The organism is Streptomyces sp. NPDC037083 (genome assembly GCF_055606485.1).
Map to the genome: position 1 here is coordinate 9,756 of NZ_JBVJSQ010000014.1, position 56,398 is coordinate 66,153.

Below are 56,398 nucleotides of genomic sequence, written 5' to 3' on the forward strand. Positions count from 1 at the left end.
TGGCGACGCGGTCGTCCTCGGCCTGGGCGATGCGGTAGCCGGTCTCCAGCCAGGCGCGGATCGCGTCGGAGTCGTTGGCGTCCAGGAGGGCGTTGACCTCGGCGATGATGCGCCGGCCGCTGTCGGGGTCGGCGAGCAGGCGCGTGATGGCGACGCGGTCGTCCTCGGCCTGGGCGATGCGGTAGCCGGTCTCCAGCCAGGCGCGGATCGCGTCGGAGTCGTTGGCGTCCAGGAGGGCGTTGGCTTCTCGTGTCACCCGCCGGCCGCTGTCCGGGTCGGCGAGGATCCGGACTATGGCCACCCTCAGGTCGTCGGCGTCCGGCTCGTCCGCGGACGAGGACACCGCGGGCACCGTCGCCGCGGTCGGTGCCGCCGTGGCGGCGAAGGACGGGGTGGCGAGCAGGAGGGCCGGGGCGAGGATGCCCGCGGCAATGCCGGGCGCTACGCGATGCAGTCGCAAGGGGAATGCTCCTCTTCGTTTGCTACGGAGGTGAGTTGAGGACGCCTCAGGGCGTTCACTTCGGTGATGCTGCCACCTGGGTCTGACAGTGGCAGTTGCCCCGCTGGGTTCGCCGGCACCGTTGCCGCGGACGTGGCCGGTGTTCCATGGCGGCGCGCCTTCGAGAAGGGCGGCCTTGAGCGCGGCTCGTGGCTGTCGGGCCATGATCGGGGCGAGACGATTCCTGGGGGCGGTCGTGGTGTGGTCCGAGCGTGTGGTGGTGCGCGACGGGGTCGGCTTGACTGACGGTCAGCGGCCGATAGATCGCTGCCGTCGTTGTCGGCGTACACGCGCTGGACTGCCCGTCACCCGTACAACCTTCCGGTGAGAGCGCCGGTCTCGAAAGCGGCGCCGCACCACCTCGTGTTCATGCAAGGTTCCCTGGGAGGGGCCTTTGAGCTACGCACGCACGACCCATGTCTCGGCGACCGTCCCCACCGTCCTCGCCATCACGCTCGGCGCCGGCGCCCTGTCCGTCCCGTTCCCCGCCGCCCCGCTGCGGGCCGCGGGCCTGCTGGACATGGACGACGCGGCCATCGACGGCTCCCACGTCCGGGCCCTCACAGGGGCAAAGGCACAGCCCACGGCTCTGGCCTGGGCCGCACCCGCTGGGTCGTCGAGCGGACCTTCGTCTGGCTTACCAGTTCAAGCGGCTACGGATCCGCTACGAGATACACGCCGACATCCACCTCAACCTGCTCCAACTCGACTGCAGCGTCATCTGCTTGAGACGAATCCGAACTTCATTCTGAAACGATCAGTCAGTACCCGAGATCCCGAGGAGCCGACATGACCGACGAACCCGCCGTCCGTGAACTCCGCTTGGTGGTCACGGCAGCCGACTACGATGCGGCGCTGCACTTCTACCGCGACGTCCTCGGCCTGACCGAGCGCGGCGCGTTCGCCTCTCCCGATGGACGGGTCACCATCCTCGACGCCGGCCGGGCCACCCTGGAGCTGACTGATCCGAACCACGCTGCCTTCATCGACGAGGTCGAGGTCGGGCGGCGAGTGGCCGGCCACATCCGGGTCGCGTTCCAGGTCGACGACTCCGTCGCCGCCACGTCGAAGCTGGCCGCCGCCGGAGCCCAGGTGGTCGCCGAGCCGACGCGCACCCCCTGGAACTCGCTCAACTCGCGGCTCGAGGCACCGGGAGCCCTTCAGCTGACTCTCTTCACCGAGCTCGACGACCAGACGTCGGCCGGGGGCCGTTAGAGGGTGCGTATCGGGGTACCTGCGTCGGCATGGCACCGGAAACCGATCACGCCGAGTCCGTACGAGCCCTGCGACAACTGCGCCGCATCCGCGTCTTCTACGCCGGGGGTGCCGTCCTGTGGGCGGTCTCGGCCGCGCTGGTGGGGTGGGACGACCCCGGAAGCCGCCAGATGTGGGTGTCGGTGCTCTTCCTGGTGGTCTTCAGCGGCCTGTTGTCCGTGACGTCCCTGTGGCTGTGGCGTCAGCAGGCTGCCCGGGCGCGTGGTCCCGTGCACCACGCAGCTCCGCGGAGGGCGGCCTGGCGTCCTCAGGCCAACGCCTGAGAGTACGGAGCCCGGGCCGTGCCGGGCGGCGGCCCGCGCCACCCGGCCGACGTCGCCGCTCACCCGGCTCCTCACGATCAGCGGACGGGACTCGGTGCGGTGGTGATCCCACCACCGCACCGAGTCCCGTCCGCCGTGCCGCCCGCTCCGGCCGGCTCGCCAACCGGCCGCGCCGACGCAGCCATTCGCCGTCGGGCGCTCACCGCCACGGCACTTTTCGCCTTGGCAGGCGTCTGATGGCCTCGCTCAGCGGTGCGGGTGCCCCCGACCGCGGGGCGTCACCGTCAGGTCAGCTCGTCACCCGGAAGGTGGCGTCGCTGCGTCCCGTCGCGTTGCTGATCGGGTCGAGTCGCAGTTCGTAGGCGTAGTGCCGGATGTAGCGGTCCGGGTAGTTGTACGACTGGAACGAGGACCACGTCGAGTCGGCGAGCCCGGCGACCTGGCGGAAGGTGGCGTCCGCGGCGAACTGGCTGGTGCCGTCGTTGTGGACGAGCTGGAAGTCGTATCCGGCGTGCCGCAGGAAGTAACCGGGGAAGTTGACCGACTCGAAGGAGACGGTGCCGGAGCCCGTCAGGCCGGGCCGCAGCCGGAACCGGGAGTCGTCGGCAGGGCTCACGTTGGGGTCGATGCGCACGTCGAAGTCGGTGTGCCGGACGTACCGGTCCTGGTAGTTGAACGACTGCAGCCGGTTGATCGCGGTGTCCGGCCAGCGAGCCTGGACGCGGCTGTCCTCGGCGGCCGTCAGGTTCAGGATCGAGCCGTGGCGTTTGGTGGTGCGGCCCAAGCTGTAACTCCCCGACGCCGGCAGCTTGTAGGTGCCGGGGACGGACGGGTTGGTCGTCGCGACCGGCATGTAGCCGCGCCCGGAGGCGTACTGGTCGAGGTAGAGGGTCCACTCGTTGCGGTCGCGGAACTTCATCCACATCGGGCCTTCGACCTGGGCGCCGGTGAGGCCGATGCCGGAGAGGTTACCGAGGTTGGTCCAGGTGCCGAGGATCGAGTTGCTGCCCTCGAGGGTGATCTGGCCGTCGCCGGAGGCCCGTACGTAGCGGTAGTCGCCGACACCGGCCGGCACCTCGACGATCTGGGTGTCGATGATGTTCTGCGAGCCGGCGCGCTCGATGTAGAGCTGCGGGGTGGTGACGGTGCGGAAGTCGCTGGTGCGGGCGTAGTAGATGCGGTGCTTGAGCACACCGTTGAGGGTGGCGTTGGTGGCCCAGTACAGGACGTAGTCGTTTGTCTCGGGGTTCCAGATCGCTTCCGGCGCCCATGCGTTGCGCCCGTCGGGGATCGCGCCTGCGACGTTGAGCAGCCGCGGCTGTGACCAGGTGACCAGGTCCGTCGACTCCCACACCACGAGGTTGCGGCTGCCGTTGGACATGGAGTCCGGCCACGACTGGCCGCAGCCTATGCACAGGTCGGTGGCGATGATCCAGTACCGGCTCCCGTCGGGAGAGCGGACCAGCGAAGGATCGCGCACCCCGCGCGTACCGACCGTGGAGCGCAGGGTCATCCCTCCGCCGTTGAGGTCGTTCCAGTGCAGACCGTCCGGGCTGTACGAGAAGTAGATCTGCTGACCGTTCGCCCCGTCCCCGATGAAGTGCGTCATCAGATATCCGGGATCGGCCGCGGCGGCGCGTGCGGGGGCCGTCACGACCTGGGCGGTGAACAACAGGCAGGCGGCGACGAACAGCGCCGACAGCCGTGCGAGAACAGCGGACATGTACGTTCCCTGTCTTTCTGGGGGTGCCTCGATGAGAGTGAAGTCTTGGGGGGAGCCCGTCGAAGTACCGCCGGACACTGAGGGGCAGGCATGCTTGCGCTCTGCGGGCGCGGGGCGGCCGAGCGCCCCGCGCCCGCAGAGGACCGTCACCGCCGCTCCTCACAACAGGCCGGGGAGGAGTCGGACGGAGGTCGGGATCAGGCGGGGATGATCCGCCACTGCTGGTGGGTCTGTGACGTGTAGGGCTGCTGCTCGACGGCGGCTCCGCCCGCGGTGCTGCCCTCGTCCACGGCGAGCGAGAGCCCGCTGTAGCGGTTGACGAGGAAGTAGTGCCCGTCACCGGTGGGCGTGACGGCCCAGTGCTGCTGGGGGGCGCTGGCGTCTCCCCAGATGCCGGCGGCACCGCCGTCCGCGCGGGAGAGACCCCCGATCTCCAGGAGCTTGCCGCTGCCCACACCCTTGATCTTGTAGTAGCCGTCGCCGGTCTTGACGAAGGTCCACTTCTGGTTCGTCTGGTCGAGTGCCGGCCATTGCTGGATCTTGGTGCCGTCGGTGGTGCGCCTGTCCACCACGTCGGCGCTCTGGCCGCTGTGCCGGGCGACCAGGCGGTAGACGGTGGCATCGCCGGGCAGTGCGGTGGACACCAGCGCCGGCTTGATCGACCGGCCGCCGATCCTGACGCCGCTGACGTTGGCGTAGCCGCCGGTGGCCGCGTTGGCCTGGATCCGTACGAAGCCCACGTTCCGGTTGGGCCACTCGGCCAGCTTCGCCTTCTTGTTGCCGGCCCAGGTGCCGGTGGCGACCTGGGTGAAGGTGATGCCGTCGGTGCTGGTCAGGATGGTGTATGAAGTGATGTCGCCGTCGGTGGAGTTGTTGCGACCCCACTGCTTGGGCAGGTACTCCAGGGTGGAGACGTTGCTCCACACGCCGCCGAGGTCGATGGTGATGGACTGCGGCAGCGGCGTCGGCAGCCCCCAGGTCGACCAGCAGGTCTCGTAGCCGGCGTCGCTGAGGCCGTCGATGGCGTTGAACGGGCCCTCGCCGGTGTGGAAGCCGGTGGCGTACGCGTTGACCGGTGTGACGGGGTGCTCGGCGCGCAGCGGCTGGGTGGGCAGCGGCGGTCTGGAGGTGTTGGGACTCCAGGCCGCGCCGACCTCGGCCAGCCGGTTGACGACGTTGGTGTCCAGCAGGCCGTTGCGGTTGGGCGGGCAGTTGAGGATGAACGAGGTGTACTTCGGTTCCAGGTCGGCCAGGTGCGAGAGGATCGCGGACTTGCTCAGGAGGCTCTCGGTCGGGGTGGAGGGGTGCCAGAACCAGCCGTTGCTGATGGTCTGCCCCTGCGTAGCGGCGTAGGTGTTGCCCGCCGGCGCCGTGATGCCCATCGGCTCCTCGAAGAAGATCGCGTCGCCGAGGAAGGGCTCCGACAGCGCGCCGAGGTCGATCATGACGCAGTCCGGCTGCAGTTCCTTCACCAGCGAACGGATCTGCTGGTAGGAGACGGCCTGCTGCCCCATCTGCCAGGCGTAACCGTCGGTCATGAGTATGTCGATGGTGCCGTAGTTGGTGAGCAGCTCGCGGAGCTGTCCGAGGACGAAGGTCATGTGCTTGGGCTGGATGGCGTCGGTGATCTGGAGCCCGGACACCTTGTGCCGGCTCTCCCATGCCTCGACGCCGAAAGTGCGGTCCCAGACGGAGTAGTAGAGCCCGACCTTCAGCCCCTTCGCGCGGAAGGCGTCGCAGTACGCCTGGACGACGTCGTGCTTGTAGGAGCTGTTCGCGACGTTCTGGGTGCCGTGGGCGCTCGGCCACAGGGCGAAGCCGTCGTGGTGCCTGGTGGTCAGGATGCCGTAGCTCATCTTCGCCGCGGCCGCCGCGTCCGCCCACTGTGCACAGTTGACACTCGGGGGAGCGAAGAGGGTGGGGCTCTGGTTGGGTTCCGCCCATTCCTCGTTGGTGAAGGTGCCCAGGCTGAAGTGGTTGAACATGCCGAACCGCATGTCGGCCAGCTTGCTCAGGTTGGTCTGCGTGTCCGCGGCCTGCGCCTGCGACAGAAGGCCGGAGAAGCCGGGGACGAGCGGCAGCGCGGTCGCGGCGGTAGCCGCACCCGCCGCGCCGAGGAACGTACGGCGAGACATTCGTGGTGAGGACATGGCTCATTCCTGTGGATCGGGCGGCATTGCTTGCGGTGAGGACGTGGTGGGGACGGTCGGCGGCAGCCTGAGGGTGGGATGCGGGGATGCGGGGATGCGGCGGGATGTTGCGGCTGGTGGGCGAGGGGCGGTCAGGGGTGTCTTCGATGAGGCAACATCGGATGTATTAACGGTGACCGGTCGGTGGCCTGTCTAGGGTCGTGACAGAAACAGCCAGACCAAAATAGGAGTTCCGGCTCGCGAGGGTGTGCGAGCATCGGGGCGAGCGGCTCGATACGTAGGAGGTGTATCGCCGAAGGGCTCGAGCGAAGGCGAACCACGCACGTCGTCCTCGCCGGCCTGATTCGCGTGGCTTGACCCGCGTCCCCGGGCAGGGCGCGGTTCGGGCCGGGCGCCGGCCGCGCGGGCGGCAGGAGGGCGGCAGACGCGGGTGGCAGACAAGGGCGGTAGGCGTGGGTGGCAGACAAGGGCGGCAGGCGTGGGCGGCCGCGATCGCCTGCATGGTCTCGTCCGGCCGCGGACTGTGTCGTCCGCGGCCGAACGGGCGTCACGCCGTGCGCCGCTGGAACTGCTGGTTGGTGCCGGTGCCGCATGGCCACTGGATGAGGCGGGCGCCGTTGGCGGTGGAAGCGTCCTTCACGTCGAGGCACTTGCCGCTGTGGCGGGCGACGAGCCGGTAGTAGCCGCCTCCCTGGTCCTGGAACTGCCACTGCTGGTTGGTGCCGGTGCCGCAGCGGTACTGGTTGACGTAGGCGCCGTCGGCGGTGGAGTTGTTCGCGACGTCCAGGCACTTGCCGCTGTGCTGGGCGAGGATCTGAACGTATCCGCCACCCGCGTCCTGCAACCGCCACTGTTGGTTGATGCCGCCGGTGCAGGTGTACTGGAGGGCGGCCGCGCCGTCGGCGGCGGAGTTGTCGGAGACGTCGAGGCACTTGGTGCTGTGGCGGGCCACCAGGTTGTAGAAGGGGCCGCCGCCCGCCCCGGTGACGGTTCCGGCCTCGGCGTCGATGGCGACCTGCGGGTACCACGGCAGGTTCATGGTGGTCCGGGTGGGGAAGGTCAGCGGGAGCCAGACGTACTGGGAGTCGTTGACCGTGCCGCCCATGGAGTTGCCCCAGCGGTCGCCCATGTAGAGGTACGAGGTGCTCGAGGCACCCTGGACGGGCAGGACGAACGTGGTCTGGGAGCCGTAGGCGGTGGGGTCGCCGACGTCGGTCATGGCTGTCCAGGGGCCGGCGACGGCGGTGGCGGTGGCGTACTTCTGCTGGTTGGGCTTCCAGCCGCTGTTGCCGGAGGTGAGCATGAAGTAGACGCCGTTGCGTTTGAACAGTGCCGGAGCCTCACGGAAGGTGCCGGGCCACGGGTTGGCGGTCAGTCCTGCGTAGGCCGTGTAGTCGGCGGTGAGTCTCCAGATCTGCAGGTCGGCGTTGCCGGCGGCGGAGGTGATCTGGTACGCCGTGCCGTCGTCGTCCTTGAACAGGGTCATGTCGCGGGACGTGGTGCCGCTCGGCGGCCGGAAGCTGCCCTTCCAGGCGTAGTCGCCGTCGATGCTGTCGGAGACGGCGACGGCGGCGCGGGCCTGGTTGTAGTCGGTGCCGTTCTCCTTGTGCATCCACATCACGAACTTGCCGGTGGTGCTGTTGAAGATGACCTTGGGCCGCTCGATGTTGGCGACGGCCAGCTCGGGCGCACTGGCCTGGGTCAAAACGTTGTTCCTGAACTCCCAGGTCTTCAGGTCGGTCGAGCGGTAGGCGGAGACGGCCCGGAAGGTGTTGTCGGCGTTGCGGTTCTCGCCGAACCAGTAGTAGTAGGAGCCGACTTTGATCACCCCGCCGCCGTGGGCGTGGATGACGCCGCCGTTGGTGTCGGTGAACTGCGTGGCGTTGGTGATGAGGACCGTGGCCGCCTGGGCGGGGGAGCCGCTGACAAGGAGGGCGGCCACGCCCAGGAGGACGGCCGACACACGGGTGAGGGCACGACGGAGCATCTGGATTCACCTCAAGGAGGCTTGTGATTTGTTTGTTTGTGTGCGACTCCGTTTGAGGACGGTAGGGGGGAAGTGAAGCTTCGTCAACGCCCTGGACCACTACACATCGGATGTCTCAAGGGCTCTGCTCTCCTTCTCTCGGGCTCGGGCTCTCGATTTGCGCGAACTTCGACAGCCCTCTAGACACAGCGCTGTTCGTTGCTGATTAATACATCCGATGTCACCTGGGTGAAACACAGGCCTCCGTGCGGCTCCCCCTGTGTCTTGCCGTCTCCGAGGTGACCCATCCGATCTGTTCGGCCCCGACGCTGAGCCGCAGCACCTGTGTGCTGTCTTGTGGACAGTCAGGAGAAAGACCTTGTCACAGCCGATCACTCGACGAAGGATGCTGGCCGGTATGGCGGCCATGACGGTCGCCGCCGCCGTCACCCCCACACTGGCCGCCCCCGCCCGCGCCGCCACCGTCGGCGGTGAGCCGCTGCCGCTCCCGCCCCTGCGGATCCCCAAGGTCGACATGGGCGTCGAGCAACAGTCCAACGAGAAGATCCAGTGGTTGCAGGATGCCAAGCTCGGCATGTTCATCCACTGGGGCGTCTACTCCGGCCCGGCCAAGGGCGAGTGGTACATGGAGAACGCCGCCATCACTCCGGAGAACTACCAGAAGTACGTCACGGACGTCACCGGCGAGCAGTTCACCGCCAGCGCCTACAACCCCGCCGACTGGGCGCAGTTGGCCAAGGACATGGGCGCGAAGTACACGGTCCTCACGGCCCGCCACCACGACGGCTTCGCGCTGTGGCCGTCCACCCATCCCAACGCCTGGCACGCCGGACAGGCCCCGCTCCAGAAGGACTTCATCGCCCGGTACGTGACCGCCGTGCGCGACGCCGGGCTGAAGGTGGGGCTGTACATCTCGCCGCTGAGCTGGCGCTACCCGGGCTACTACGACGTCCGCGGCACCAACTGCCTGCCCAACAAGTGGGGTTACGTCACCGATCCCGCGCACAAGGAGAACGCGCGGATTATGAAGAACGAGCTGTACCAGCAGGTCAGGGAACTGGTCACCCAGTACGGCAAGATCGACGACCTGTGGTGGGACGGCGGCTGGCTCGGCCAGCAGGGCTCCGACGCGGCCGCCGCCTTCTTCTGGGAGCCGGGCAAGTTCCGTGATCCGGCGAACGAGTGGCCGGTGGACTCCGCCTACAGCGAGACCGATCCCGCCACCGGCAAGGCGCTCGGCCTGACCGGGCTGGTACGCAAGCACCAGCCGGACATCGTCACCACCCTGCGTTCGGGCTGGATCGGCGACTTCACCAGCGAGGAGGGCCCCTCCGTGCCCTCCGGCGCGATCCGCACCGCACGCGTCGCGGAGAAGTGCTTCACCATCGGCGGCGCCTGGGGGTACAAGGCCGGCGCGAGCGTGATGGGCTTCGGCACGGCCATGAACATCCTGGCCAACGCCTGGGTGCGGAACATGACCTGCCTGGTCAACGTCGGACCGGACCGCACCGGCGTGGTCCCCACCGCCCAGGCCGACCTGGTGCGCCGGATCGGTTCCTTCATGACCACCTGCGGCGAGGCCGTCTACGGCACCAGCGGCGGCCCCTGGCAGCCCGCCGACGGCAAGTACGGCTACACGTACAAGGGCAGCACCTTCTACGTCCACCTGCTGCCCGGCTACAGCGGCACCTCGTTCACCACCCCGTCCATAGGGGACGCCCAGGTCACGCGGGTCTTCGACGTGGCCTCGGGCACCGACCTGCCCTACTCGGCCGGCTCGGACGGCAAGGTGACGATCACCGGGATCAACCGGACCCGCATCCCCGAGGACAGCGTGGTCGGCGTGACCCTGGACCGGGCCGTGCAGCCCGCCGACATCGCCGTGGGGAGGACCGCCACCGCCGCCAGCGAGGAGACGTCCAAGGGCAACACCGCGGCCAAGGCCGTGGACGGCTCCACCGCCACCCGTTGGTGCGCCAACAACGGCAACACCGGGAACGGGCTCAAGGTGGACCTGGGAGCCGTCAAGTCACTCACCGGCGCCCGCATCGCGTGGGAGCTGGACGCCACGAACTACCGCTACCGCGTCGAGGGCTCCACGGACAACGCCACCTGGACCACCCTCGCCGACCGCACCGGCACCACCAGCACCAGCCAGGTGCAGACCCTCGTACTCAGCGCCCAGGCGCGCTACGTACGGGTGACGGTCACCGGTCTGCCCGCCGGGGTCTGGGCGTCCATCCGCAACCTGGAGATCTACGACCGGCCCTTCACCGCGGACCTGGGCACCTTCCGGCTGGTGAACCGCAAGAGCGGCAAGGTCATGGACGTCAGCGACGCCTCCAGCGCCGACGGGGCTTTCATCATCCAGTGGCCCTCGACCGGCGGCACCAACCAGCAGTGGAAGCTGCTGCCGAACGCCGACGGCTCCTACCGGCTGTTCAACGTGCGCAGCGGCAAGGTCCTGGAGAGTCCGGACGATTCCGTCAAGGGCGCGGCCCTCGATCAGTCGACCGACGACGGCGGCGACAACCAGTGGTGGAAGCTGGTCCCCTCGCAGACCAACGGCTACTACCGGCTCGTCAACGTCCGCAACGGATGGTGCGCCGACGTCAAGGACGCCGCCACCACGGACGGCGTCAAGATCATCCAGTGGCCCATCACCGATGGATCGAACCAGGACTGGCAGCTCATCGCCCTGTGACGGGGTGCCGGCCAGGGGGCCGTGCCACTGCGGCGCGGCCCCCTGGTCCTCGGCCCCTCTTCCCACCCCAGTGCGCTCTCACCTCGACGGACGGTCGAGCCGGCCGAGGCGCGAGCCCGTGGAAGAGCGCGCCGGCATCGGACCGCGGCCAAGCCCGTCCGGCCACCGATCGACGGAGCCGATGCACACACCTACGTCATCGGCATCCAAGTCTTCTTCAAGGATGTGAACCCATGCACAGCGTGAGACCTCGGGACCGCCGGAGATTCCGGCCGGGTGCCCTGGCCGCCGTCGCGCTCGCCGTCGCCTCGCTCCTGGCCGGCGTCGTCGGCCAGGCGGCCCCCGCCCGGGCGACGGAGATCACCGACGGCCTGGCTCTCTGGTACAAACTCGACGCCACGTCGGGCACCGTGGCGACGGACGCCTCGGGCCACGGCCGGGACGGCACCGTCAACGGCACCGCGAACTGGTCGGGTGCCGGGGAAGGGCTCTCGTTCAACGGGTCGAGCACCTACATCAAGGTGCCGGACAACATCATGAGCGGCATGAACTCGATCACCGTCGCCATGGACGTGCAGATCGACGCCACCCAGAGCACGCCGTACTTCCTCTACGGATTCGGCAACACCGCCAACGGCAGTGGCAACGGGTATCTGTTCACCACCGGAGACTCGTTCCGGACCGGCATCGCACCCGGGAACTGGACCACCGAGCAGAACACCCGGACCTCCTCGGCGCTGCCGCGCTCGGTCTGGAAGCACGTCACCTACACCCAGACCGGCACCACGGGAATCCTCTACCAGGATGGCGTGGAGGTGGCCCACAACACTTCGGTCACCATCACCCCAGGCTCCATCGGGTCCGGCGCCACCACGGCCAACTACATCGGCAAGTCGCTCTACATCGGCGACAAGCTCTTCAAGGGCAAGATCCGCGACTTCCGCGTCTACAACCGCGCGCTGGCTCCCGGCGAGGTCGTCCAACTCAGCGGGAACACCACGGGCATCACCAGGGCCACCCACCCCGCGCTGAAGATCGACGCCATCGTCGACGACGCCCACAGCAAGATCACCCTCCCCCTGACCGAGGGCACCGACCTCACCGCGCTCGCGCCGCAGTTCACCCTCGTGGCCGGCGCGTCCATCAGCCCGGCCTCCGGCACCGCGCGAGACTTCACCAAGCCGCTCACCTACGAGGTGACCGGCTCCGACGGCGCGAAGCGCACCTGGACCGTCGAGGCGCTGATCATGAAGAGCCCGGTCCTGCCGGGGCTCACCGCCGACCCGAACATCGTCCGCTTCGGCGACACCTACTACATCTACCCGACCACCGACGGCTTCGCGGGCTGGAGCGGCACGCAGTTCAAGGCGTACTCCTCCAAGGACCTGGTCCACTGGACCGACCACGGCGTCATCCTCGACCTCGGACCCGACGTCAACTGGGCCGACACCCGGGCCTGGGCCCCGACGGTGGCCGCGAGGAACGGGAAGTACTACCTCTACTACTCCGCCGACACGAACATCGGCGTCGCGGTCTCCGACTCACCCACCGGCCCGTTCAGGGACCCGCTCGGAAAGCCCCTGATCGCCCGCGGCGCCTACACCGGCCAGATGATCGACCCGGCGGTCTTCACCGACGACGACGGAAAACAGTACCTGTACTGGGGCAACGGCCGGGCGTACGTAGTCCCCCTGAACGACGACATGGTCTCCTTCGACGCCTCCAAGGTCACCAACATCACCCCCAGCGGCTACACCGAGGGCACCTTCGTCATCAAGCGCAACAGCACCTACTACTTCATGTGGTCGGAGGGCGACACACGCGACGAGAACTACCGGGTCGCCTACGCCACCGGCTCCTCGCCGACCGGTCCCTGGACCAACCGGGGCGTGCTCCTGGAGAAGGACCTCACCCTCGGCATCAAGGGCCCCGGCCATCACTCCGTGGTGCACGTGCCCAACACCGACGACTGGTACATCGCCTACCACCGCTTCGCCATCCCCGGCGGTGACGGCACCCACCGCGAAACCACCATCGACAAGCTGGAGTTCGACTCGAGCGGCCTGATCAAGAAGGTCGTCCCCACCCTGAGCAGCATCGCCCCGCTCCCCAGTCTGCCGACGAACACCACCCGCTCGCTGCAGTCGGTCAACTACACCGGCCGCTACGCCGTCGTCCGCTCCGACAGCCTCGGCTACCTCGACCCGGTGACCTCCTCCAGCACCACGGCGGTCAAGCAGAGCGCCACCTTCACCGTCGTCCCCGGCCTGGCGGACCCCACCTGCTACTCGTTCCGCGACTCGTCCGGCCGCTACCTGCGCCACAAGGACTACCGGATCCGCTTCGACGCGAACGACGGCTCGACGACCTTCAACAGCGACGCCACCTACTGCGCCCGCCCCGGTTCGGCCACCGACGCGGTCAGCCTGGAGTCGTACAACTACCCCGGCCGCTACCTCCGCCATTACAACTACGAGCTGCGTATCGACCCCTACCAGGACAACGCCACCTTCCGCGCAGACAGTTCCTTCAGGGCTGTCGGCCCCTGGACCTGATCGCGTTCCCTCGCTGCCCGTCCGTGCCGCACGGCAACACCGTGCGGGACGGACGGCTGCCGCCGTGGGGCGGACCACTCGATCTGGTGCTCACCGCTGTGATGCCCCGTAAGCCTCGCGGATGGCCGCAGGGATACGCCCACGATCATTGACGAGATAGCCGTTGGAGCGTGCCCAGAGGCGTATCGGCTCATCTTCCGAACGGGGTTCGAGCTCACGGGGTCCAGCGGACTTGCCGGGCCCTCTCCGGTCTCCCGATGTGACCCCTTCCAACCGGTCCGCCGTCTCTTGGAAGAAGGCGAACAACGAGGCGTACACGCCCTCTTCTGGACCGTACGCTTCAGCCCACGTTCCGATGGTTCCGTCGAGCGTGTCCAGAAACGTTCCGAAGAGACCGTCGCGCTCCGCGGCGATCGGCACCCACTCACGACGCCAGAACGGATGGCCGACGTCTGTGGACGGCTGCATCTCTTCCAAGGCCATCTGGCTGAGGTAGACCCGCTGGATATCCGTCAGGCCAAGAAGGAGATGACCGCCGGGGATGGCCGCTACCTCGCAGCCCAGCGCCACCAGACACGATCGGGCATCGGGTTGCCTGCCGGCATCGATGTCGTTCGCCAGCAGCCACTGCCGCATCTCCGCCGGCAGCGTCAGACCCATGTGCCGTTCGGCTTCGTCGATGGCCGCATGGCTCCCCGGGCCGCCGAGCGCAGCGTGAGCGTCAGGAGCGTTCCGTTCAAGCCACGCGGTTACCCTGCCCCACGCCTCTCGTACGTCTCCTGCCTCGTGCATCGGACTTTCGCTCACGTGTGATCTCCACCCGGGCAGGATGAGCACATACGTGGAGCACGCCCACCCATGTCGCTGGCGCGCAGGGAGCGTTGCCCGGTCTCCCGGCCTGTGACGTTGTCCTCGTGGCGAGGCGACGACCGCTGGTGATCCATTGGAGAACCGTATGCGGAACCACTGACAGTGGCTGCCGCACTGCCCTTGAGGTGTCGTGCCCTGGGCTCTGAGTGCCGTGGGAGCCGTCGTCGAGACGTGTGGATCAGTGATCAGAACCAGTTGATCGTGTCCTTCAGGAGGCGGATGAGCTTCGCCCGTTTCGTTGCGTGCGCTCGCCAGGATTCCTCGGCTTGAACGCTGGCGGTGGTGACTCCAGCCTGGCCGGCCGGGTTCTGCGCCGGTGTCAGACGACGGTTGGCGATGAGCATCCCGACCCGGCTGAGCGAGACGCCCAAGTGGCGGGCGGCCTCTGGCTGGCTCATCCAGGCGTCGTCCTCGACGGAGTCCACCTTGAGGAGAGGGTAGCCACGCTTGCTCCGCGACCACGACCACCCAGGTCGGTGCCCTTCGTCCATCACGCGGCCGCCTTCTGTCCCTGTGAGTTGGGCGGCGGCCATGGCGCCGACGCCCGATGTGCACATGCCGCAGACAGCCCGGTGGTTAGGTCCACGGCCCGTGACGCGGCCGTCGCCATGCGACCGCGGGCCGACCTGAGGATGGAGTGTCCTGCGGTCGGACGTGAACCACCTGCCTCGAACCTCCACCGGGCGTCTGCGGCGCGGCACGCGTCAGTCCACTGTCGCCCCGGGGCGCGCCGCTGGGGCTCGGCCGAGGAGGGCGCCGCCGAAGTTCCCCTCGACCTCCGCCTTCTCCGCGGAGTTCGGGTACGGGTTCGTGCACGCGGTGCCCGCGCTGGAACCGGACATCAGGCTCGAGCACGGACCCGGTTTGCGATCCGGCAGACCCAGGATGTGGCCGAGTTCGTGCGCGGAGATGCGGACCGTGTCGTAGCCCTGGTCGACGGCCTGGCGTCCGATGTACACCGTGCCGCTGCCCAGGGTGGTGGGCAGGGCGCGCGGCCAGCCGTTGTCCGCGAGGACCCGTATGTTCGCCCGTTGTCCGGCGCCGGCGGGACGGAGTTCCACGGCGTCGACGCTTTCGTTCCATATCGCCGCGCCCCGGTCGACGGCGTTCCGGAACTCCGCGGAGCCGCCGGCGTCATAGGTGAGGACACGGGCGGCTGCCGGGGCGTTCGCGGTGTGGGGGGCGGCTGCGGCCTGACCGCCTGCCAGGGCCAGCGACATCAGACAGGCAGCGGCGAGGCCGCCGGTGATCGTACGGACGTGCATGATCGACCTCCTTGTGGGGGAAGGGCAGTCGTGCTCATGACATTCTGGGAGTCCCCTGCCCAACCGGGGCGCGGGCGAATCCGTCGATGTGCCGTACCCCGAGCCGGCCATGCCCTCGGCGACCGCTCTAGCGCGCAATCGCGCAATCGCGTCGCAGGGTCGCCGGCGGGGACTGTGTCGGTGGCGACTGCTTGAACGCGGCGCGTCCGTGCACGTGAGCGTCGTGCGGACCTGGGGCGAGAGCCCGTGGTCCGGTGGCCAGTCGTGCCTCATCCGGGCACGGGCGCCTTTGGTCGCATGGGGCCCGGCGGGGGCGGAGATTGTCGTCGGTTGGAGGAGGGGGATACCCATGTCCGAGCATCTGATCGAGGACCTGGTCGCGGACTCGATTCGCGTTCTGGACGGTCATGCCCAGGTGGGCGACCCACGCGTGCGGGACTGGTTCGCGGCGCTGTACGACTTCCAGGCCGGGTACGACTGCTCGTTCACACATTTCCGAGTGATGGACATCCTGCTGCGGCGCGGGTACACCTACCGCTTTCCGGTCTCCCGGCACCCCGACTACGCCGAGCGGTCCTCGTACTTCGACGCGCTGACGGAGTTCACCGGGCTTCGCACCTTCGACGAGGACGCCCCGGACTTCGACGGCTACGCGTCCTGGCTCGAAGACGGCTACGTCGAACCGCCGTTCCTCTACTGCGACGCCGGCACCGGACTGTGGCAGCGCATGGCCACAGTCGGTGAACTCCACGGTCTCGACGCCAACTTGCCCCGCCGAGTCCGGTTGATCGAGGTCGTCCGCGAGGTCGCCGTCGCCGCAGAGGAGGAGGGCGACCGTGAACTCATCGGAACGTGGTACGGGTTCGGCTGCGACACCCTTCTCGGCGGCCCGGCAGGCTGCTGCCTCTTCGACGTTGCCGAACTCGCCGGCATGCCCGCCGTGCGGGACCTGCGCGCCGTCGTCCGCCGCACAGGTGCCCTGCCCGTCGCCCAACGATCGCCCTACGCGGTCCCCGTGGAGTCCTCCGACGACGGCGACCTGGGGACATGGTGGTGCGATTTGCAGGAGGCGTGAGCCTCTCGCGGCATGGGGCTTGCCCGTTCAACCCGCCGCGGGGGAGGGCTGTTCGCCGCCGCGGGCCCGGCATCCGGCCGGGCCGGTCTTGAACGCGGACGGGAAGGAGACGTCAGCGCACTACGGGCGGTGGACGGTGACGCCGCCGACCAGGCCCCAGGCGTTGATCCGCACCGTCGGGCCGCCCGGCCGGCTCGGGCCGTCGTCATTGACTCCGCCCAGACGCAGCCCGCGGACCCCCACCCTGACGTCGCGGCGGACCTTGAGGCTGACGCCCCCGATCAGGCTCAGTTTGGTGATGCGCAGCTCGGCGTCGTCGGGGATGTCGATGTCCGTCAGGTCGATGTCCGCGCCGCCGATGAGCGAGGCGGTGACCGTCCGGTCGTGGAGCGTGGCTCCCGCCAGGCGGTGACCGCCGATCAGGCTCACCTTGACGTCGGTCTTCTGCGGGCTCTCCCCGTTGTTCTTCGTCATGGGAAGTAACGTACTGACGGCGTGATGCGGGCTGCAGTGCCGGCCGTCCGGTGTTGCGCATGACAGGTGTCATGTCGAGGGTGGGATCGGAAAGTGCGGCCCTCCGGCCCCTGGGATTCGTGGCGTCGGCGCGGTCAGCCGTGCATCGCCACGCGATACAACGTGGCCAGGGCTTCGTCGATGGGGTGGGATTGCGGCCTGCCGGTGGAGTCGAGCCTGTTCCACCTCTGCATGTTCACCGCGACCGCCAGCTGTCGCCGGCCGTCGGATCGGGTCATGGCCAGTGCTCCACCGCCCCAGACCGTGCCGCCGTGGCCCCAGAAGGTGGACTGGCCGGGGCCCTCCACCGGGTGCAGGCCGAGGCCGTAGTCGATCGTCTTCCCCTCCTGGGAGACGACCGGGACGGTGCGTTGCATCTGCGCCAGCGACGACGGGCTGACGATCTCCCCCGTCAGCAGCATGCGGTAGAACCGGTTGACGTCGGCTACGGTCGATATCAGCGAGGCCGACGGTCCCACCCACGACATGTCGTAGACGCTGTAGTCGCGCGGCGGGTCGATCATGCCGAACCATGCTTCGTAGAGCCGTGAATGCGGCCCGGTGACGTCCGGCCCGGCGGGGAATTCGGTGTCCCGGAGGCCGGCGGGCTCGATGACGTCGTGCGTGATGCACTGCTCGGCCGTGGCGCCGGTCGCCTGCTGCAGGAGTTGGGCGAGGAGCAGGTAGTTGGTGTTGGAGTAGACCCCCGGTGTGTCGCCCGGGGCGCCTACGGCCTGTGCGCCGACTCCCATCCCGATCAGGTCGGTGGGGTCGAACCGTGTGAGCCGGTGGTCGTCCAGGCTCTGGGGGCCGGTGTCGGCGAGGACGGGGTACGCCTTCAGGGAAGGGTAGGCGTACGGCAGGTACTCGGCGAGGCCGCTGGTGTGGTTGAGCAGCATGCGGACCGTGATGGCGTGGCCGCGTCGTCCCGGGACCAGCTCCGGCAGGTAGTGGCCGATCGGTGTGTCGAGATCGATCCGTCCGCGTTCGACCTGCTGTAGCACCGCGGCCGCGGTGAAGGTCTTGGTGATGCTGCCGACGCGGTGGCGCATGCCGGCGGTGACCGGGCGGCCGGTGGCGACATCGGCGACGCCGGCGGCACCGCTCCAGACCTGGTCGCCGTCTCGCACCTCGGCGAACAGGCCCGGCATTCCGGCCTGGTGGACGGCTTCGACGGCCGCGTTCAGTGCCGCGGAATCCAGTGGGTTCTTCACGTCATGCGTCCTTTCGAATTCCCGGGGCGAGCGCATCGCGGTTCGCCGGCCGGGGATGGCAGGGCACGAGTGTCATGCCGGCCCGCTCGTGGTCGCGCTGCCCGGCACCCTCATGTCCTCATTATGCACGCGGTGCGTGCAACGCCAAGTGCATAGGTTAGGCTGAGATCCGGCGGGAGGAGCGAGATGACTGGCCGAAGGCGTTGGGCGACCGACGAGATCCTGGACGCGGCGGCGGAGCTGCTGCGTACGAGCGACGCGGACTCGTTCAGCGTGCGCAAGCTGGCCGCGGTCCTCGGGACCGATTCCTCCAGCCTTTACCGGCACTTCCGCAGCAAGACCGAACTGCTGCGCGCGGTCGCCGACCGCATTCTCCTGGCCGCCATGGACGGCCACCGCGCCGAGGGCGACTGGAAACAGCGCATCACGGCCCTGGCCCTGCGCGTGCGAGACGCCTTCGGCCGACAGCCCCAACTCGCCGCGGTCTGGGGACGTTACGCGTCGAGCGGCACCGGGTCCCGGATGGTCATGGAGGAGGTCCTGCAGGCGCTCCGCGCCTCGGGACTGCCCGACGAGGAGATCCCGGCGCGGTACCACCGCATCGCGGTCCTCATCGCCGCGTTGATCGCGGCTGAGGCCGGGGCCGAAGCGGTCACCCCGGAAGAGCACGAACAGGGCATGGAGCTGTTCCGCGTGGCGGTACTGGGCGCCGATCCCGAACGGTTCCCCGCGCTGGCCCACTTCGCCCGGGACGTCCGTCCCCTCGGCGCGGACCGGAGCGCCGCGTTCGAGGACATCCTCGCCGCCCAACTCGCCCACATCGAAGCTTCGATCAGCACGAGCCGGTCGAGCGGCCGTCGAGCCGACTGACGCGCCAAGCGCACACCACGGTCGATCGACCCACGCCGGCACTACCGGGACGTCGTCGACTGCACGCGGGCCGCAGGGAGTTGGCTGCCCCCGGGCCACAGCCAGTTGACTGCCCCCGGGCCGCGGGCAGTTGGCGGGTAGGGCGTGCGCCCGGGCGACACGGCGAAGGCGGGCGGGACCCACGCCGGGCCCCGCCCGCCCTCGCCCACCCTCCTTCGAGCCACGGCCGACTCGATGTCGTCCGGCGTCGGCCCCACGCGGCGCCCGGGTGAGCGAGCGAACGGGGCGGTCAGATGCCGCCGGTGTTGAGCAGTCGGTTGGGAGTGTCGGAGCGGACGCCGCGCACGACGCCGCGGGTGGCCGTGCGGTCGAGCCAGACGTGGACCTCGTGGGCCGTGGCGTGCGGGTGTGCCGAGAGGTAGAGGGCGATCACGCCGGTCGCATGGGGTGCGGCCCAGGACGTCGCGCCGCCGTCCTCCGTGGCCGTGCCGCCGCCGACGAGGGCTGCGGTCACCTTCTGGCCGGGGGCGTACAGGTCCACGCACCGCCCGTACCCCGACCCGTAGGAACCGCCGTCGCTCCACGCGCGATCGTTCGAGGTGGAGGCCGCGACGACGATCGTGCCGGGGACGCCGGCGGGGGAGTGCTTGCAGGCGTCGTCATGGAAGTTGCCGGCTGACACCACTGTCGGGATGCCGGCGTCGACCATCTTCTTCACTGCGGACTCCAGGGCCGCCGACCGGTGGTCGAGGTTGAGCGACATGTTCACCACGGCGGGCTTCTGGGCGTGCGCGGTGACCCACTTGACCGACTTCACCAGGGCTGCCTCGGCGGCCGCGGGGGAGCTGCCGCCCCCGCTCTCGCACACGATGCCCTGGACCCGAACGAGCTCCGCCTTGGGCGCCACCCCGTACTTCGCCCCGCCGATGACGCCCGCGACGAAGGTGCCGTGGCCGACGCCGTCTTCGCCGAAACAGTCGCCGGAGTCCTTCGGGCCCACGAAGTCGGCGCCGAGGCGGGCACGCCCGCCGAACTCCTTGTGGGCGATGTCCATCCCGGTGTCGATCACATAGACGTGGACGCCTTTGCCTGTGGCGGTGGTGGTGAGCTTCCCGTTCAGCGGCCGCGACCGCTGGTCCAGGATGTCCAGGTTCCACGGGACGTGCCGGGTGAGGGACGAGGCCGCGCTCTGCGCGTTCGCGGACAGCTTCCCCAGGGCGCCGGGCGACGTCGGCGCCGGACCGGCCGGCGCACCGTCGCCGGAGGGTGCCACGGGCTGCCCCTTGCCCTGCGCGGGGGGCGTCCTGTCGCTTTCGGACGTACCGGCTGCCTTCCCACCGCAGGCTGAGGCGCCGAGCACGGTCGCCATGGCCACCACGATGAGACCGGCCTTCGTCATGTTCCGTGCCACTACGCCCCCAGATTCCCGCCTCGTACACAGTCGGCGCACAAGACGACCACGGGAGGCGCGCGGTTCCCGACGGGCCGCCCGGGGGTATCGCCGCACGCCGTCGACAGCGCGCGGTCGAGCGGTACGGAGCAGGCCTCCTCCTCTCTGGCCGCCGGCGGTGCGCTGCCCGACGACCCGCCGGTGACCGGTGCCTTCTCGTGTTCGCCGGTCCGGGCGCGGATTGCAAGGACCGGCGCGCGCTACTCCGGCGCCGGCCCGGCGTCGTGGCCGCCCTTCTTGTACGCGCCCCAGTGCTCGGCCAGCCTGCCGTCCCTGATCCGGAAGACGGTGGGGATGTACCAGTCGTACGTGGTGGCCGGGGCCGTCGGATCGGGCCACGGCTTCTGCATCAGCAGACAGACGAGGTCGCCTTCGACGATCAGCGCGACCGGAGGCGGCGGTGCGTCCCCGGTCAAGGGGATCTTGCGGAATCCGTCCGCCAGGAATGCGCGCCCGTTGCCGGGCACGTTCGGATCGTTCTGGATGTAGTCGCTGACGATGAACTTCTCGAGAATGTCGTCGACCTGCTCGTCGACCCGGCCGCTCAGCATCATCCGGGCGAGAGCCGCTTCGAACTCGATGACCAGGCGCTTCATCGCTGTCACCTCGGCTGTCGGCGACTGCGACACTGCATCGACGAAGTCATCGCGGTACATCCAGGCCTCGAAGAAGGCGGGATCGTGGATCTGTGCGACCCCGCCTGCGATCGTGTACTCCCGCAACGTTCCCTCCGGTGAGGCCGTCGTCGCTCGCGGCGTCGGCCGTCCGGTCGCCGCCGGCAGGGACGCCTCTTGGGGCGCCAGCTTCTTCAAGGGACCCCAGTGTTCGACCAGTTGGCGGTTGCTGAGGCGGAAGACGGCGAGGCTGTACCAGTCGTAGGTGCTGCCGGGGATCAGTGGGTCCGCGGTGGGTTGCCGCGTCATCACGCAGGCGAGCTCGCCCTCGGCGATGACGTTGACCACGGCGGGCGGCGGTCCGCCGTCCAGCGGCGCGCGCCTGAGGTGTGCGATCAGCTGTTCGCGGCCGTTGCCGGGAGCGTTCGGGTCGTGCTGGACGAACTCCTCGGCGACATAGCGCTCCACGATGTCGCGGAGGCGCTCCTCGACGGCGTTGTCGCGGATCATCCGCGCCAGCTCGGCTACGAATTCGCTCACGAACCGCTTGGTCGCGGCCACGTCCGGGTCGGGGGACGCCGCCACCGCGTCGATGTAGTCGGGCCGGTCCATCCAGGTGCGGTGGAGGTCGGGGGTGTGGATCGTGGCGACACCGTCCACGATGCTGAAGTCGCTCATCGCACGGGCTCCTTGTCGGGGGCGGTCGTGCCGCGTTGCGGCATCGGCATATTCATGAACGGTTCGAGCCCCAGAATCTGTCGCCCGTTGATCTCTGCCATCGGCTCGAGCCGAAGCGCGCCGTGCGTCGCGAGGACGCGGATGTCGCGGGCGTACCGCTGGATCGGGTTGGACAGGGCAACCGTGGACGAGCCGAGCGTCATCTGCAGCGCATCGATCGCCTGCGCCAGCGTGCTGATCGTCCAGATCATGTCCATCGTGATCACCGGCTCGTCGGGCGGGGTGAAGTCCTCGCCCCGCAGCGTCCGGCGGTCCAATTCGTCGGCGTATCCGTGAATCGCGGCCCGGGCGACGTTCATGGCCGCGCGCGCCTTGCCGACCGCCACTTGGACCGACGGCATGTCGGCCACCGTCGGGTAGGGCAGATTGAAGGGTTTGCGGCGCTTGGCCTGCTCCGTGAAACACTCCAAACAGCCCTCCGCCATCCCGAGGGCCAACGCGGCGAAGTGGACCGGGACGAGCAGCATCTGCGCCACCGTCCCGAATTTGAAGGCGAGTCCCTCGTACTGGCCGCGGAGGGCATCCAGCCTGGGCGGTACGTCGGCCAGATCGAAGACCCGATAGTCCGGAACGAATCCTTCTTCTCCGAGTGTCGTGATGCTGTTGCTGGAAGTCCCCATCAGGCCCATCACGTGCCAGTCGTCGAGTATCCGGAACTCCTCGCGCGGGAGCAGCGCCATCGCCCGGCGCGGCCTTCCGTCCTCGGCGGTGTAGTCGACGCCCACCGTGGCCCAGGCCGTGTGCCTCGATCCGCTGCCGTAGGTCCACTTGCCTTTGATCATCCAACCGCCGTCGACCTTCCGCGCCTTGCCGACCACGGGCGACAGGAGTGAGGCGCCGATGATGATCGGCCCTTCCCAGGTGGCGGCGTCCCGGAACACCTCGTCAACGAGTCGCTGCGGGAAGGCGAGGCTGTTGCGCGTCGCGGTGGCGACGACCGTCAACCAGCCGGCGGCGGCGTCGCCGGCGCCCAGGGCGGTGATGATCTCTGCGATGTCCCGGGCGCCGAGCGCCGTGCCGCCGAATTCGGCGGGAAGGGTGAGCCTGAAGATGCCGGCGCCGCTGAGGGCCTTGAGTGTCGACGGGGTGAGCGCCCCGATTTTTTCACCCTCTTCCGAGTTGGCCCGCAGCTCCGGAACGAGTGCCCTGATCTCGTCGCGGATTCGTCGGCCGGTTTCTGTCAGGAACTCCGACTCCCGCTGCGGTGGAGGCTGCGGTGCGGAGCCGGCGATGCCCGAAACGCTCGATTGGCTCATGTTCTTTCCTCGAATCACGCGGCCGCGACGCGGATCGGTGCGCGTCGAGCGCCCCATCGCGTCGGGTTGTCATCCATGCATCGGCCGGCCGGTCGCCACGCGCCACCTGGACTGCCGACAGGCCGGACCGGCGGACGTCCATCTGTCTGAGAACTTGCTCGAGTACGCGGCGTCGAGTGATGTGAACCCCACCGCGTGCAAAAGTGTACTGTACCGTCCAGTACTGTCAAGCGGGAAATCTGCAGGCAGGCGGGTTGACCACTGATCGCCGCCACGGATTCCGGGAACCGGCGGGACTCGGTGCGGGGGCTCGGTGCGGGAGTAGTTCGAGCGGTCGCGGAGCCGGTCGAGCCGATCAAGCCAGGCTCCCGGCATGTCTGGTCCGACGTTGGCGACCTCGGCTTCAGGCCGACCCATGCCGTCAATGTCAGCGCCTGTTGCAATCGCGAGATCGACCACGTGGCCACGGCCCTGCTGACCGCCGCTGTCATGGACGTCATCGGGGGCGTGGCCAAAGTCGAGCTGCTGGACGGACAGGCGTCGGTCGTCGCCGCCCTGCCGGGGGTGTTGCGGATCGGGGACGACGATTGGACGGCGTTGGGAACGGGGGAGTTCCTGCGGGCATGGGTTGGGCACCCCGCCTTCCGGCTGGTCAAGTAGCTCAGATCGGTCCGGGGCGGTCGCCCACCGAGTAGAAGCCGCGGAAGTACCGGACTCTGTGGGCGCGGTGGTAGGTGGCAGGCGGTCGGTCGGGACGGCGTTGCCCGGCCCAGCCCGAGCCCGCGACGGGCCGATTCCCAGCGGGCCGAACTCGCAGGTAGGCGACCAGCTTGCGCGGCGACCAGCGGGTGAACGGCTGGCCGCGCTCGACCGGCGGGTGGGGGATCACCCGCACGGCGTTGCAGGTGCCGGTTCCAAGGGGCGTGGATTCAGCCGGAATCCTGGGGGTCCTCCTGCGGGAAGCACCCCCGGGATCAGGCCGGCAGGTGGGCTCAAATGCACGCCCCATGTCTTGTGGCCCAGGCCCGGCACCGTGGTGACGCTCCGAACAAGAGCGGGGCGCGGTACTCCAGGCGCTGCCCTGGTTTGCGTCAGACCGCTTCTTCTGGCTGTGCCTCCACCGCCGCCGCGGGCTCGCGCCACTCGTCGGCCGGGTAGCGCGGCAGCAGGAAGACGATTGCCAGTGTGAGCACGCTGATCGCGGTCAGGGCGATCAGGGGCCCGGTGTAGCTGCCCGTGGCCTCGGCCGTTCCCTGCACCAGCACCGGGGTCAAGCCGACGCCCAGGAGAGTGATGACGATCAGCGAGATGCCCTGGACCTGCGCGAAGGCGCGCATGCCGAAGTAACGGCCCGCCAAGTACGGCGCCACCGACGACTCCGCGCCCATCACCACGCCGAGCAGCCCCATGGCCAGAAGCAGTGCCCAGGTGCCGCCCCTGGCGGCGAAGATCGCGACCGTGCCGACCACGAGACACGCGACGAACGGCACGAAGGCGCGTGGGCTCGTCGAACGGTCCATGGCCACACCGGCGAGCAACATGCCGATGAAGGAAGCCACGAGCAGCACCGACAGCGACAGGGACACGGTCGTGGCCGAGTAGCCGCGGTCGCCGAACAGGGCGACGGCGTTCGACCGCACGCTCGTCGCCACCCCTGCGGTCAGGACGATGGCCGCCACCGTGATCAGCCAGGCCCGTGTGCGCAGCACGGCGCCGAGCGGCATTCCGGGGAGTTCCTTCGGACCTCGTCCGTCCTTCGTCGCCGCGACCTCCGCGGGGTCCCGAGTCGGCTCGGTGAGCAGGAAGTACTGGGCGGGGAAGACGATCACGAGGATGCACAGGGCCAACACGAGGTAGGTCTGGCGCCAGCCGAGACCGTCGATGGACAGCCGGCACAGCGGAGCGATGACCGCTCCGCCCAGGCTGGTGGCGCCGCCGATGAACAGTGAGTAGCCCATCCCCCGGTGGCGGGGGAACCACCCTGCGACGACCTTGTAGGTCAGGCCCATGATGCCGATGTATCCGCAGAGGGCGGAAGCCAGCATCGGCAGGAGCAGGAACACGGCGTTGCCGGCGGCGAGCGCGATCGCCGCGGTGAAGAGGCCGTACAGCGCGACGCACGGCACCGCGACGGCGCGGGTGCCCCAGCGGTCGACCCAGCGGCCGGCCAGCGGAAGGATGAGTGGAGCGGCGATGATCGGGATGTTGAGGATGGTCAGCGCCTGCGACTGCGACCAGCCGAAGTCCCGGGAGACGGGCCCGACGAAGAACGTGATGGTGGAGCTCGACGCGGCGGGGCTCAGGGTCATGGCCAGCACACAGGCGATCGCGGCCTTCCATGCGGGGGCGGCGTAGCCCCGCAGGGAGGCCACATACGCGCGCAGGGAGCCTTTGCTGTCTGTCAGTTCGTCGGGTGCCGTGAGGTCGGCATGAGGGTTCGGGGACATCGTCGTCCTTCCGTGGCCGAGGTGTGACGCCCGCCCGCCATTCGGTCCGGGGCCGGTGCAGTGCACAGGACGGCTGCGCGACGGCACCGAACGGCATCGGTCGAAGATGTACTGTACGGTTCAGTCCATATGGCGAGTCAAGAGGGCCGCATGCGTCGGCGGCCGGTTATCGGCGTCGCCCCTGACGCCCGATGGGTTCGGAAGCCTCGCGCGGCGGCCACGACAAGACGTTCCCGCCGGCACCGGGAACGTCTTGTCGTGGGCGGGCACTTGCCCGTGTCGAGCACGTCTTCGCCCGAATCGCCTCCGTTCAGCCGGCGGGGCACGTCCTGAGTCGCGAGCACGCCCACCGGCAGCAGCGCGCTCTACCGGCAGATGCCCATGCTGATCGTGAATGAGCAGACCTCACCGACCTGACCGGTGACCCGAGTGATCCGGTCAGACGCTGCTCATCCACTGGCGCAGGGAGGCCGGTCGGGGAAGGCCGACGTCCCCGGGCAGGCGGCCGGATGGGCGTCCGGTGGCACGCTCCCCGCGCTCTACCGGCAGATGCCCATGCTGATCGTGAATGAGCAGACCTCACCGACCTGACCGGTGACCCGAGTGATCCGGTCAGACGCTGCTCATCCACTGGCGCAGGGAGGCCGGTCGGGGAAGGCCGACGTCCCCGGGCAGGCGGCCGGATGGGCGTCCGGTGGCACGCTCCAGCTTCTGACGTACCGACAGCTGACGTCCGCCCGGAGCTGCATGCGGGTTGTAGCCGTTGGTGCGGAAGATGCAGAAGATCCGCGGCTCGTCGGCCTTGTACGGGCCAAGACGCTGGACGTCGACCCCGCCTGAGGTGTCCGTGATGTCGAACCGCAGATGCATGTCGTTTTCGCGCGGGTAGTTGTTGTCGTACACCCACAACTCCACTATCTGGCCGCTCTGTTGGTATGCGTAGGCCAGCACCTGGTGGTTCTTGCCGATGTCGAGCGAATCGGTCTGGATCAGCCCGATCGGCGACAGGCGCCCGGCGTCGATGTCGTCCCGGATGCGCGGCCACTCGTCGCGGCAGGTCACCCAGGCGCGGCCACGGGCCAGCCCGGCCGTCTGGATGAAGCCCTCATCCCCGTTGGGGTAGTGCGGCGAGGAGTACCCCAGCCACCGGTGCCCGGAACCGGTGATGTCGAAGCTGTCCAGGAGCCGGTCCCGGATGAACTGGAAGACCGGGTCGGCTTCGGAGTCCGGTGCCGTCGTCTCGGCGGGCGGGAGTTTGCCGGCGGCGAAGTAGTCCATGGCGGCGAAGGTCATACCTCCGCACATTCCCGCACTGGCCTGGGTGAGGTCCTGGTGGAGGAGAGCGTCGAGGTGCGCGGTGACCTCGTCCTCCCCGGAGCCGACTACGCGGAGGAGCTGACGACGGCTGCCCCTGCGATCTGCCCCGGGACCGTGGTGGTCATTGACGACGAGGGCCGGATCCGGCCGTGCGAGCAGGACTACGATCCGCGTGTCGCCGGGATCGTCTCGGGAGCGTGCGGGGTCCGCCCGGCAATGGTCCTGGACCGTCACGAGGGAGGCGCCCCCGTCGCCCTCATGGGCAAGCTGTGGGCACTGGCGGACGCGTCCGCCGGCCCGATCCGCTGCGGGGACCGGCTGACCACGGCCTCCAGGCCCGGCCACGCCCGTCGGGTCACCGACCACCAGCGTGCCACCGGCTCGATCGTGGGCAAGGCGCTCACCAATCTGGAGTCCGGAACCGGGATGGTCCGGGTGCTCGTGAGCGCGGGCTGACGCCGCTGTACGTGGGCTGTATGCGGGCGCACGCGGTGGCGCGGTGCCGGACTTCCATTCGTCTTTCCGAGTCCCACGGAACGGCACCATCCAGGGAGAGGCCATGAGTGAACTGATGGATTATCACCTGCGCGGTCCCGGAATCGAGATCACATATCGTGGTGGTGATCTTCACATCCAGGGGGACGACATCCCGCTGGGCGAGGACCTCCACAAAGACGCCGCGCAGATCGGTAGGGCGGTCACTGAGAACGGCATGCTCCTCACCGTCGTCCTTCTGGAAGCGAGCCGCAACAACACGAAGATCACGTTGAGTCTGCTTCTGCCGGAAACGGGGTTCGAGGCAGATACGACCTCCTCCGAGGTGACCGGGGCCGCGATAGTCACTCGCCACTACGACGATGTGATCGGCGGCCCGCCGCCCGTGCGGCAGAGCTACGACGTGCGGCCTCTGACGGGGACGGCCTCCCGAGCCCACCAGGTGGCGGCTGCCGCAGAGCGGCGTGAATGATCCCCTGCCGCTTCGGCATCGCCGGCGCGAGCCGCGGTCACCGCGTCTCGAAGCGCAAGCCACCTACTCCGCCCCCGGCACCCGGGGGCGGAGCCTTTGCGTGGGGGGCAAGGTCGTCGCTCGGCGGCCTGCGGGTCGCGTCCCGTACGGTCACCCGTCCAACCGCAGGGTTCTCGCGTGGTTGAGGAATCCCGCCAGCCCCACCTCGAACGCCCGGTCCGCGCGTCCTTCGCCCACCACCGCCAGGGCCTCGGCCAGTCGGGGAGTCGGTGCCGACTCCGTCGTGACCCACATCGTCTCCGGCGCCGCGAGGTCGAGGGCCGAGCCCAGGACCAGGTTCTCCAAAGCCACGATCAGCGGCATCACGTCGACGAGGGCGAAGCCCGCGTCCAGCAGCAGCGTCACCGCGCGCTCGTACTGCTCCAGTACCCGCGGCGCTCGTACGGGTGACGTCATCAGCAGTGGGATCGCTTTCGGGTGCGCGGCGAACGCGGCCCGGTACGAGCGGGCCCAGGCCTCCAGGGCCACGTCCCACGGCGTCACGTCCAGCGTTCCGGGGTCGATCGCGGACGCGACCCGCTCGCGCAGCATTTCCACGATGCCGTCCCGGCCGTCCACGTGGTGATACACCGAACCGGTCTGGGCCCCGAGCCGCTTCGCGATCTGCGGCACGCTGAAGTCGCCTTGCTCGTCGACGAGTTGTAGCGCCGTCGTCGTGATGCGCTCGCGGTCGAGGAGCGGTGTGCGCGGCCGTCCCATGTGTGTGTTCCCCCTGGGGTTGCGAGATGGGGCTTCCCGGATGCCCGGAACGAGGCTACATTGCCGAAACCGAAAGGCTTTAGATTAATGGGGCCGTCGTCACCTCGCAGCCGCCCCGGAACACCGGCCACCCGCACGCCCGGATCCCTCCCCGTCCGCCGCGCCCGAAGGGCTTGCCCATGTCCGTGACCACTTCCGACGCCTCCGAGGAAAGCGCGCCGCCCACCACGGCGACCCTCCGTTCCGGCTCCCTCGGCACCGTCGACATCGCCTTCTTCGTCATCTCCGCAGCCGCTCCGCTCACCGTCATGGCCGGCGTCGCCCCGCTCGCGATCCTGCTCGGCGGCATCGGCGCCCCCGCCGGCTACCTCATCGCCAGCATCACCCTCGCGGTCTTCGCGGTCGGCTTCACCACCATGAGCCGCCATGTGAAGAGCGGCGGCGCCTTCTACGCGTACATCACCCGTGGCCTCGGCAGACCCGTCGGCGTCGGCGCCGCCCTGCTCGCCCTCATCGGCTACAACGGCATGGAGATCGGCGTCTACGGCCTCCTCGCCAGCGCCACCAAGGACAGCCTGCACGCCCTCTTCTCCGCGGACGTGCCCTGGCTGCCGATCTCCCTCGCCGGGCTGCTGCTGGTCGGCTACGGCGGCTTCCGCTCCATCAACTTCGGCGCCAGACTCCTGGGCGTCCTGCTGCTCGCCGAGACCGGCATCCTGGTGCTCCTCGCGGGCGGCGTGCTGGTCAAGGGCGGTGCGCACGGACTGTCCGGCGCCTCCTTCGCCCCGGGCCACGTCCTGGTCTCCGGCACGGCGGTCGTCCTGGCCTTCGCCTTCGCGGCGTTCACCGGCTTCGAGTCGACCGTCATCTACCGGCGGGAGGCGCGCGACCCCGAGCGCACCGTGCCGCGCGCGACCTACGCGGCCGTCGGCTTCCTCGGCGTCTTCTACGCGATCATCGTCTGGATCGTCATCCAGGCCTTCGGCAACGACGAGGTCATCGCGGCCGCGGCCCAGGACCCCGGCGGCCTCTTCTTCTCCGCCATCACCACCTACGTCGGCGGCTGGGCGTCCGACCTGATGCACATCTTCATCGTCACCAGCGTCATCGCCTCGCTCCTCGCCTTCCACAACGCGATCAACCGGTACGTCCTCGCACTCGCCGAGGAAGGCGTCCTGCCGAAGGCGCTGGGCCGCGTCCACTCCCGCCACCGCTCCCCGTACGTCGCCGGAATCGCCCAGACCGCCCTCGGCGCGGTCGTCGTCACCGCCTTCTGGGCGGCCGGCGCCGACCCGTATCAACAGCTGCTCCTCTGGGTCAACACGCCTGGAATGATCGGCCTGTTCGCGCTCCAGCTGCTCGCCGCGATCGCCGTGCCCTGCTACTTCCGGCGGGTACGCCACCAGGAGGGCGCCCTGCGCACGGTCGTCGCCCCGGTCCTCGCCGCGGTGCTGTTGGCGACGGCGATAGGGCTCGTCGTCACCCACATCGACCTGTTCACCGGAGCCTCGGCCACCGTCAACACCATCCTGGTCGCGACCGCGCCCGCCGTGTTCGTCGCAGGGCTCGTGCTCGCCTGGTGGCTGCGCCGCGCACGACCGCGGGTGTACGCGGAGTTCGCCGCCGAGCCCGCTGAATAGCCGTACGAAGCAAAGGAGTTCACCGAGTCATGGCCACGCCCGATCTGATCCTCACCGGCGCCAAGGTCCGCACCCTGGACCCCACCCGGCCGCACGCCACCGCCGTCGCCGTGCGCGACGGGGTGATCGCCGCGGTCGGCGACGAGGGCGACGCACGCGACTGGCGTGGTCCGGGCACCGAGGTCGTCACCCTGGAGGGGGCGCACCTCGTGCCCGGGCTCGTCGACGCGCACAGCCACCCCGTGTGGGGGCTGGACATGGCGACCGGGGTCGACCTGTCGGGAGTGGCCGACCTGGCGGGGCTGAGGGCCGCTCTCGCTCAGGCCGAGCGGATCGACGGGTGGGTGCTCGGCTTCGGCCTCGATCACAACGCGTTCGAAGGCCGGCCCATCGACCGTGCCCTCATCGAGGACGCAGTGGGCGGAGCAGCGGCCTTCCTGCGGCTCTACGACGGCCACTCCGCCCTCGCGACCGGCGCGGCGCTCGCAGCGGCCGGCGTGACCGGGCCGCGGGACTTCACCCAGCGTTCGGAGGTGGTCTGCGACGCGTCGGGTCAGCCCACCGGACACCTCGTCGAGCACGCCGCGATGGAGCTGCTCGCGGGCGTCATGCCCCGGCCGTCGTACGCGGCCCGCCGTGCCCGCCTGATCGAGCTGCTGTCGGCGATGGCGGCGACTGGTCTGACCGGGGCGCACGTCATGGACGCCGGTGATCCGCAGCTGGTCGACTCCGTGGCGCGCGAGACGGTGCTGCCGGTGCGGCTGCGGTTCGCGCCCTGGTGCATGCCGGGGGTGGACGAGGCGGGCCTGGAGGAACTGATCGCCCTCCAGGGCCGAGCCGGCCGGCACTGGCAGGTCGGCGGGGTCAAGTTCTTCATGGACGGCACGGTGGAGGGCGGCACGGCCTGGCTGGACGAAGCCGACTGCCACGGTCAGGGCACCGAGGCGTTCTGGCCGGACCCCGAGGCGTACGCCGCCGCCGTACGGCAGTTGCACGCCGCCGGGGTCCGCACGGCCACGCACGCCATCGGCGACGCGGCGGTACGGCACGTTCTGGAGGTGGTGGCGGGGCTGGGACCGCGAGCGCGGGGGCGGCACCGGATCGAGCACATCGAGACGGCGCCGGACGACCTGCTGCCCCGTTTCGCGGAGCTGGGGGTGGCCGCGTCCATGCAGCCGCCGCACACCGCGTACACGCGGTCCGACGGCACGGACGAGTGGTCCGTCCGCCTGGGCGCCGTCCGTGCCGGGCACGCCTGGCGCCTGCGCGACCTGCGGGACGCGGGCGCGATGGTGGCCCTGGGCTCGGACTGGCCCATCGCCCACTACGACGTCCGAGCCGTCCTGGCTGCGGCGCGGGCGCCGAGGGGTGCGGCTTCCATGCGGGCGGGACTGACCGGGTTGGAGGCGCTGGAGGGCTGCACGACCCATGCGGCCCGGGCGGCGGGGGAGGCCGAGACGGCCGGCCGCATCGCCCCCGGTCACCGTGCCGACCTGACAGCTCTGACCCTGGATCCGGTGGAGGCGCCGGCCGACGAGCTGGCGGAGGCGCCGGTGCGGCTGACCGTCACCGGTGGGTACGTGGTGCACCGGGGGCAGTGAAGGCGCGCCCGGCAGAGGGAGTTCAGGCCCGGGGAGGTCACCCGGCCGCTCCCTCCACGCTCCGCGACGGCCGGGAGCGTGAGTGACCCGTCCAGGAACTGTCGTACGAACGAAGGCACTTGGCCGCGGCCCGTGCCGCGCGGGTCGATCACGTGGAGGGAGCGGCCGTCGAGGAGAGCACGCGGCCGGGTGGCGAAGCGGTCGGGGCCGACGGGGCGGGACCCGCCGTTCGAGGTGTCCTCGGCGGGCACTCCGCTCCGGGGTGCGCAGCAGCGCTCGCCCACGGCAGCAGGACGGCCGCCCCGGTCAGTCCGTCCTGGTCGACGGTGGGGAACGGGGGATGGAGAGGGCCTGTTCGGCCCAGATCGTCTTGCCGGTGTACGTCTGGCGGGTGCCCCAGCCCTGGGTGAGCTGGGCGACGAGGAGCAGGCCGCGGCCGCCTTCGTCGAAGGTGCGGGCGCGGCGCAGGTGGGGGGCGGTGTTGCTGGCGTCGGAGACTTCGCAGATGAGGTTGCGGTCGAGGATGAGCCGGAGCTGGATGGGGGCGCCGCCGTAGCGGATGGCGTTGGTGACGAGTTCGCTGACCACCAGTTCGGTGACGAAGGCGACCTCGTCCAGGCCCCAGGCGTCCAGTTGCCGGGTGGTCTTCTTGCGGGCCTCGGCGACCGCTGAGGGGTCGGGCGGCACGTCCCAGGTGGCGACGTGGGCCGCGTTCAGGGCGCGGGTGCGGGCCAGCAGCAGCGCCACGTCATCGGTGGGGTGGTCCGGGAGAAGTGCCTGGAGCACGGTGTCGCAGGTGCCCTCCAGGGACTGAGCCGGCCGGGCCAGCACCTTGCGCAGCACGTCGAGCCCTTCGTCGAGGTCGCGGCCACGGGCCTCGATGAGGCCGTCGGTGAACAGCGCGAGGAGACTGCCTTCGGGCAGCTCGATCTCGGCGACTTCGAAGGGCAGGCCGCCCAGTCCCAGGGGCGGGCCCGCGGGGATGTCGGGGAATTCCACGGCGCCTTCCGGGCTCACCAGCGCGGGTCCGGGGTGGCCCGCGCGCGCCAGGGTGCAGCGTCGGGAGACCGGGTCGTAGACGGCGTACAGGCAGGTCGCGCCGATGTCGCCGACGGTGTCGGCCGCGCCGTCGCCCTCGGCGGACAGGTGGATGACCATGTCGTCCAGGTGGGTCAGCAGCTCGTCGGGCGGGAGGTCGACATCGGCGAGGGTGCGCACGGCGGTACGCAGTCGTCCCATGGCGGCCGAGGCCTGGATGCCGTGTCCCACGACGTCGCCGACGACGAGCGCGACCCGGGCGCCGGACAAGGGGATCACGTCGAACCAGTCGCCCCCGACGCCGGCCTGCGTGCTGGCGGGGAGGTAGCGGGAGGCGACGTCGACGGCGGCCTGCGGGGGCAGTCGCTGCGGCAGGAGACTGCTTTGAAGGGTGAGGGAGGTGCGGCGCTCGCGGGTGTAGCGGCGGGCGTTGTCGATGCAGACGGCGGCCCTGGCGGTGATCTCCTCGCCCAGGAGCAGGTCGTCCTGCTCGAAGGGTTCCGGGCGCCGGTGGCGGGAGAACGTCGCCACGCCGAGGGTGATGCCGCGGGCGCGCATCGGCACGGCCAGCACCGAGTGGAAGCCGAAGCGGCGCATCTGCTCGGCCCGGGCCGGGGCCTGCTTCGCCACCTGGTCGATCACGGGGACGGTCACGTTCTCGATCAGCGGCCGGCCGGTGGTCAGGCACCTGGCCGCGGTCGACTCGTCCGGGTAGGCGGCCACCGTTCCTCGACCCACCACGACCTCGGGGCAGCCCTCCAGGACGGACTGGTAGGCGACCCGGCGCAGCATGACGGGGCTGGGTGGCGAGCCGGCGCGCGGGTCGTCGCCGCCTTCGATGGCGGGGAGCAGATCGACGGTGACGAAGTCCGCGAAGTACGGGACGGCGACGTCGGCGAGTTCCTGTGCGGTGCGGGCGAGGTCCAGGGTGCTGCCGATGCGGATGCTGGCCTCGTTGAGCAGGGCCAGGCGCCCTCGGGCCAGGTGCTCCTCGGTCACGTCGTGTGCGGAAAGCAGCACTCCCTGTACCGTGCCCCCGGCGTCCCGCACGGGGGTGAGCAACGTCGTCCAGACGCTCTCGCTCCCATGGCCGGCAAGCTGCAGGGACTGCTGCAGATGCTGTTGTTCGACGGTCTCCAGCGCCCGCTGCATGCACTGTTCCGTCCGGTCGCTCTCCGGGTCGACCACGATCTCCGACACACGCAGCCCCTGCATCGCCGCTTCGGGCAGCCCGATCACACGCTCCATGTCCGCGTTCGCCCGCCGCAGCCGCAGCCCGGTGTCGTAGAGCGCCGTCGTGACCGGGGAGCGGGTGAACGCCCACATCACCAGCGAGTCGTCGTGGAGCGGCGACGGCGGCCGGGTCAGGGGGGCGACCAGGAGCCAGCCGCCCCCCTTGTCCTCGGAGTCGGGCGCCCGGCGGTGGGCCAGCAGGTGCACCGCGAGGCGGTGGCCGTCCCGGTGCAGGAGGGTGGCCGTCCCGTTCCACCTCGGCAGAGTCCTGAGGGCGCGCAGCGTCTCGGTGGGCGGCTCCCCGGACAGCAGCGCCGCCGCGGGCCGGCCGATGACCTCCGCGGACCGGTACCCGAGCAGCCGCCGTGCTCCCTCGCTCCACCCGGTCAGGATGCCGTTCGCGTCCATGTGGGCTCTGGCGGTGGCCGACTCGTCGATGGGGTCGTCCGGCCGCCGCGCCGCCCGGTCGTCGCCGGCGGTGTCAGAACCCGTCATCGCGTTCATCCGCCCTCACCTCGGTCTTTCCACTGTGTGTCCCGGCCGGTCAGACGAGCAACCGATGGGGGAGTGGTGGGACATATATGCTCAATAAGGCCATAAGCCTAAAAGACATACCAAGATAAAAGAGACGTCCATACATCGGGGCTGGAGGGTCGTGCCATGACTTCCACCGGCGAGGAGACGTGGCCGAACGCGGCCGAATGGACCGGGAAGATCTACAGCGGCGGTTGGCGGCAGTCCGAGGGCGGGGTCCAGCCGGTGATCGAACCCGCCACGGGAGAGCGGCTGGCGGAGGTGGGTGTGGCAGCGCCCGCGGATGTCGCCCGAGCCGGGGCTTCGGCCGCCCGAGCTCAGCGGGCCTGGGCCGAGGCGGCACCCCAGGAGCGCGCCGAGGTCCTGCTCCGCGCAGCCCGGGCACTGCGTGAGCACAGCGGGGCGGTACGCGAGTGGATCGTCAGGGAGTCCGCAGGCGTCCCGGCGAAGGGCGACTACGAGATCGCGGCCGGACTCAGCCAGCTGGCGCAGGCCGCCGGCCTCGCGTCGCTTCCCCTCGGGGAGATCCTGAGCCCGTCGGCACCTGGCCAGACCAGTTACGCATGGCGGGTACCGCTGGGAGTGATCGGCGTCGTCAACCCCTGGAACGCGCCCCTGCTGTTCGCCATGCGGGCGCTGGCGCCCGCGCTCGTGCTGGGCAACGCCGTCCTGCTCAAGCCCGATCCCCACACACCGGTGTCCGGCGGTGTCGTCGTGGCGCGGCTGTTCGAGGAGGCCGGACTGCCCGAAGGGCTGCTCCATGTCCTGCCCGGAGGCCCCGGCACCGGTGAGGCGGTCGTGGCTGATCCCCACGTCGCCATGGTCGTGTTCACCGGCTCCACCGAGGCGGGACGGGCGGTCGCCCGCGCCGCGGGCGACGGGCTCAAGCGGGTGGCCCTGGAACTGGGCGGCAAGAACTCGGTCGTCGTGCTCGACGACGCGGACGTCGACTCCGCCGCGGCAGCCGGGGCGATGAGTTCGTTCGGCTATCAGGGGCAGGCCTGTGTCGCCGCCGGACGTCATCTGGTGCACGCCGACATCGTGGAGCCGTACACCGAGGCACTGATCAGGCAGGCCAAGGAGCTGCGGGTCGGAGACCCCCGCGAGGAGGGCGTTGCCCTCGGTCCCGTGATCAGCGAGCGCCAGGCCGCGAGGATCGAACGCATCGTGGACGAGAGCGTGGCCGCCGGTGCGCGGGCACTGGCGGGCGGACGCCGCGACGGGCTGTTCTACCCGCCCACCGTCCTGGACCACGTCGAGCGGACCATGCCGGCCTTCACCGAGGAGATCTTCGGGCCGGTCGCCCCCGTCATCGCGTTCCGCACCGACCAGGAAGCCGTCGAGATCGCCAACGACACCGCGTACGGCCTGACGGCGGCTGTGCACTCCCGTTCGGCGTCGCGCGCCACGGCCGTTGCCGAGCAGTTGCGCACCGGCATGGTGCACCTCAACGACGTGTCCGCCAAGGACGCCGCGAACGCCCCCTTCGGCGGGATGGGGGCATCGGGCAACGGTTCCCGCATCGGCGGCACTGCCAACCTGGAGCAGTTCACCCAGTGGCGCTGGAAAACGGTCCAGCGTTCCCTGTGATCGCGCGGCGCAGGGGTTGACGCGCCCACAGGGGCGACGAACCCGGTGGGGCACGGTGAGCGCGTCAACCAGGACGGCACCGCACACAGCAGGCGGGAACCGTGCCGGACCGACGCCGTGCGGTGGCCTCATCTGACCGCGGTGAGGCTCGCGTAGACCACGAGGTTGCCCTGGTATCCCGTCTGCTTGGTGTAGCCGCCGCCGCAGGTGATCACCCGTAATTCGGCCCGATCCGTGCTGCCGTACACCTTGTCGCTCGGGAAGCGCTCCTTGTCGTAGATCTCGAGGGCGTCGACGGTGAACACGGCTGTGCGCCGGTCTGCCCGGTCGATCTCGATCGTGTCGCCCTTGGCCAGCGCACCGAGCCCGTAGAAGACGCCCGGCCTGCCGGTGGGCAGGTCCACATGGCCCGCGGTGACGGCTGTCCCGACGGACCCCGGCGCCGTGCCCTCGCTGTACCACCCGGCGCGGTTGGGAGGGTCGGCGGGCGGCGGCTCGAGCGCCCCCGAGGAGTCGAGGTGCAGCTTGGCGACGGGGGCGTTGAGGTTGATGGCGGGGATCCGGATCCAGAGCGGTTCCGCGGGCAGGAGCGAGGGAACCGGGGGGTCCACCGGGGCGGCGGTGCGGTGGGCCGTGGCGCCTGGCAGGGGGGCGAAGGCCTGGTCTGCCGAAGGCTGCGGTGGCTGCTCGGGGTGTACCGCGCCGGCCACCAGCACGACTCCCGCCATGAGCGTCCAGGCCAGAAGCCTGGCCGAAGGCATGAACGAGGAAGAGGAGGAGGAAGGGGAAGAGCCGGTGGTGCGCCTGGGAGCCATCGCGGTCGGTTCTCTGCTTGAGGCAGGGGAGAGGGAAGGTGATGGGCTCCCGCCGGCTTCCGGAACCAGGGGCTCCGGAAGCCGGCGGGAGTGAGCGAGCCGGTAGCGAAGCGGGCGGTCAGCTTCGGTGCGAGCCCGAGCGGTGACGCATCCGCACCAGCCCCCCGGCGGCGGCTGCGGCGACCAGCGCGGCGCCCAGGGCGAGCTGCGGGGCTGTCTGCCCGTCGTCTCCGAAACCGGCCTCGACGGCGCCGTCCGGTCGAGGCGCCGGGAGCTCGTACGAATCTGTGATCTTGATCCGCGGCGGGCACTTGACGGTGATGGTGTCAGTGGTGCCCAACGAACCTTCCGGCACGGTGAACTCGCCGGTGAGCACACCCTTGCGTTCGCCTTCGAAGAGGTGGAACGCCCCTCCCGCCTCGGACTCGCCCTTGCCGTAGGTCACGTCGGCACCACACGCGGTGGTGCTGACCGTGACCGTGGACCCGTGGGCGGTTTGCCGCGAGTGGATGTCGAGACCTGAGTCGCCGGCGGCGGCAGCGACGGGAATCTGAAGAGCCATGAAGCCGGCCGTCAGGCCGATACCGATGCCAACGCGTGTCTTGCCCACGAGAACCCCTTCAGCGGAGCGGTGTCCGGTCTGTTGTGCGGCGCCTGAGTCGTGCACCACTGCCGAGGCAACCGACGCTGTGTCACCTCCGCAACCTGACGGATCGCCACACGCATCGTCCGGACAGGCGTATCGGCTGCCCGAACAGGGGTATTCACGCAGGTCAGAGAAGTGGGAGCCGAGGTGGTGGATGAATTGCCACAGGTCGGCGAACAGGCTAACGAACTCACACCGACGGGTGTCTCCGTGCCGGGGATGTGCGACTTCTGCTGTTGGTGCGTCAGTTTCTCCTCGGGGCCCGTGACCGGAGCCGTTGCGGCTGTCCGCCGACAGGCGGGCGGGGTCGGAGCGGTGGACGCGTCGGGCCGCATCACCCCCGGCCCAGGCACAGGTGGTGTCGGCGCTTCCTCGCGACGTCGGCGGCCTCCACGAAGACCTCGAGCCGTTGTCCTCGGCCAGGACAGCCGAGGACGTCCTCGACTCAACTCGCCCGCTTCCGCCGACGGATCTGCGGCGCAGGACACTAGCCGTCGTACTTGACCCAGGCACGCTCACCCGCGTCGTTCGTGCCGTACCAGTAGCGCGGCATTCCCTTGATGCTGGTGGTGCGGAACGGGCGGCCGTGGTCGTCGATGCGGATCGTGCCGGTGCGGCCCTGGGAGGACCAGTCGAGTTCGAGGTACCAGCGGGCGTCGTACGTCTGTGTCGTCGCGGCGACCAGGAGCACCTCCGGGTCCGCGGCGGAGACGCGGTACGGGAAGTGCACGGCCGGGATGGTCTCTCCGAGGTCGGCGCCGTCCTTCGGGCGGGCCAGGGGGCGGTCGGCGTCGAGGTTCACGGTGAAGAGGCGGGGTGTCAGGTCCCCGCCGCAGCCCTGGCCCATGGCGTACGCGCTCCCGGCGGCCGGGTTGCCGCGGCTGACGATGCGGACGTGCAGTGCCTCCAGGACCACGGCCGTGGACGACCGCCCCTGCACCGAGATCTGCACCCTCGTCTGCCTCCCGTGCACCGCGCCCTGCGTCGCCGCCCACACCCCGGCGTCCTGCTCCACCGGCGGCGGAGGCACCTGTGCGCGGGGCTTGTCGATGACGTAGTCGTGGTCGCAGCCCTTGTCCCAGACCAGGGAGTCGGTGCTCCAGGTGAGGGGCAGACCGCCGGCCGGCTTCCCGGCCGAGGAGGGACCACGGCCGGTGGCGGACGGGGCGGGGCTCTGCTGCCGGGGGCTGGGCGACACGGAACTGCCGGAAGGGGAGGGGGAGGCGGTGGCCGACGGATTCCCCGAAGGGCGGGGGGCGCCGGGGGCCGTCGTCCGCGGGCCCCCGGAGCGAACGGCGTCCGCCTCGGAGGAGCGGTCGTCCGACAGGGCGGCCGTGCTGCCCACGGTGGCGAGCAGCGCGCATACGGCGGCGGTGGACGCCAGGACCCGTCGGCGGCGGTACCAGGGGAGGGGAGCGGGGGAGGGGGCGGTCACGTCCGGGGTGGGATCGTCCTCCGGCTGCTCCGTGGAGCTGCTCTGCTCGTCGAGCGACCCGCTCGCGTCCGACGCCGGGGCCGGACAGGCTTCCTCTGCCGAATCGGGCGTACGCACCTGCTGCCGAGCCGCCGTCGCCGCCAGCCACAGCCGGTGCAGCTCCAGGCGCTCCTGTGGTGTGGCCTCGCAGAAGGCCGCGAGCCGCTCCACGGGTGCGAAGTCCTGCGGCACCGCCGCGCCCGCGCAGTACCGGTGCAGTGTGGAGGTGTTCATGTTGACGCGGCGGGCCAGGGAGCCGTAGCTCCGGTCCGTGCGGTCCTTCAGCCGGCGCAGCAGCGCCGCGAACTCCTCGACCTCGTCCCGCATCGACACCGTTGCTCCGTTCGTCCGCCCGTGATCCCGTATCTCAGGCCCTCATATCCCTGCACGTCAGATGGGCTGGGATGGTTCCACCGTCGCCGCAGGGGCGTCAGCCGTTGCGCGGCACTTGGGTGACCGCCGATGCTCTTGGTGTCGCACCGAACACCGCTGGACCAACCGGCGTAGGGCGACACCCGACAGGCATCACGAACGGTGGCCTCCATGGGCACCGAACTTGATGCGCCGTCACACACGCTCCCGATGCCGGTCGCCGCACTCGTCGCACCCCGGCCTCGTCCCTCCTGACCGGCGGCATCCGCAACGCATGGCCGTCCACCACCGCCGGCTCGGAACGAGCACCTACCACGTCACCGGAATAAAGATCTCCAGCCGTTCCACATGCTGAATCTGCTCAGAAAAGGAAGACGCACATGAACAGGAAGTCCCTCGCACACCGTCGTCCGGGCCGCCGCGCGGCCGTCGCCGCCGGCCTCGTCCTGGCTGTCGGACTCGGTGTGTCGTCACAGGTTTCGGCACAGGCCTCCGTCCCTGCCCCCGCAAAGACGTCCACCGCCGCACCGCAGTCGGTCAGCGGCACGTCCGGCCAGGCGGTGACTCGGGTCGCCGACTTCTACGGCGCGTACATCGACGCGAAGGGCGACTACGCGGACCCGGACGTCACGCTGGCCACGACGCTCCGCAAGCACTACCTGACGCCCGACTTCGCCAATCGGCTGGCGGCCTGGGAGACGAAGAACCAGGCGGACGGCGTCCTGCGCGCCCAGAACATCCCGGCGCGCTGGACGGTGACCGACAACGGCACCGTGGGGCACGGGCATGAGGTCATCGTCACCCTGACCTTCGGCAGCGGGGAGGCGACGCAGAAGACCAGGCTCTTCGTGCTGGTGGAGCGGTACAACCACATCGCCGACATCACCACCACGAGCGCCCGCTGACGGCGGAGCCGCTCCGCATGTCTGCCCGCCCGGGACAGCGCACCAGGGCGGACGGTCGACGGACCCTCGGGGGGAAGTCCCCCTGAGGGTTTCGTCAACCCGTGGGGGAGGGGTGGGGTTCGTGGAAGGCGCCGTCGAGGCAGAGGGTCGCGCTGCTTGCCGCGCTGGAGGCGGCGAGGAAGAAGAATGTGCGACGACACCGTCCTCGCACCCCTCGACCGGAAGGCCCGCAGACCATGAGCAGCCAGAGCGACCGCTGGGCGAAACTGACAGGCGGACAAGCCGGAGAGGAGTACGCCCGGCGGTTTGCACGGCTCGCCGACTCAGGCCACGACATCCACGGCGAGGCCGCCTTCTGCGACGCGCTCCTGACGCCGGCCGCCCGTGTACTCGACGCCGGCTGCGGCACAGGCCGGATCGCGATCCGACTCGCCGAGCTGGGTCACCACTGCACGGGTGTGGACGTCGACCATTCCATGCTCGCCGTCGCCCGCCGCGACGCCCCCACGCAGGAATGGCTCCACGGTGACCTGGCGCAACTGGACAGCCTCGGTCTGGAACCCGGCTTCGACCTGGCGCTCGCCGCCGGGAACGTCATCCCCCTGCTGGCCCCCGGTACGGAGCCCGCCGTCGTGCGGCAACTTGCCGCCGTGCTGCGCCCCGGCGGGCTGCTGATCACCGGCATGGGGCTGGACGCGGAACACCTGCCCCTGCCCGAACCGACAGTGACGCTGACGGAGTTCGACCAGTGGTGCGCGGATGCCGGGCTGACGCTGCGGCAGCGCTTCGCCACCTGGGCGGGCGACCCCTACCGTCCGGGCGGCGGCTACGCCGTCAGCGTGCATTCCCGTCCCGCCGCCTGACCCGGGAACGGGGGAGCGTCCCGTCCTCCGCCGACCCCGACCCGGGGGAGGCCGCACATGACCGTCCGGCCGCGGCCGGGAAGCCGCGCGGCCCCACCGTCGGCGAGCCCGGGCGGCAGAAGGGAACCGCGCCCGCCGCCCGCCTCGATCAAAGCCAATCGATCGACCCCGGCGTGCGGGTCCCATGTGGGGCACGCCGGGGTCGTTCTCCGCGTGGTGCACTCACCGCCCGTCGCGCAGCAGCGCGCAGACGAAGTTCTCCTGGATGGTGCGCAGCCGCGTGAGCCGCGTGAGCCGCGCGGGATCGTCGGCCCCGTTGATCTGGCTCGTGATGGAGAACGTCAGTGAGCGTCGGCCGTCGGGAGTGGCGGCGATCAGTTGCGTGTAGCCCGGGAAGTTGCCGGTGTGGCCCAGCACGACGCCGCACCGTGTCGTGTAGCGGAAGATGGCCAGTCCCGCGGAGTTGCGTCCCGGGCCGGCGGGTTGGGATGCACCCGCGATCCACCGGCGCTGCTCCCGCAGGACGTCCTTGCCGTAGCCGTAGAGCGCGCCCGAGGCGTAGCCGCGGATGAAACGGGTCATGTCGACCGGCGTGGAGATGATGCCCCCCGACGCCCAGGCGCCTGAGGCGCTCAGGAGCTCGCTGACGTCCTGGGGAGACGCGGGGTCGCTCACGTCGTACCCATGCAGGTAGGGCTTGGGCATGCGGTAGCCCTGCGGGAGGCTGGTGTCGCGCAGCTCGAGCGGCCTGTAGACCAGTTGCCGCAGGAGTTGTTCGTACGGGGTACCGGTCACCGCTTCCGCCATGAGGGCGACGGCGATGTTGTCGGAGTTGGAGTACTCGTACCGGCTGCCGGGTCTGAACCGCAAGGGCTTGTCGGCCACGTAGTCGAGCAGGTGGCGGGAGTTGAAGTGGTGGTGTGGGTCGGCCGCGACCACTGCGATGAACTGGCGGGACTGCGAGTAGTCGGGCAGGCCGCTGGTGTGGTTCAGCAGTTGCCGCAGAGTCACCTCGCCCCAGGCACGCGGGAGCTGTGGGAGGCGCCTGCGCAAGGTGTCGTCCAGGCGCAGTGTGCCGCGGTCGACGAGGGACAGCGCTACTGCTCCGCTGAAAGCCTTGGCCGTGCTCGCGATCCGCATGTGGTCCGTCGCATGCGGCCGGCGGCCCGTTGCCAGGTTGGCGACGCCGGCGCGCAGGACGCGGGTCTGGCGGCCGTCGCGCAGCAGGGCGATGATTCCGGGAGGCCCGCCCGGTTCGCTGACGAGCCGGTCGATCTGACGCTGCAACGTGCGGTCGTCCACCGGCCCGGCTGAAGTGCCCGCGGCGGCTCCCGCAGTGGCCGGTACCAGTACCGCCAAAGAGGCGGCCACTATGGCGAACACGGACCCGGCACGTGGTCGCAGAACGGCGCGGAGAGATCGCAGGGGGCACAGAGGCATCGAGGCTCCTGAAGGTGGGCGACGGCGGTGCAGGTCAAGCCTCCCCGGCCGCGGAAGTCGACGCCGCGTTCTGTTGCTGCAAACAGCTCAGCGGCCGTGGGTGGCCGGGTTGCCGCCTTCGTGCCGTTTCGGACGCCGGTCGAGCGGTGTGTGTAGCTCCGGGTCCGGTGGACAGCGGGCCTGGCGAGCAGGCTGTGGGCGCGGACCACTCCACCATCACAGGGGCCATCGGCGAGGTGCGGCCGTTGATCGCCGAGCCGAGGCTGCACCGTCAGCCCGGGTGTGGGGCTGCGAACCGTGGCCGAGGTCGTCGACGATCAGCAGATCACCGACCTGGCATCGGCGCGGCACATGTGAACACCGAGCGCCACCGAAGTCCCCGACGTCTCACCGCCTACCGCGCACGAACTCACCGGCACTCTGTTTGCCCGGTCCCTGGCATTGCCATATTATGGACATAAGTGTTTTTCACGCCTCGTGAAGCCGCCTCGTGCCACGGAGGTGCGGCTCAGAGGATCCGTGGTCTTCCATGTGTATACGTGCCCACCAGGGGAAGCTCAAGCGGGAATTCGTCCCTTACTTGCAGGCGCGGCTATCGCATTTCGATACATGTCCTCCGGGTCGAGAATTCCGGCCAATTCCCGGACCTCGATCCGACATCGTGATGCGCCATGTGGGCTTGACTTCTGATCAACAAGTCAGAGGGGCGTCGGAATATGAGAATGAGCCTGACCGAGCTGCGCGCCCTCGCCGCGCAGGCAGGGTTCACCGGAAATGACATCAAAATCTCGGCGGCCGTCGCCATGGCGGAATCCAAAGGCGACCCAGGTGTCATCGGAGACCAGAAACTGGTCGACCACAAGTGGGGGCCGTCCATTGGTCTCTTCCAAATCCGCTCCCTCAAGCACCCAGGGCAGTTCTCCCCACCGGACACGCTCAGGATTGAGGCGAAGCTCAAGGACCCGCTCTACAACGCCAAGACGGCAAAGGCCATCAAGGACGCACACAACTGGAACCAATGGTCCACGTTCGTGAGCGGGGCCTACAAGCAGTACATGGGCGGCGGGCACGTCGGCCCCACCAGTTTCGAGCCGTTCCCTGGTGCGTCGTTCTTCCACACCGGACGGAAATCGTCGGTCGTCGCCGCGATGCACCATCGGCTCGTCGCCGAAGGCTGCGACCGGTACCAGTCGAGCGCCGGCGCCGACGTATGGGGCCCGGGCGATGTGAAGTCCTTCGCCGCCTGGCAGCGGAAGCTCGGCTTCGAAGGCGACGACGCCAACGGCATTCCCGGAAAGGTCAGTTGGGACAAGCTGAGGGTCCCCAACGTCTAATGGCCGAGGCCATGGCGTCGCGGAAGCGAGCGGAGGAGCAGTACACCACCGCGCTCAGCGCCGTGCGGACGCTTCGGGCTTGACGGCATCTCGACCGGCGACGCGACGCGAGAATTCATGATCCTGAGTGCCACTGGCGACACGAAATCGTGGAACTGAAAGGACGGCGTCATGCCCGAGAACTTCGACGACGAGGACGTGAAGGCGGCTCTCGAGAAGACGGACACCGGCGATGGCCCCGGCACCGACAACCTCGATGACCTTCCGGAGAGCGACTTCGTCGCCTTCGCCGAGGACGGCGTCGAGAACGACACGGAGGACCTCCAGTGACCGCCACCATCGCCTACGACCGTCCCGTCTCGAACCTCATCGACGAGCTGAGCGCGACGGGCCACGTCACCCACAAGTCCTACAGGAAGACGTCGGTCACGCTGCACCACAACGGCGCCCGGCTGTCGCACCAAGGTGTGCTCAACGTCTGGAAGACGCGTCCGGCTTCGGCCCACTTCGACGTGGACGCCGCCGGTGCCGTCGCCCAGTACGTCAAGGTGAACGAGTACGCCTGGGCCGTCGGCAACATGGCAGGCAACCAGAGCACGATCAGCATCGAAATGGCGAACGCGACGCTCGCACCCGGCTGGACGATCGCCGAGGCCACCTGGAAGAACGCGGCACGTCTCGCCGGCTGGCACTTCGCCAAGGTGATCGGCGAACGCCCCAGCAAGAGCAACCTCTTCTACCACCACCACTGGTCCTCGACCGCCTGCGCCGGCCCGCACATGGACAAGCTCTACGACAAGGTCCTCGCGGCGGCTCAGGAGGCGTACGACCACTTCAAGGATTCACACCCCGTCCCCGGGCCGGATACGGAGCCCTTCCCCGGTGCGTCGTTCTTCCACACCGGACGGAAATCGCCGGTCGTCGCCGCGATGCACCATCGGCTCGTCGCCGAAGGCTGCGACCGGTACCAGTCGAGCGCCGGCGCCGACGTATGGGGCCCGGGCGACGTGAAGTCCTTCGCCGCCTGGCAGCGGAAGCTCGGCTTCGAAGGTGACGACGCCAACGGCATTCCCGGTCAGGTCAGTTGGGACAAGTTGAAGGTCCCCAACGTCTGACCGCGCCGGTGCCCATGGCTTCGCTTCCTGCGGCCGGGAGGCCGGGGCCTGGCCTCAGGCCGTACACCGGACGCGGCCGAACCGGGCCGTTCTGCGGGATCGCCCTACGAGGTGTCGAGGCCCGGCTGACCTGCGTCGGCTCCGAGGATTGCCCGGAGCCGACGCCCTGACACGCTAGAACAGCGCCACGCAGGAGTTCCCGTCACCGACGAAGCAGACGTACAGCTTCACGTCACGGACGCTGTATCCGTTGCTCTTGGCGTAGCCGGGGGTGCTGTTGGCGCCGTTGCTGTCGGCGCCGAGCTTCGTGTAGCCGTGGTAATGCCAGGAACCGTTCTCCCACTTCTGGTACGTGGTGTAGAGCCCCGCGCCCTTGCCGTCGGCGCAGTTGTCGTAGATCGTGAAGTCCCAGTTCGTGTCGTAGAGCGCGTAGCCGCCGGCCGTTCCGACCTGCCAGTAGTTGTAGGAGCCGTTGACGGAGGCGCAGCCGTCGTAGGTGCTCTGGTAGTAGTTCGCGGCCTGGGCCTGGCCGGAGACGGCCATGACCAGGCCGGCGGCCGCGGTCGCGACCGCGAGCTTCTTCCCGATGCCCTTGAGCGTGCTGCCGTTGACCATGAGAGTCCTCCTGCGTGGTGGTGGCGGGGTGACCGGGACTTTGCCCGGCTGGGGGACGGCACGGCAGAGCCCGAGGGCCTTTCCGCGCCCCTCGGCGGGGTGGGCTGCCGTGCGATCGGCGCGACAGCCGGTGTTCTGCCGCGGTTCCTGTCCTGGACCAAGGTGCGCGGTCGACCCTCGGCAAACCTTGGACAAACGTTGAACGGGCTGGTCGAAGGTGCTATGCCAGGGTGGGACTTGAGACTCGGGGGCGTGCTGTGACGGTTGACTTCGCTGTGCTCGGCAGCGTCGAGGCGCACGTGGACGGCCGGATCGTCGAGTTGGGGCACGCTCGGCAGCGGTGTGTGCTCGCGGTGCTGCTGGTGGACGCCAACCGTGTGGTCTCGGTCGACCAACTTGTCGAGCGCGTCTGGGCGGACCGTCTTCCGCAGCGGGTCCGGAACACGCTCTACGGCTACCTCTCCCGTCTGCGGCAAGCGCTGGCCATCGCCGAGGGGGCGCATATCGTCCGGCGGTCCGGTGGCTATGTCCTCGACGTCGAGGCGACCGCAGTGGATCTGCACCGATTCCACGAGGTCGCCGCCCAGGCTCGCGCGGCCGCGCAGAACGACCAGGACGAGCAGGCCTCAACGCTGTTCGGGCAGGCACTCGGCCTCTGGCGGGGAGAGGCCTTCGCCGGTCTGGACACCCCTTGGATCAACGCCCTCCGTGACGCCGTGGACCAGGAACGGGTCGCAGTCGAACTGGACCACACCGACGTTCAGCTCCGCTGCGGTCACCACACCGCACTCTTGGCCAAACTGTCCGCCCAGGTCGAGGTGCACCCGCTGGACGAGCGACTGGCCGGCCAGTTCATCCTCGCGCTGTACCGCTGTGGTCGTCCGGCGGACGCCCTCAACCACTACCGGCGCACCCGGCTGCTGCTGGCCGAAGAACTCGGCTGTGACCCCAGCATCCCGCTGCGGCAGTTGCACCAGCAGATCCTCACCAGCGATCCGGCGCTGGACGTGTCAGCCGCGGCCCGGACAGTCAGCCAAGCCACCGTCCCGGCACCCAGTCCCGGTGGCGGGCGCGCCCCGGGATCCGCACCCGTCCTCGGGCCACGTCCGTTACCCACGCTCCCGCCGGTGCCCACCGCAAGGGACGGCGGTGCCGTGCCCGGTCGGCCGAAGCCGCAGCGCACCTGGACGAGGGGCCACCTGGTAGGGCGGGCAGCCGAGTTGGCGGTTCTCGACGGTGCGATCGACGATGCCCTGGCAGGCGCGCCAGGGGTGGTCGAGGTGGTCGGGGAACCGGGCATCGGAAAGACACGGCTGCTCGGCGAACTGGGCGAGCGCGCGCGACAGCGCGGCTTCCTCTCCTTGGCCGGCCGCAGCGGGGAGTTCGACCAGGTTCCCTACGGTGCGTTCGTGGACGCCCTGGACGACCACCTCGGCACGGTGGATTTCCGCCGGCTTCGGCACGACGGCTCATCGCCTGGCGTGTTCGCCCTGCTGAGCACGGTCTTCCCCGCGCTCGGTGACCGCTTCCCGACCGGGCCGGAGCCGGTGACGGTGGAACGGTACTGGTTCCACCGGGCGGTGCGGACGCTGCTGGAGACGCTGAGTACGGACGGCGGGCTCCTGCTCAGCCTGGACGACCTGCAGTGGACGGATGACGGAACAGCCGAGCTGATCGACCATCTGATACGGCATCCGCCGCGAACCCCGCTGCTCCTCGCCCTCGCCCACCGCCCCCGGCAGGCCCCACAGCGACTGGCCGCGGCACTGGCCAGGGCCGGAACGGAGGGAAGGCTGGCCAGGGTCGAGCTGGGGCCGCTGTCCCCGGCCGAGGGAGCGGAACTGTGTGGGGCCAGGCCGGATCACTGGCGCTTCCGACGGTTGTACGAGGCCAGCGGCGGCAACCCGTTCTACCTGGAGGCCCTGACCCGGAGCACCGGGGACGACAGCCTGCCAGCGGTCCCGGTGGCCCAGGCGGTCCCGGAGGGCTCGGCGCCTGTCGCCGACGATCTGCCGAGATCGGTGCGTGCCGCACTGCTGGAGGAGCTGGGAGGTCTGTCGACCACCGCGAGGATCTGTACACAGGCGGCCGCCGTGCTCGGCGACTCTTTCGAAGCCGACATGGTGGCAGTCGTGGCCCGAACGGGTGAGGCACAGGCCCTGGCCGCCCTGGACGAGGCCGCGGAGCGGGACCTGGTACGCCAGATCGGCTCCACGCGCCAGTTCCGGTTCCGCCATCCGCTGGTGCGAGCGGCGGTGTACCAGGGGGCGGGCGCCGGTTGGCGGGTTGAGGCGCATACCAGGGCCGCGGACGGCCTGGCGCTGCGCGGCGCACCACTGACCGCCCAGGCGTCGCACATTCAGCGCTCGGCCCGCGTAGGAGACGAACACGCCGTTGACGTACTGGCTCGGGCCGCCCGTCAGGTGATGACGGTCGCACCGGCAACCGCCGCGCACTGGACGCAGGAGGCCCTGCGGTTGCTCGGTGAGCAGAACCGACTGCGGCCCGAGCTGTGGCTCCAGCAGGCCGAGGCGCTGGGCATGGCCGGACGACTGCTGGAAAGCCGCGACATCCTGCGCACGGCCGCAGCCCTTCTGCCCGCGCGGGCCCGGGACCGACGGGCCCGGGTGACCGCCCTGCGAGCCACCATGGAGTGGGCGCTCGGCCGGTACGAACAGGCCACGGCCCTGCTGCTGCGGGAGTTGGCGGAACACGAAGGCCAACTGCTGCCGGAGACCGCGGCTTTGGAGCTGGGCGTCGCGGTGGTGGCGCTTCGCAAGAACGACTTCTCCACGGCGATCCATTGGGGCGAACGCGCATTGGGTTCGGCGGTAGGTATCGGCGACCCGCTGCAGACCACCGCGGTCCGCGCTCTGCTGGCACTGGCGCACACCTTCGCGGGCGACACACGGGCGGCCGACTACCTCGACCCCGTGGTGGAAGCGCTCGACGACACCGGCGACCAGGAACTGGCCGGGCAGATGGACGCGCTGGTCATGACGGGCTGGACGGAGATGCTCCACGGACGCTACGACGCCGCACTGCGCCACCTCCGCCGGGGCCTGGAAGTGTCCAGCCGCACCGGCCAGAGCCTCGTGCTCGCCGACCTCTTCGCCGCTTCCGCCTACGCCTACCTGTGGCTCGGACGCCTGGACGAGGCGGCGACCTACGCCGAGGACGCCTTGGAGGCGGCGTCCCTCGTCGGCAGCAGCGAGCCGCGCTCGTTGGCCGAGGTGGTGAGCGCGGCAGTCCTGATGTGGCGGGGAGACTTCGCCGGGGCACTGAAGATCTGTGAGGAGTCCCTTTCCCAGGCCGGTCCCGTGCTGGGTGCGCGCCGATCGGCGATGGTGGGGATGCTCGGCCAGACGCTGCTGCTCAACGGCGATCCGGAGGGCTGCGTCAGCAAGGTGCTCGAAGCCGGCGGCCCGCACCTGCTCGGGTTCGAAGCCCCGGTCCGCCCGATGTGGTTCCGCCTGCTGGCTGTCGCGGAACTGGCCCTGGGAGACATGAAGGCTGCCGAGATGTGGGCGGACCGCGCGGCCGCTGCCGCGGACCTCTACCTGCCGACCGGACGGAGCGGTTTCGCGTTGCAGGCGCGCGCCGAGGTACAACTCGCCCAGCAAAACCCCGCAGCGGGTCCCACCGCGTGCCGGGCCGCTGCCGAGTTTCGCGTGGCCCGGATGCCTCTCAACGAGGCCATGGCCCGACTGACCGCAGGCGCCGCACTGTCCGCCTCCGGCCGCCAGTCGGAAGCGTTCGCCGAGTTGGAACAGGCGAAAGCCCTGGCGGATGACTGCGGGGCCCTCGCCCTGTCCGAGTTGGCTCAGCACGAGCACTACAGGATCGCCGCCCAAGCCTCGCCTCCGACAACTGGTACGACACCCGCGACCTGAATCTCCCGAACAGCACAAGCTCAGTGAACCGAGTCCTTCGAGAGACCCTCCCGGGCTTCGTCCGCCTCGACGTCTGAGAAGCCGGCCGTGAGGCCCGAGCACCTGCCGGCGGCGCCCATGAAACGAAGGGCAACAACTCGTCACGCGCCCCAGCGCCAGGCCCGACCCATAAACCGTTCCGGCGCGGCGCTGGCGGGCCGAACAGACGGACCTCGTCCGCGTACTTCGCTGGCTCCAGCCACCGTGACCATCACCTGTGATCGCCCCTGTTGCTCATTCGGGGGTACACCGTGCGCGCCTTTTGGCAGTGATGCCCAAGATTGACCTTGTCATATGTTCCCACAGGAGGGTGCAAGACCATGCCGACGTACGTGACGTTGCTGAACTGGACCGATCAGGGGATCCGGAACTACAAGGACACCGCGAAGCGTGCCGAGGCCTTCGCCGCGGCGGCACAGAAGCTCGGGGCGAAGCTCCTCAACATCTACTGGACCGTCGGTTCGTACGACCTCGTGGCCGTTGTGGAGGCCCCCGACGACGAAACCGCCACCGCGGTGCTCCTGCAGCTCGGCGGGGTGGGCAACGTCCGTACGACGACCCTGCGGGCCTTTGGCACGGAGGAGATGGGTCGCATCATCGCCAAGGCCGCCGGCTGAGGGCGTGCGAGCGCTGAGTCCAAGAGCGATCGACGAGGTGCTCCAGGTCGCGGGGTCGATGTGCCGCCGCGGTGTGGCACTCTCGACGGCACGCCGCAGGTGACGCGGTGAACTGGTTGACCTCGCTGCCGGCGGCGGTGCTGGTTGTGGGCTGGCTCTTCCTTGCCCTAATGGTCGCGGCAGTGGCGCGGGTCGCCGTCCGGGCGCTCGTACCGGTCGAGGAACGTGATCGGGTGCCGCAGATCGCCACGCCCCTTATGCCGACACTCGGCGCCGCCTTCGCGATCTTTGCGGCACTGACACTGGCCAGCGAGGCCGGCTACCTGCGCGCGGCCGAGGGGTTGGTGAGCGACGAGGCGGCCGCGGCCTCCCGTCTGGCATGGGCGGCGACAAGTCCTCGAGTCCAGTCGGAGCCGATCCATGCAGCCTTGCTGAACTACTTGCAGAACACGCGTACCCGGGAGTGGGAGGCCACAGCAGCAGCGTCCGGTGACGACCCCGCCACCGCTCGCGCGATCGCGCAGCTGGAGCGGAGCGTGCGCGCCGAGGCGGCCCGGCCCGAGGTGGGAACCCCGACAGGCACGGAGTTGGTGGTTTCCATGGACAGTGTCACCAGTAGCCGTCGCGCCCGGATCGCGGCCGCCTCGCGTGACGTTCCCGCGCTCTACTTCGTCACGCTTGTAGTCAGCGGACTGGCCTTGATCGTGAACTCCGGCGCACTGGTCTTCCGCAGCAGCCTGCGAACGTCGCTGCTGATCGTAGGTGTCGCGAGTGTGGTGGGTCTGAGCCTGGCATTGCTCTTCGCACTCAGCGCGCCCTGGAGCGGCGCCTTCATCGTCAGTGGGCATCCACTCGACGCCATCGTCGGGAACCTGAAGTCCGGCTTCTTCGACGGCGGACCGTAGGCGGGAGGCGTGAGGAAAGGGCGGCTACCCCGCGCGGAACAGTTCTGCAGCGACCTCTTCGTCCCGAACTCTCGACTGGGCGGATATCCGGGTCTGGTGGGCTGGTCGGGCGGCCATCGCCGTCGTCAGTGGCGTGGATTCTGCTGTCTGGCTGGACTGACGGGGCCACGACGGCGGTGAGCCCTCAGCTTGGGAAGCCGCCATCACTTGGGGCTCGCCTCGGCGTAAGGGCCCGGGAGCGTCATCCACATCGAAGCCGGCTACCGCTCGGACTGTGGCGGATGCAATGACGATCCCGTCTGACGACCGATGATGGCTGCGGCGAGTGCCAGTAGGGCTTCGACCTGTGCGGCCCGGGCACGGTCTTCATACGAGGCCAGCTTTCCAAGCTTCATCGATGCCAATAGATCGCTTGCGGCTTGGGAGTGTTGTTCGTAGCTGGCCATGCGGAGCTCCCCAGTGAATTGAGTCAGTCATGGGAGGGGAGACCGTACTACGTCGACTCTCGAGCCTGATTCCTTCCCGAGTTCTGGCAGCCCACTACCGCTCGGATGGCGCAGCCTCAATGGCCGAGGCGACCCGCTGTCAACGGTCATTGAGATGCCCAGGTGGGTGGTCGGTGAGTGTCGGGGCTGGTGGCCATCGGAAATCCATGCCTGTGGCCAGTGGTGTTCCTGGGGCGGGGGCAGTGCAAGGGGACCACGCCCTTGCCGGCGAGGGCCTCGGCGAGGCGGTGCGAGTCTCCGGTGGTGGTGACGAGGTGAGCGTGGTGCATGAGTCGGTCGGTGCCGGCTCCGGCGAGGGTCTTGGGCATGATCGTGTGGAAGCCTGAGGGGTGAATGTTGCTGGTCACCGCGATCGAGTGGCGTTCGTAGGCAGCGTCGATGAGGCGGTGGAACGCCTCGGTGGCGTCTCTCCGACGGGCAGCAGGCCGATGTCGTCCACGACGATCAAGTCCGCGCGGCAGATCCGGGCGACGGTGCGGGCGGTGGACCCGTCGACCTTGGACTTGCCGATCGCGGCGCTGAGGGTCTCCAGGCTGAACCAGGCCACCGTGAGGTCATTCTCGATCGCGGCCTGGGCCAAGCTCTCGGTGAAGTGGCTCTTGGCGGTGCCCGAGGGCCCGGCGATCACCAGGTTCTCGGCGCGGCCGATCCATTCCAGGGTGGCCAGGGAGTTCTGGGTTGGTTCGGGGATGGTGGAGTCCTCGGCCCGCCAGGAGGCCAGGGTCTTGCCGGTGGGGAAGTTCGCCGTGGTGCGTCGCAGTCGGCGGGTGGCGGCGTCCCGGCCGGTGACCTCCTCGGTGATCAGAAGCCGCAAGACCTCGGCGGGGTCCCAGCGCTGCGCGCGGGCGGTGGCCAGCACGTCGGGTGCGGCTTTGCGCATGCAGGGCAGGCGCATGCGGCGCATCAGCCTGTCGAGCTCCTCGGGCAGTGCCGGAGCCTGGGGCAACGTGGTCGAAAATTCCTTCGCGGGTCACGGAGGGCGCCGATAGGCTCGACGGGTGATCAATTTGGTGGTGCGTGGAGACAGCGGAAAGGCCGTGGCCCGCGCCGAGGCCGGTGTGGAATGGACCGTCGGCTTCCCGGATTTGAGCGCGGCGGAGTTCCCGATGCTGTGGGCCCTGACTCCATATGGGGACGCGGTCTTCAACCAGCGGCAGATGCCGCTGCTGCTGGCCGAGCTCGACCGGCTTCCCGCTCCCTGCGGTGGCGAATGGGTCGGGCAGGCCCGCGAGTTGTGCCAGGTCGTCGAGCGCGGGACACACCTGTACCTGTGGTTCGTCGGCGACTGACCGCGGTCAGTCTTCCGTCAATTTCCTTGTTGCCGTTGATTGTTGGACCAGGGCCTGCCAGGCGATGGTGCCGCTCTGAACGGAGTGGGCCTTCGTTCGCGCGTACGACCTCTGCAGTCGGTTTGCTGGCCGCGAGATGCTCCAGGATGGAGAGCAGGTCGTCGTCGGCGAAGCGTCCGGTGGTGGCCGCCAGCCCGAGGGCCTGGTCGACCTGGTCGGAGCCGATGACAGTCGCGAGCTCGACGGCGCGGGCCACCTTGGCGCGGATGCGGACCGCGCCGGCGGGCCCGGCCTCTTTGAGCCAGCGACCGGCTCCCGGGCCGATGCCCACGAACGCGATCTCCGCTTCCGAGCGGGGTTGCAGGCGGGGCTGGTGGACGCTGCGGCCGTCGGGGTGGTCGGGATAGTGCGCGTCGATGATCTGCGGCCCCCCCGGGGTGGAGAGCCGGTGGCGCCAGATCTCCGACAGGTCACCGGAGTGGGTGTGTGCGGTGATGGACAGTTCCTCGCCGACCACCCGGCACCACACCCGGGCGCCGGTGTAGCCGGGCGGGGCGCCCCGCCAATCCGGCGCAACGTGGTGTCCAGGCAGGCGACCAGGGTGCCCAGAGTGCGGTCCCAGACCGGGATCACCACCCGGAACCTGGACCATGACAGCCATGCGCAGAACAACCACGTCCGCCGCCCGCCGATGCGCGGGCCCGCGCCCCAGTCGAACTGCAGCCACCGCCCCGGCTCAGGGATCCACGGACGGTAGGTCCGCCGTTTGCCCGCCTTCCATGCGGTCTTCGCCGCGTTCACCGCCCGCCGGGTCGAGCGCGGGCTGCCCCGGTAGCCCATCTCCACCAGCTTCTCGTGAACAACATCGGCGCGGATCGTCGCCCTGGACTGCTCGACCCACTCCTCGGTCTTCTCCAGGAAGGCATCAATCTGCGGCTCGCGTTGTCACGGCAGTACGGCGCCGTCCAGGGGTTCGGGGTTTCAGGCCCGCTGTTCCCCCGTGAGACCGCGCGGCGCACCCGTCATATGGGCACGCACAGAGCACGGCCGAGGGCTTCCGTGGTCGACTGCTCAACTCAGTTGACCGCAGGAGCCGCAGTTGCTCTACTGCGATGCCGGACCGGGGAGGACGTGTGGCAGAACTGCCGGACAGCGTAGATCGCGACATTCTGGAGGGGCGCACCATCCTCGCAGTGAAGGCGATTCGTGAGGCACGAGGATGCCAGCTCCGCGAAGCGGTTGATCTTTACCATCAGCGCTACGGAGAGCTTCATCCTGAGCCGAACTCAGCCCAGGAAGCTCCCCGGCCCCGCGTGCTGCGGTTCGAGCGGGATGGCTCTTTGGTTGTGTTCGAGGGACGGCAAGACGGTAAGCAGCTGAAGAAGTGAAGGGCCGGATCTCTGACTTGCGTCCATAAAAACGACCACCGCTGTGAACTGTGGCTTAGCTGCCGCTGGTTGTCAGCGTTGGTCGTCGTTGAGCATCCTCCGCCGGCCCATGCACGGCCCGTGCACGGCCCAGCCGGGTTGCTCTGCCCCCTTCGCGGGGGCGGACGCACGCTTTCCAACTGTGTTGGTGGTCCCAGGTGCGTTGGCCGGGGCGGTTCACCTGCGTTCATGGACGGCCGGTCGTGGCTACCGGCTTCGGTCCGGTCTGCACGACCGTGAACGGCGCTGAATGAGACGGAAACTGAGACGGGCGCGCGCTCGCAGCGTCAGGGCCTGAGCCGGTTCTGCTGAGGGCCGAAGCAGACCAGCCCCATCGAGCTGCAAGGGCCGCCGCGTAGGTGGAGGCCTCCTCAGCCATGCTCCAGCGCATCGGGAAGTAGACGAGCGGGCCGCATGCCTCTCCAATCAACGGCCCAGTCGACCAGGGGGAGGCGTCCTCCTCGTCCTCGGTCAGGTCACACCACCGCTCCAGGAGGTCGGCGACGTAGGCTGCTATGCGCTCGGTCGGCGGATGTTCAACATCCGTGTCGACGTAGTGCTCATAGAGCTCCGTGAACGCTCGCGTGGCCGCCTTTTCTTCCGCAGGGCGTTCGCCCTCCCACACAGCCAGGTCGTAGCTCATCCCCGGAGGCTCGCACGCTGCACTGACAAGTTGGCCTTGATCTCAGCGTAGGGCGCCCTCAACTTGGGAAGCTGAGTCGTTACATCGTCGATTCGGTCCCTGAGCTGGGCGAACGGCCGCTTCGCGGTCTCGGTCAGCGCCGTCGCTGTCACCCTAGTTCCCTGCTGTTCCCCGCCATATCTGGTGCGCTTGTGGTGCGTCAGGAACTCTGGACGTCACGCCGCAGTAGGTGATCTTGATCGCGCACCAGGTGTGTTTGACCGCGCCGCAGCCGGTGGATACGCGCACCTCTAGGCATTGGTCGACGGCGCGGGTTCCCGACGATGCTCCAGCCATGTGCGGCTGAGGTCGCCCCAGATCGCCTGATACTGGCCAAAGATCTCGTTCAGCTGATCGAACGTGAGCTCGTCGGCGGCCGTCGACGCCACGAGGTATTCGAGGTCATCGGCAAGTCGCTGGAACCGGTACTGCGCTTCCTCCATCAGAACCCACCGGGAGCGCCAGTTGAAGAACGGTTCGACGGCTCCCAGCAACGTCACCAGCGCCACACACGCCAAGGCCAGACCAGCCCACGCGTTGAGGTTCTGCAGGCCCAGGATGACGGTGGACGCAGCGGACAGTACAAGCGTCGCCACCTTCGTGACGGCGGCACTTCGACTGAACCGCTTCTTCTTGCCGCGGGCGTAGCCGTTGCCCTGACGAATCTTGTCCAACAGGAGGGCGGCTGCCTCCCTCGGGCTGAGACCAACGTTCAGGCCACTGTCCGGCTGCACTCCGCCCCCAAGCTCTGTCGCCACCTCGCAGCTCTCGCTGCCCTGGCAATCGCGCGCCTAGCGTAGCCGCTCGAGGCTCCTGCAACGAAAGGTGATCTGGCGGTCTAAGTGGCTCTGACCTTGTACTTCTGAGTCAGGATGGCAGACGTGCGTGGGCGTCCGCCGTTGTACGTCTGCGTTGTCACTCAATTAGACACTCGCTCAACGGTCGATGCCCGACAGGTGCGTTGTCAGTGCTTGCGCCTATGGTCTCAAGCGCGCGGTCGGCTTCCGGGGGTTCCAGCTCTGAAGGGATGGCTTCATCCCCGGCCTGTCTGGGGGCGGCTCGGAGACTCGTCCGGGACCTAACCGACGGCCGGGCTTCGTCGATGGCCACGAGGTGACCTGCCAGCGCCGGCCGCGCACCCCTCTCCCGGGGGCGGACGCACCCGTTCCAACTGTGGTGGTGCGGTGGTGGGCGTCGTCCCCCGGCGTTCACCTGCGTTCATGGCGGTCGGCCACCGGGGCGGGGCGGCTCCTGGGTCTCGTCTGAACGGCGGTAACGGCACTAGATGAGAGGGAAACCGAGGCGGAGCGGGAC

The 56,398-nt window shown here is 69.5% G+C and carries 47 protein-coding genes and 3 pseudogenes; 24 read left to right on the forward strand and 26 right to left on the reverse strand.

The window, feature by feature from the left end; genetic code table 11:
* Positions 1-460: ALF repeat-containing protein (locus tag ACZ7DE_RS31380; protein WP_470767107.1), on the reverse strand; the 460-nt coding region annotated here is incomplete at its 3' end.
* A 609-nt stretch (positions 461-1,069) separates the two neighbouring features.
* Here ACZ7DE_RS31380 and ACZ7DE_RS31385 point away from each other — a divergent pair.
* From ACZ7DE_RS31385 to ACZ7DE_RS31395, 3 genes and pseudogenes are all read left to right on the forward strand, one after another.
* Positions 1,070-1,251 (forward strand): annotated as a pseudogene (locus ACZ7DE_RS31385) (transposase); the annotation flags it as partial.
* A 37-nt stretch (positions 1,252-1,288) separates the two neighbouring features.
* Positions 1,289-1,714: a VOC family protein gene (locus ACZ7DE_RS31390; protein WP_470767108.1), complete on the forward strand. Its 426-nt coding sequence runs from the start codon at positions 1,289-1,291 to the stop codon at positions 1,712-1,714.
* A 29-nt stretch (positions 1,715-1,743) separates the two neighbouring features.
* On the forward strand, positions 1,744-2,037 hold the full coding sequence (locus ACZ7DE_RS31395; RefSeq protein WP_470767109.1) for a hypothetical protein: 294 nt from the start codon (positions 1,744-1,746) through the stop codon (positions 2,035-2,037).
* A 289-nt stretch (positions 2,038-2,326) separates the two neighbouring features.
* On the opposite strand, the gene ACZ7DE_RS31400 is transcribed toward ACZ7DE_RS31395, so the two are convergent.
* The 3 genes from ACZ7DE_RS31400 to ACZ7DE_RS31410 all read right to left on the reverse strand — a co-directional run bounded on the left by ACZ7DE_RS31400 (position 2,327) and on the right by ACZ7DE_RS31410 (position 7,897).
* Complete coding sequence (locus tag ACZ7DE_RS31400; protein ID WP_470767111.1) at positions 2,327-3,760, reverse strand: glycoside hydrolase family 43 protein; 1,434 nt, start codon at positions 3,758-3,760, stop codon at positions 2,327-2,329.
* Between the two features lie 197 nt (positions 3,761-3,957).
* Positions 3,958-5,910 carry an alpha-L-fucosidase gene (locus ACZ7DE_RS31405; RefSeq protein ID WP_470767112.1) on the reverse strand — a complete coding sequence of 651 codons (1,953 nt, stop codon included), beginning with the start codon at positions 5,908-5,910 and terminating at the stop codon, positions 3,958-3,960.
* Positions 5,911-6,457: 547 nt separating this feature from the next.
* Entirely contained in the window at positions 6,458-7,897 is a 1,440-nt protein-coding gene (locus ACZ7DE_RS31410; protein WP_470767113.1) for an RICIN domain-containing protein, read from the reverse strand.
* 397 nt (positions 7,898-8,294) lie between these two features.
* Here ACZ7DE_RS31410 and ACZ7DE_RS31415 point away from each other — a divergent pair, with 397 nt between their 5' ends.
* Positions 8,295-10,601 carry an alpha-L-fucosidase gene (locus ACZ7DE_RS31415; protein WP_470767115.1) on the forward strand — a complete coding sequence of 769 codons (2,307 nt, stop codon included), beginning with the start codon at positions 8,295-8,297 and terminating at the stop codon, positions 10,599-10,601.
* Between the two features lie 233 nt (positions 10,602-10,834).
* Positions 10,835-13,156: a family 43 glycosylhydrolase gene (locus tag ACZ7DE_RS31420; RefSeq protein WP_470767117.1), complete on the forward strand. Its 2,322-nt coding sequence runs from the start codon at positions 10,835-10,837 to the stop codon at positions 13,154-13,156.
* Positions 13,157-13,246: 90 nt separating this feature from the next.
* Here ACZ7DE_RS31420 and ACZ7DE_RS31425 read toward each other — a convergent pair whose 3' ends face one another.
* From ACZ7DE_RS31425 to ACZ7DE_RS31435, 3 genes are all read right to left on the reverse strand, one after another.
* Complete coding sequence (locus ACZ7DE_RS31425) at positions 13,247-13,963, reverse strand: Lsr2 family DNA-binding protein (RefSeq protein ID WP_470767118.1); 717 nt, start codon at positions 13,961-13,963, stop codon at positions 13,247-13,249.
* A 248-nt stretch (positions 13,964-14,211) separates the two neighbouring features.
* Positions 14,212-14,451, reverse strand: coding sequence for a DNA-binding protein (locus ACZ7DE_RS31430; RefSeq protein WP_470767120.1), 240 nt, complete (start codon positions 14,449-14,451; stop codon positions 14,212-14,214).
* Positions 14,452-14,730: 279 nt separating this feature from the next.
* Entirely contained in the window at positions 14,731-15,291 is a 561-nt protein-coding gene (locus ACZ7DE_RS31435) for a snapalysin family zinc-dependent metalloprotease (RefSeq protein ID WP_470767122.1), read from the reverse strand.
* A 349-nt stretch (positions 15,292-15,640) separates the two neighbouring features.
* On the opposite strand from ACZ7DE_RS31435, the gene ACZ7DE_RS31440 reads away from it, so the two are divergent.
* Complete coding sequence (locus tag ACZ7DE_RS31440; protein WP_470767124.1) at positions 15,641-16,366, forward strand: hypothetical protein; 726 nt, start codon at positions 15,641-15,643, stop codon at positions 16,364-16,366.
* A 120-nt stretch (positions 16,367-16,486) separates the two neighbouring features.
* Here the strand turns inward: ACZ7DE_RS31440 and ACZ7DE_RS31445 are convergent, their stop codons facing one another.
* Together ACZ7DE_RS31445 and ACZ7DE_RS31450 are read right to left on the reverse strand one after the other, a co-directional pair.
* Positions 16,487-16,840 (reverse strand): hypothetical protein, encoded by a 354-nt coding sequence (locus ACZ7DE_RS31445; protein ID WP_470767126.1) that lies wholly within the window; start codon positions 16,838-16,840, stop codon positions 16,487-16,489.
* A gap of 134 nt (positions 16,841-16,974) precedes the next feature.
* Positions 16,975-18,093: a serine hydrolase domain-containing protein gene (locus tag ACZ7DE_RS31450; protein ID WP_470767128.1), complete on the reverse strand. Its 1,119-nt coding sequence runs from the start codon at positions 18,091-18,093 to the stop codon at positions 16,975-16,977.
* A gap of 186 nt (positions 18,094-18,279) precedes the next feature.
* Here ACZ7DE_RS31450 and ACZ7DE_RS31455 point away from each other — a divergent pair, with 186 nt between their 5' ends.
* Positions 18,280-18,963 (forward strand): TetR/AcrR family transcriptional regulator, encoded by a 684-nt coding sequence (locus ACZ7DE_RS31455; protein ID WP_470767130.1) that lies wholly within the window; start codon positions 18,280-18,282, stop codon positions 18,961-18,963.
* Between the two features lie 289 nt (positions 18,964-19,252).
* On the opposite strand, the gene ACZ7DE_RS31460 is transcribed toward ACZ7DE_RS31455, so the two are convergent.
* From ACZ7DE_RS31460 to ACZ7DE_RS31470, 3 genes are all read right to left on the reverse strand, one after another.
* The gene (locus ACZ7DE_RS31460; protein WP_470767132.1) at positions 19,253-20,236 is read right to left on the reverse strand and encodes a S8 family peptidase; all 984 of its coding nucleotides are present in this window, start codon (positions 20,234-20,236) and stop codon (positions 19,253-19,255) included.
* 377 nt (positions 20,237-20,613) lie between these two features.
* On the reverse strand, positions 20,614-21,705 hold the full coding sequence (locus ACZ7DE_RS31465) for a nuclear transport factor 2 family protein (RefSeq protein WP_470767134.1): 1,092 nt from the start codon (positions 21,703-21,705) through the stop codon (positions 20,614-20,616).
* Entirely contained in the window at positions 21,702-23,021 is a 1,320-nt protein-coding gene (locus ACZ7DE_RS31470) for an acyl-CoA dehydrogenase family protein (RefSeq protein ID WP_470767136.1), read from the reverse strand. Before ACZ7DE_RS31470 ends, ACZ7DE_RS31465 begins: the two co-directional genes overlap by 4 nt.
* 300 nt (positions 23,022-23,321) lie before the next feature.
* On the opposite strand from ACZ7DE_RS31470, the gene ACZ7DE_RS31475 reads away from it, so the two are divergent.
* On the forward strand, positions 23,322-23,681 hold the full coding sequence (locus ACZ7DE_RS31475) for a DUF6368 family protein (RefSeq protein WP_470767138.1): 360 nt from the start codon (positions 23,322-23,324) through the stop codon (positions 23,679-23,681).
* A gap of 431 nt (positions 23,682-24,112) precedes the next feature.
* On the opposite strand, the gene ACZ7DE_RS31480 is transcribed toward ACZ7DE_RS31475, so the two are convergent.
* Positions 24,113-25,468 carry an MFS transporter gene (locus ACZ7DE_RS31480; protein WP_470767140.1) on the reverse strand — a complete coding sequence of 452 codons (1,356 nt, stop codon included), beginning with the start codon at positions 25,466-25,468 and terminating at the stop codon, positions 24,113-24,115.
* 612 nt (positions 25,469-26,080) lie between these two features.
* A complete protein-coding gene (locus ACZ7DE_RS31485) occupies positions 26,081-26,761 on the reverse strand; it encodes a hypothetical protein (RefSeq protein WP_470767141.1) in 681 nt (226 codons plus the stop codon).
* A 39-nt stretch (positions 26,762-26,800) separates the two neighbouring features.
* Here ACZ7DE_RS31485 and ACZ7DE_RS31490 point away from each other — a divergent pair, with 39 nt between their 5' ends.
* Positions 26,801-27,241: a hypothetical protein gene (locus ACZ7DE_RS31490; RefSeq protein WP_470767143.1), complete on the forward strand. Its 441-nt coding sequence runs from the start codon at positions 26,801-26,803 to the stop codon at positions 27,239-27,241.
* Between the two features lie 103 nt (positions 27,242-27,344).
* Entirely contained in the window at positions 27,345-27,752 is a 408-nt protein-coding gene (locus tag ACZ7DE_RS31495) for a hypothetical protein (RefSeq protein WP_470767145.1), read from the forward strand.
* 150 nt (positions 27,753-27,902) lie between these two features.
* On the opposite strand, the gene ACZ7DE_RS31500 is transcribed toward ACZ7DE_RS31495, so the two are convergent.
* Entirely contained in the window at positions 27,903-28,511 is a 609-nt protein-coding gene (locus ACZ7DE_RS31500) for a TetR/AcrR family transcriptional regulator (RefSeq protein ID WP_470767147.1), read from the reverse strand.
* A 179-nt stretch (positions 28,512-28,690) separates the two neighbouring features.
* On the opposite strand from ACZ7DE_RS31500, the gene ACZ7DE_RS31505 reads away from it, so the two are divergent.
* Both ACZ7DE_RS31505 and ACZ7DE_RS31510 read left to right on the forward strand, forming a co-directional pair.
* Positions 28,691-30,151 (forward strand): APC family permease, encoded by a 1,461-nt coding sequence (locus ACZ7DE_RS31505; protein ID WP_470767149.1) that lies wholly within the window; start codon positions 28,691-28,693, stop codon positions 30,149-30,151.
* Between the two features lie 29 nt (positions 30,152-30,180).
* A complete protein-coding gene (locus tag ACZ7DE_RS31510; RefSeq protein ID WP_470767151.1) occupies positions 30,181-31,752 on the forward strand; it encodes an amidohydrolase in 1,572 nt (523 codons plus the stop codon).
* Positions 31,753-32,058: 306 nt separating this feature from the next.
* On the opposite strand, the gene ACZ7DE_RS31515 is transcribed toward ACZ7DE_RS31510, so the two are convergent.
* A complete protein-coding gene (locus ACZ7DE_RS31515) occupies positions 32,059-34,527 on the reverse strand; it encodes a SpoIIE family protein phosphatase (protein ID WP_470767152.1) in 2,469 nt (822 codons plus the stop codon).
* A gap of 156 nt (positions 34,528-34,683) precedes the next feature.
* Here ACZ7DE_RS31515 and ACZ7DE_RS31520 point away from each other — a divergent pair, with 156 nt between their 5' ends.
* Positions 34,684-36,147 (forward strand): aldehyde dehydrogenase family protein, encoded by a 1,464-nt coding sequence (locus ACZ7DE_RS31520; RefSeq protein WP_470767154.1) that lies wholly within the window; start codon positions 34,684-34,686, stop codon positions 36,145-36,147.
* Between the two features lie 128 nt (positions 36,148-36,275).
* Here the strand turns inward: ACZ7DE_RS31520 and ACZ7DE_RS31525 are convergent, their stop codons facing one another.
* Positions 36,276-36,875: a class F sortase gene (locus ACZ7DE_RS31525; protein WP_470767156.1), complete on the reverse strand. Its 600-nt coding sequence runs from the start codon at positions 36,873-36,875 to the stop codon at positions 36,276-36,278.
* Here ACZ7DE_RS31525 and ACZ7DE_RS31530 point away from each other — a divergent pair.
* Complete coding sequence (locus tag ACZ7DE_RS31530; RefSeq protein WP_470767158.1) at positions 36,874-37,056, forward strand: hypothetical protein; 183 nt, start codon at positions 36,874-36,876, stop codon at positions 37,054-37,056. The genes ACZ7DE_RS31525 and ACZ7DE_RS31530 overlap by 2 nt on opposite strands.
* Before the next feature lie 24 nt (positions 37,057-37,080).
* Here ACZ7DE_RS31530 and ACZ7DE_RS31535 read toward each other — a convergent pair whose 3' ends face one another.
* Together ACZ7DE_RS31535 and ACZ7DE_RS31540 are read right to left on the reverse strand one after the other, a co-directional pair.
* A complete protein-coding gene (locus ACZ7DE_RS31535) occupies positions 37,081-37,572 on the reverse strand; it encodes a sortase (protein WP_470767160.1) in 492 nt (163 codons plus the stop codon).
* Between the two features lie 523 nt (positions 37,573-38,095).
* A complete protein-coding gene (locus ACZ7DE_RS31540; RefSeq protein ID WP_470767162.1) occupies positions 38,096-39,409 on the reverse strand; it encodes a helix-turn-helix domain-containing protein in 1,314 nt (437 codons plus the stop codon).
* Between the two features lie 425 nt (positions 39,410-39,834).
* Here ACZ7DE_RS31540 and ACZ7DE_RS31545 point away from each other — a divergent pair, with 425 nt between their 5' ends.
* Together ACZ7DE_RS31545 and ACZ7DE_RS31550 are read left to right on the forward strand one after the other, a co-directional pair.
* Positions 39,835-40,359: a hypothetical protein gene (locus ACZ7DE_RS31545; RefSeq protein WP_470767164.1), complete on the forward strand. Its 525-nt coding sequence runs from the start codon at positions 39,835-39,837 to the stop codon at positions 40,357-40,359.
* Positions 40,360-40,595: 236 nt separating this feature from the next.
* Positions 40,596-41,222, forward strand: coding sequence for a class I SAM-dependent methyltransferase (locus ACZ7DE_RS31550; protein ID WP_470767166.1), 627 nt, complete (start codon positions 40,596-40,598; stop codon positions 41,220-41,222).
* Positions 41,223-41,444: 222 nt separating this feature from the next.
* On the opposite strand, the gene ACZ7DE_RS31555 is transcribed toward ACZ7DE_RS31550, so the two are convergent.
* The gene (locus tag ACZ7DE_RS31555) at positions 41,445-42,662 is read right to left on the reverse strand and encodes a serine hydrolase domain-containing protein (RefSeq protein ID WP_470767168.1); all 1,218 of its coding nucleotides are present in this window, start codon (positions 42,660-42,662) and stop codon (positions 41,445-41,447) included.
* A gap of 722 nt (positions 42,663-43,384) precedes the next feature.
* Here ACZ7DE_RS31555 and ACZ7DE_RS31560 point away from each other — a divergent pair.
* From ACZ7DE_RS31560 to ACZ7DE_RS31570, 3 genes are all read left to right on the forward strand, one after another.
* Entirely contained in the window at positions 43,385-43,996 is a 612-nt protein-coding gene (locus ACZ7DE_RS31560) for a peptidoglycan-binding protein (protein WP_470767171.1), read from the forward strand.
* A 171-nt stretch (positions 43,997-44,167) separates the two neighbouring features.
* Positions 44,168-44,326 (forward strand): hypothetical protein, encoded by a 159-nt coding sequence (locus ACZ7DE_RS31565; RefSeq protein ID WP_470767173.1) that lies wholly within the window; start codon positions 44,168-44,170, stop codon positions 44,324-44,326.
* The gene (locus ACZ7DE_RS31570; RefSeq protein WP_470767175.1) at positions 44,323-45,111 is read left to right on the forward strand and encodes a peptidoglycan-binding protein; all 789 of its coding nucleotides are present in this window, start codon (positions 44,323-44,325) and stop codon (positions 45,109-45,111) included. Before ACZ7DE_RS31565 ends, ACZ7DE_RS31570 begins: the two co-directional genes overlap by 4 nt.
* A 174-nt stretch (positions 45,112-45,285) precedes the next feature.
* Here the strand turns inward: ACZ7DE_RS31570 and ACZ7DE_RS31575 are convergent, their stop codons facing one another.
* On the reverse strand, positions 45,286-45,726 hold the full coding sequence (locus ACZ7DE_RS31575) for a Tat pathway signal protein (protein ID WP_470767177.1): 441 nt from the start codon (positions 45,724-45,726) through the stop codon (positions 45,286-45,288).
* A 257-nt stretch (positions 45,727-45,983) separates the two neighbouring features.
* Between ACZ7DE_RS31575 and ACZ7DE_RS31580 the strand changes: the two genes are divergently transcribed.
* From ACZ7DE_RS31580 to ACZ7DE_RS31590, 3 genes are all read left to right on the forward strand, one after another.
* Positions 45,984-49,619: a BTAD domain-containing putative transcriptional regulator gene (locus ACZ7DE_RS31580; protein ID WP_470767179.1), complete on the forward strand. Its 3,636-nt coding sequence runs from the start codon at positions 45,984-45,986 to the stop codon at positions 49,617-49,619.
* A 359-nt stretch (positions 49,620-49,978) separates the two neighbouring features.
* Complete coding sequence (locus ACZ7DE_RS31585; RefSeq protein ID WP_470767181.1) at positions 49,979-50,275, forward strand: GYD domain-containing protein; 297 nt, start codon at positions 49,979-49,981, stop codon at positions 50,273-50,275.
* A gap of 107 nt (positions 50,276-50,382) precedes the next feature.
* Complete coding sequence (locus ACZ7DE_RS31590) at positions 50,383-51,180, forward strand: bestrophin-like domain (protein ID WP_470767183.1); 798 nt, start codon at positions 50,383-50,385, stop codon at positions 51,178-51,180.
* Positions 51,181-51,440: 260 nt separating this feature from the next.
* Here ACZ7DE_RS31590 and ACZ7DE_RS31595 read toward each other — a convergent pair whose 3' ends face one another.
* Both ACZ7DE_RS31595 and ACZ7DE_RS31600 read right to left on the reverse strand, forming a co-directional pair.
* Positions 51,441-51,626 (reverse strand): hypothetical protein, encoded by a 186-nt coding sequence (locus ACZ7DE_RS31595; RefSeq protein WP_470767185.1) that lies wholly within the window; start codon positions 51,624-51,626, stop codon positions 51,441-51,443.
* 245 nt (positions 51,627-51,871) lie between these two features.
* Positions 51,872-52,632: pseudogene (locus ACZ7DE_RS31600) on the reverse strand (ATP-binding protein); the annotation flags it as partial.
* Between the two features lie 52 nt (positions 52,633-52,684).
* On the opposite strand from ACZ7DE_RS31600, the gene ACZ7DE_RS31605 reads away from it, so the two are divergent.
* Positions 52,685-52,975, forward strand: a complete 291-nt coding sequence (locus ACZ7DE_RS31605; RefSeq protein WP_470767187.1) for a hypothetical protein — start codon at positions 52,685-52,687, stop codon at positions 52,973-52,975.
* A gap of 552 nt (positions 52,976-53,527) precedes the next feature.
* On the opposite strand, the pseudogene ACZ7DE_RS31610 reads toward ACZ7DE_RS31605, so the two are convergent.
* Positions 53,528-53,902, reverse strand: a pseudogene (locus ACZ7DE_RS31610) (IS21 family transposase); the annotation flags it as partial.
* Positions 53,903-54,108: 206 nt separating this feature from the next.
* Here ACZ7DE_RS31610 and ACZ7DE_RS31615 point away from each other — a divergent pair.
* Positions 54,109-54,363, forward strand: a complete 255-nt coding sequence (locus ACZ7DE_RS31615) for a hypothetical protein (protein ID WP_470767189.1) — start codon at positions 54,109-54,111, stop codon at positions 54,361-54,363.
* Positions 54,364-54,589: 226 nt separating this feature from the next.
* Here ACZ7DE_RS31615 and ACZ7DE_RS31620 read toward each other — a convergent pair whose 3' ends face one another.
* Both ACZ7DE_RS31620 and ACZ7DE_RS31625 read right to left on the reverse strand, forming a co-directional pair.
* The gene (locus tag ACZ7DE_RS31620) at positions 54,590-55,045 is read right to left on the reverse strand and encodes a hypothetical protein (protein ID WP_470767191.1); all 456 of its coding nucleotides are present in this window, start codon (positions 55,043-55,045) and stop codon (positions 54,590-54,592) included.
* 290 nt (positions 55,046-55,335) lie between these two features.
* Positions 55,336-55,758: a DUF4231 domain-containing protein gene (locus ACZ7DE_RS31625; RefSeq protein ID WP_470767193.1), complete on the reverse strand. Its 423-nt coding sequence runs from the start codon at positions 55,756-55,758 to the stop codon at positions 55,336-55,338.
* Positions 55,759-56,398 lie beyond the last annotated feature (640 nt).

Coding starts and splice junctions, on each gene's coding strand:
- ACZ7DE_RS31505 (WP_470767149.1), top strand. CDS start 28,691: ATGTCCGTGACCACTTCCGACGCCTCCGAGGAAAGCGCGCCGCCCACC.
- ACZ7DE_RS31420 (WP_470767117.1), top strand. CDS start 10,835: ATGCACAGCGTGAGACCTCGGGACCGCCGGAGATTCCGGCCGGGTGCC.
- ACZ7DE_RS31560 (WP_470767171.1), top strand. CDS start 43,385: ATGAGCCTGACCGAGCTGCGCGCCCTCGCCGCGCAGGCAGGGTTCACC.
- ACZ7DE_RS31520 (WP_470767154.1), top strand. CDS start 34,684: ATGACTTCCACCGGCGAGGAGACGTGGCCGAACGCGGCCGAATGGACC.
- ACZ7DE_RS31525 (WP_470767156.1), bottom strand. CDS start 36,875: ATGGCGGGAGTCGTGCTGGTGGCCGGCGCGGTACACCCCGAGCAGCCA.
- ACZ7DE_RS31485 (WP_470767141.1), bottom strand. CDS start 26,761: ATGACCTTCGCCGCCATGGACTACTTCGCCGCCGGCAAACTCCCGCCC.
- ACZ7DE_RS31415 (WP_470767115.1), top strand. CDS start 8,295: ATGGCGGCCATGACGGTCGCCGCCGCCGTCACCCCCACACTGGCCGCC.
- ACZ7DE_RS31500 (WP_470767147.1), bottom strand. CDS start 28,511: ATGGGACGGCCGCGCACACCGCTCCTCGACCGCGAGCGCATCACGACG.
- ACZ7DE_RS31555 (WP_470767168.1), bottom strand. CDS start 42,662: ATGCCTCTGTGCCCCCTGCGATCTCTCCGCGCCGTTCTGCGACCACGT.
- ACZ7DE_RS31510 (WP_470767151.1), top strand. CDS start 30,181: ATGGCCACGCCCGATCTGATCCTCACCGGCGCCAAGGTCCGCACCCTG.
- ACZ7DE_RS31445 (WP_470767126.1), bottom strand. CDS start 16,840: ATGACGAAGAACAACGGGGAGAGCCCGCAGAAGACCGACGTCAAGGTG.
- ACZ7DE_RS31620 (WP_470767191.1), bottom strand. CDS start 55,045: ATGAGCTACGACCTGGCTGTGTGGGAGGGCGAACGCCCTGCGGAAGAA.
- ACZ7DE_RS31390 (WP_470767108.1), top strand. CDS start 1,289: ATGACCGACGAACCCGCCGTCCGTGAACTCCGCTTGGTGGTCACGGCA.
- ACZ7DE_RS31410 (WP_470767113.1), bottom strand. CDS start 7,897: ATGCTCCGTCGTGCCCTCACCCGTGTGTCGGCCGTCCTCCTGGGCGTG.
- ACZ7DE_RS31395 (WP_470767109.1), top strand. CDS start 1,744: ATGGCACCGGAAACCGATCACGCCGAGTCCGTACGAGCCCTGCGACAA.
- ACZ7DE_RS31530 (WP_470767158.1), top strand. CDS start 36,874: ATGAGCGTCCAGGCCAGAAGCCTGGCCGAAGGCATGAACGAGGAAGAG.
- ACZ7DE_RS31545 (WP_470767164.1), top strand. CDS start 39,835: ATGAACAGGAAGTCCCTCGCACACCGTCGTCCGGGCCGCCGCGCGGCC.
- ACZ7DE_RS31595 (WP_470767185.1), bottom strand. CDS start 51,626: ATGGCCAGCTACGAACAACACTCCCAAGCCGCAAGCGATCTATTGGCA.
- ACZ7DE_RS31455 (WP_470767130.1), top strand. CDS start 18,280: ATGACTGGCCGAAGGCGTTGGGCGACCGACGAGATCCTGGACGCGGCG.
- ACZ7DE_RS31465 (WP_470767134.1), bottom strand. CDS start 21,705: ATGAGCGACTTCAGCATCGTGGACGGTGTCGCCACGATCCACACCCCC.
- ACZ7DE_RS31440 (WP_470767124.1), top strand. CDS start 15,641: ATGTCCGAGCATCTGATCGAGGACCTGGTCGCGGACTCGATTCGCGTT.
- ACZ7DE_RS31470 (WP_470767136.1), bottom strand. CDS start 23,021: ATGAGCCAATCGAGCGTTTCGGGCATCGCCGGCTCCGCACCGCAGCCT.
- ACZ7DE_RS31400 (WP_470767111.1), bottom strand. CDS start 3,760: ATGTCCGCTGTTCTCGCACGGCTGTCGGCGCTGTTCGTCGCCGCCTGC.
- ACZ7DE_RS31495 (WP_470767145.1), top strand. CDS start 27,345: ATGAGTGAACTGATGGATTATCACCTGCGCGGTCCCGGAATCGAGATC.
- ACZ7DE_RS31435 (WP_470767122.1), bottom strand. CDS start 15,291: ATGCACGTCCGTACGATCACCGGCGGCCTCGCCGCTGCCTGTCTGATG.
- ACZ7DE_RS31565 (WP_470767173.1), top strand. CDS start 44,168: ATGCCCGAGAACTTCGACGACGAGGACGTGAAGGCGGCTCTCGAGAAG.
- ACZ7DE_RS31480 (WP_470767140.1), bottom strand. CDS start 25,468: ATGTCCCCGAACCCTCATGCCGACCTCACGGCACCCGACGAACTGACA.
- ACZ7DE_RS31585 (WP_470767181.1), top strand. CDS start 49,979: ATGCCGACGTACGTGACGTTGCTGAACTGGACCGATCAGGGGATCCGG.
- ACZ7DE_RS31540 (WP_470767162.1), bottom strand. CDS start 39,409: ATGCGGGACGAGGTCGAGGAGTTCGCGGCGCTGCTGCGCCGGCTGAAG.
- ACZ7DE_RS31515 (WP_470767152.1), bottom strand. CDS start 34,527: ATGAACGCGATGACGGGTTCTGACACCGCCGGCGACGACCGGGCGGCG.
- ACZ7DE_RS31575 (WP_470767177.1), bottom strand. CDS start 45,726: ATGGTCAACGGCAGCACGCTCAAGGGCATCGGGAAGAAGCTCGCGGTC.
- ACZ7DE_RS31405 (WP_470767112.1), bottom strand. CDS start 5,910: ATGTCCTCACCACGAATGTCTCGCCGTACGTTCCTCGGCGCGGCGGGT.
- ACZ7DE_RS31550 (WP_470767166.1), top strand. CDS start 40,596: ATGAGCAGCCAGAGCGACCGCTGGGCGAAACTGACAGGCGGACAAGCC.